46 protein-coding genes and 1 pseudogene (1 of these 47 running past the window's edge) are annotated in these 53,855 nt (G+C 72.8%); 32 read left to right on the top strand and 15 right to left on the bottom strand.

The features are described 5' to 3' along the window. Nucleotides 1-767, top strand: a pseudogene (locus ACYVAQ_RS17105) (hypothetical protein); the annotation flags it as partial. Continuing rightward, nucleotides 764-952, top strand: a complete 189-nt coding sequence (locus tag ACYVAQ_RS17100) for a hypothetical protein (protein WP_460791621.1) — start codon at nucleotides 764-766, stop codon at nucleotides 950-952. The pseudogene ACYVAQ_RS17105 and the gene ACYVAQ_RS17100, both read left to right, overlap by 4 nt. Here the strand turns inward: ACYVAQ_RS17100 and ACYVAQ_RS17095 are convergent, their stop codons facing one another. Then, nucleotides 953-4,450, bottom strand: a complete 3,498-nt coding sequence (locus tag ACYVAQ_RS17095; RefSeq protein WP_460791620.1) for an indolepyruvate ferredoxin oxidoreductase family protein — start codon at nucleotides 4,448-4,450, stop codon at nucleotides 953-955. A 132-nt stretch (nucleotides 4,451-4,582) separates the two neighbouring features. On the opposite strand from ACYVAQ_RS17095, the gene ACYVAQ_RS17090 reads away from it, so the two are divergent. The 3 genes from ACYVAQ_RS17090 to acpS all read left to right on the top strand — a co-directional run bounded on the left by ACYVAQ_RS17090 (nucleotide 4,583) and on the right by acpS (nucleotide 14,363). Then, a complete protein-coding gene (locus ACYVAQ_RS17090) occupies nucleotides 4,583-5,029 on the top strand; it encodes an Lrp/AsnC family transcriptional regulator (RefSeq protein WP_460791619.1) in 447 nt (148 codons plus the stop codon). Nucleotides 5,030-5,124: 95 nt separating this feature from the next. Further along, nucleotides 5,125-13,962, top strand: a complete 8,838-nt coding sequence (locus tag ACYVAQ_RS17085; protein ID WP_460791617.1) for a fatty acid synthase subunit beta domain-containing protein — start codon at nucleotides 5,125-5,127, stop codon at nucleotides 13,960-13,962. Next, nucleotides 13,959-14,363: a holo-ACP synthase AcpS gene (gene acpS / locus ACYVAQ_RS17080; RefSeq protein ID WP_460791616.1), complete on the top strand. Its 405-nt coding sequence runs from the start codon at nucleotides 13,959-13,961 to the stop codon at nucleotides 14,361-14,363. The genes ACYVAQ_RS17085 and acpS overlap by 4 nt, the downstream gene beginning before the upstream one ends. Before the next feature lie 4 nt (nucleotides 14,364-14,367). On the opposite strand, the gene ACYVAQ_RS17075 is transcribed toward acpS, so the two are convergent. Both ACYVAQ_RS17075 and ACYVAQ_RS17070 read right to left on the bottom strand, forming a co-directional pair. Beyond that, the gene (locus tag ACYVAQ_RS17075) at nucleotides 14,368-14,985 is read right to left on the bottom strand and encodes a TetR/AcrR family transcriptional regulator (protein ID WP_460791615.1); all 618 of its coding nucleotides are present in this window, start codon (nucleotides 14,983-14,985) and stop codon (nucleotides 14,368-14,370) included. 63 nt (nucleotides 14,986-15,048) lie between these two features. Further along, complete coding sequence (locus ACYVAQ_RS17070) at nucleotides 15,049-15,495, bottom strand: hypothetical protein (RefSeq protein WP_460791614.1); 447 nt, start codon at nucleotides 15,493-15,495, stop codon at nucleotides 15,049-15,051. A gap of 96 nt (nucleotides 15,496-15,591) precedes the next feature. Between ACYVAQ_RS17070 and ACYVAQ_RS17065 the strand changes: the two genes are divergently transcribed. Continuing rightward, nucleotides 15,592-17,040 (top strand): AlkA N-terminal domain-containing protein, encoded by a 1,449-nt coding sequence (locus ACYVAQ_RS17065; RefSeq protein WP_460791613.1) that lies wholly within the window; start codon nucleotides 15,592-15,594, stop codon nucleotides 17,038-17,040. A 1-nt stretch (nucleotide 17,041) separates the two neighbouring features. Continuing rightward, nucleotides 17,042-17,524, top strand: coding sequence for a methylated-DNA--[protein]-cysteine S-methyltransferase (locus tag ACYVAQ_RS17060; protein WP_460791612.1), 483 nt, complete (start codon nucleotides 17,042-17,044; stop codon nucleotides 17,522-17,524). Nucleotides 17,525-17,805: 281 nt separating this feature from the next. On the opposite strand, the gene ACYVAQ_RS17055 is transcribed toward ACYVAQ_RS17060, so the two are convergent. Further along, complete coding sequence (locus ACYVAQ_RS17055; protein ID WP_460791611.1) at nucleotides 17,806-18,528, bottom strand: IclR family transcriptional regulator; 723 nt, start codon at nucleotides 18,526-18,528, stop codon at nucleotides 17,806-17,808. 92 nt (nucleotides 18,529-18,620) lie between these two features. Here ACYVAQ_RS17055 and leuC point away from each other — a divergent pair, with 92 nt between their 5' ends. Together leuC and leuD are read left to right on the top strand one after the other, a co-directional pair. Next, complete coding sequence (gene leuC, locus ACYVAQ_RS17050; protein WP_460791610.1) at nucleotides 18,621-20,033, top strand: 3-isopropylmalate dehydratase large subunit; 1,413 nt, start codon at nucleotides 18,621-18,623, stop codon at nucleotides 20,031-20,033. Nucleotides 20,034-20,035: 2 nt separating this feature from the next. After that, nucleotides 20,036-20,629, top strand: a complete 594-nt coding sequence (gene leuD / locus ACYVAQ_RS17045) for a 3-isopropylmalate dehydratase small subunit (RefSeq protein ID WP_460791609.1) — start codon at nucleotides 20,036-20,038, stop codon at nucleotides 20,627-20,629. 14 nt (nucleotides 20,630-20,643) lie between these two features. Here leuD and ACYVAQ_RS17040 read toward each other — a convergent pair whose 3' ends face one another. Further along, complete coding sequence (locus tag ACYVAQ_RS17040; protein ID WP_460791608.1) at nucleotides 20,644-20,832, bottom strand: hypothetical protein; 189 nt, start codon at nucleotides 20,830-20,832, stop codon at nucleotides 20,644-20,646. 92 nt (nucleotides 20,833-20,924) lie between these two features. Between ACYVAQ_RS17040 and ACYVAQ_RS17035 the strand changes: the two genes are divergently transcribed. Next, nucleotides 20,925-21,584 carry an HU family DNA-binding protein gene (locus ACYVAQ_RS17035; protein WP_460791607.1) on the top strand — a complete coding sequence of 220 codons (660 nt, stop codon included), beginning with the start codon at nucleotides 20,925-20,927 and terminating at the stop codon, nucleotides 21,582-21,584. A 52-nt stretch (nucleotides 21,585-21,636) separates the two neighbouring features. Here the strand turns inward: ACYVAQ_RS17035 and cofC are convergent, their stop codons facing one another. Continuing rightward, complete coding sequence (gene cofC, locus ACYVAQ_RS17030; protein ID WP_460791606.1) at nucleotides 21,637-22,260, bottom strand: 2-phospho-L-lactate guanylyltransferase; 624 nt, start codon at nucleotides 22,258-22,260, stop codon at nucleotides 21,637-21,639. Nucleotides 22,261-22,318: 58 nt separating this feature from the next. Between cofC and ACYVAQ_RS17025 the strand changes: the two genes are divergently transcribed. Next, entirely contained in the window at nucleotides 22,319-23,062 is a 744-nt protein-coding gene (locus tag ACYVAQ_RS17025; protein ID WP_460791605.1) for a lysophospholipid acyltransferase family protein, read from the top strand. Further along, entirely contained in the window at nucleotides 23,059-24,063 is a 1,005-nt protein-coding gene (locus ACYVAQ_RS17020; RefSeq protein ID WP_460791604.1) for an NAD(P)H-dependent glycerol-3-phosphate dehydrogenase, read from the top strand. Before ACYVAQ_RS17025 ends, ACYVAQ_RS17020 begins: the two co-directional genes overlap by 4 nt. Here ACYVAQ_RS17020 and ACYVAQ_RS17015 read toward each other — a convergent pair. After that, on the bottom strand, nucleotides 24,060-25,121 hold the full coding sequence (locus ACYVAQ_RS17015; RefSeq protein WP_460791603.1) for a trans-sulfuration enzyme family protein: 1,062 nt from the start codon (nucleotides 25,119-25,121) through the stop codon (nucleotides 24,060-24,062). The genes ACYVAQ_RS17020 and ACYVAQ_RS17015 overlap by 4 nt on opposite strands. Before the next feature lie 24 nt (nucleotides 25,122-25,145). Between ACYVAQ_RS17015 and ACYVAQ_RS17010 the strand changes: the two genes are divergently transcribed. Then, nucleotides 25,146-26,201 carry a D-alanine--D-alanine ligase family protein gene (locus ACYVAQ_RS17010; protein WP_460791601.1) on the top strand — a complete coding sequence of 352 codons (1,056 nt, stop codon included), beginning with the start codon at nucleotides 25,146-25,148 and terminating at the stop codon, nucleotides 26,199-26,201. A gap of 13 nt (nucleotides 26,202-26,214) precedes the next feature. On the opposite strand, the gene ACYVAQ_RS17005 is transcribed toward ACYVAQ_RS17010, so the two are convergent. After that, nucleotides 26,215-27,141, bottom strand: coding sequence for a LysR family transcriptional regulator (locus ACYVAQ_RS17005; RefSeq protein WP_460791600.1), 927 nt, complete (start codon nucleotides 27,139-27,141; stop codon nucleotides 26,215-26,217). A gap of 77 nt (nucleotides 27,142-27,218) precedes the next feature. Between ACYVAQ_RS17005 and ACYVAQ_RS17000 the strand changes: the two genes are divergently transcribed. Further along, nucleotides 27,219-28,157 carry a DMT family transporter gene (locus tag ACYVAQ_RS17000; protein WP_460791598.1) on the top strand — a complete coding sequence of 313 codons (939 nt, stop codon included), beginning with the start codon at nucleotides 27,219-27,221 and terminating at the stop codon, nucleotides 28,155-28,157. On the opposite strand, the gene ACYVAQ_RS16995 is transcribed toward ACYVAQ_RS17000, so the two are convergent. Both ACYVAQ_RS16995 and ACYVAQ_RS16990 read right to left on the bottom strand, forming a co-directional pair. Beyond that, the gene (locus ACYVAQ_RS16995) at nucleotides 28,070-28,543 is read right to left on the bottom strand and encodes a DUF3515 family protein (RefSeq protein ID WP_460791597.1); all 474 of its coding nucleotides are present in this window, start codon (nucleotides 28,541-28,543) and stop codon (nucleotides 28,070-28,072) included. The genes ACYVAQ_RS17000 and ACYVAQ_RS16995 overlap by 88 nt on opposite strands. A 2-nt stretch (nucleotides 28,544-28,545) precedes the next feature. Further along, nucleotides 28,546-28,782: an Lrp/AsnC family transcriptional regulator gene (locus ACYVAQ_RS16990; RefSeq protein ID WP_460791596.1), complete on the bottom strand. Its 237-nt coding sequence runs from the start codon at nucleotides 28,780-28,782 to the stop codon at nucleotides 28,546-28,548. A 105-nt stretch (nucleotides 28,783-28,887) separates the two neighbouring features. On the opposite strand from ACYVAQ_RS16990, the gene ACYVAQ_RS16985 reads away from it, so the two are divergent. After that, nucleotides 28,888-29,856 carry a thiamine-phosphate kinase gene (locus ACYVAQ_RS16985; RefSeq protein ID WP_460791595.1) on the top strand — a complete coding sequence of 323 codons (969 nt, stop codon included), beginning with the start codon at nucleotides 28,888-28,890 and terminating at the stop codon, nucleotides 29,854-29,856. Between the two features lie 196 nt (nucleotides 29,857-30,052). Here ACYVAQ_RS16985 and rpmB read toward each other — a convergent pair whose 3' ends face one another. Then, nucleotides 30,053-30,238: a 50S ribosomal protein L28 gene (rpmB, locus tag ACYVAQ_RS16980; RefSeq protein ID WP_460791594.1), complete on the bottom strand. Its 186-nt coding sequence runs from the start codon at nucleotides 30,236-30,238 to the stop codon at nucleotides 30,053-30,055. Nucleotides 30,239-30,400: 162 nt separating this feature from the next. On the opposite strand from rpmB, the gene ACYVAQ_RS16975 reads away from it, so the two are divergent. From ACYVAQ_RS16975 to ACYVAQ_RS16930, 10 genes are all read left to right on the top strand, one after another. Next, nucleotides 30,401-32,068: a DAK2 domain-containing protein gene (locus ACYVAQ_RS16975; protein ID WP_460791593.1), complete on the top strand. Its 1,668-nt coding sequence runs from the start codon at nucleotides 30,401-30,403 to the stop codon at nucleotides 32,066-32,068. Between the two features lie 7 nt (nucleotides 32,069-32,075). Continuing rightward, entirely contained in the window at nucleotides 32,076-34,313 is a 2,238-nt protein-coding gene (locus ACYVAQ_RS16970; RefSeq protein WP_460791592.1) for an ATP-dependent DNA helicase RecG, read from the top strand. After that, entirely contained in the window at nucleotides 34,313-34,897 is a 585-nt protein-coding gene (gene rsmD, locus ACYVAQ_RS16965; protein ID WP_460791591.1) for a 16S rRNA (guanine(966)-N(2))-methyltransferase RsmD, read from the top strand. The genes ACYVAQ_RS16970 and rsmD overlap by 1 nt, the downstream gene beginning before the upstream one ends. A 4-nt stretch (nucleotides 34,898-34,901) precedes the next feature. Then, a complete protein-coding gene (gene coaD / locus ACYVAQ_RS16960; RefSeq protein ID WP_460791590.1) occupies nucleotides 34,902-35,375 on the top strand; it encodes a pantetheine-phosphate adenylyltransferase in 474 nt (157 codons plus the stop codon). Between the two features lie 64 nt (nucleotides 35,376-35,439). Further along, nucleotides 35,440-36,594, top strand: a complete 1,155-nt coding sequence (locus ACYVAQ_RS16955) for a hypothetical protein (RefSeq protein ID WP_460791589.1) — start codon at nucleotides 35,440-35,442, stop codon at nucleotides 36,592-36,594. A gap of 95 nt (nucleotides 36,595-36,689) precedes the next feature. Beyond that, entirely contained in the window at nucleotides 36,690-37,241 is a 552-nt protein-coding gene (locus tag ACYVAQ_RS16950; protein ID WP_460791588.1) for a YceD family protein, read from the top strand. Between the two features lie 25 nt (nucleotides 37,242-37,266). Beyond that, the gene (gene rpmF, locus ACYVAQ_RS16945) at nucleotides 37,267-37,452 is read left to right on the top strand and encodes a 50S ribosomal protein L32 (RefSeq protein WP_460791587.1); all 186 of its coding nucleotides are present in this window, start codon (nucleotides 37,267-37,269) and stop codon (nucleotides 37,450-37,452) included. Between the two features lie 7 nt (nucleotides 37,453-37,459). Next, entirely contained in the window at nucleotides 37,460-38,173 is a 714-nt protein-coding gene (rnc, locus tag ACYVAQ_RS16940; protein WP_460791586.1) for a ribonuclease III, read from the top strand. Beyond that, complete coding sequence (mutM, locus tag ACYVAQ_RS16935) at nucleotides 38,166-39,020, top strand: bifunctional DNA-formamidopyrimidine glycosylase/DNA-(apurinic or apyrimidinic site) lyase (RefSeq protein WP_460791585.1); 855 nt, start codon at nucleotides 38,166-38,168, stop codon at nucleotides 39,018-39,020. Before rnc ends, mutM begins: the two co-directional genes overlap by 8 nt. Nucleotides 39,021-39,105: 85 nt before the next feature. After that, the gene (locus ACYVAQ_RS16930) at nucleotides 39,106-39,306 is read left to right on the top strand and encodes a hypothetical protein (protein ID WP_460791584.1); all 201 of its coding nucleotides are present in this window, start codon (nucleotides 39,106-39,108) and stop codon (nucleotides 39,304-39,306) included. A 178-nt stretch (nucleotides 39,307-39,484) separates the two neighbouring features. Here the strand turns inward: ACYVAQ_RS16930 and ACYVAQ_RS16925 are convergent, their stop codons facing one another. Then, nucleotides 39,485-40,921, bottom strand: a complete 1,437-nt coding sequence (locus ACYVAQ_RS16925; protein ID WP_460791583.1) for an MFS transporter — start codon at nucleotides 40,919-40,921, stop codon at nucleotides 39,485-39,487. A gap of 89 nt (nucleotides 40,922-41,010) precedes the next feature. Between ACYVAQ_RS16925 and ACYVAQ_RS16920 the strand changes: the two genes are divergently transcribed. Further along, nucleotides 41,011-41,751 (top strand): TetR/AcrR family transcriptional regulator, encoded by a 741-nt coding sequence (locus ACYVAQ_RS16920; RefSeq protein ID WP_460791582.1) that lies wholly within the window; start codon nucleotides 41,011-41,013, stop codon nucleotides 41,749-41,751. On the opposite strand, the gene ACYVAQ_RS16915 is transcribed toward ACYVAQ_RS16920, so the two are convergent. Both ACYVAQ_RS16915 and ACYVAQ_RS16910 read right to left on the bottom strand, forming a co-directional pair. Next, nucleotides 41,741-42,493: a glycosyltransferase family A protein gene (locus ACYVAQ_RS16915; RefSeq protein WP_460791581.1), complete on the bottom strand. Its 753-nt coding sequence runs from the start codon at nucleotides 42,491-42,493 to the stop codon at nucleotides 41,741-41,743. The genes ACYVAQ_RS16920 and ACYVAQ_RS16915 overlap by 11 nt on opposite strands. Continuing rightward, nucleotides 42,490-43,743 carry a hypothetical protein gene (locus tag ACYVAQ_RS16910; protein ID WP_460791580.1) on the bottom strand — a complete coding sequence of 418 codons (1,254 nt, stop codon included), beginning with the start codon at nucleotides 43,741-43,743 and terminating at the stop codon, nucleotides 42,490-42,492. The genes ACYVAQ_RS16915 and ACYVAQ_RS16910 overlap by 4 nt, the downstream gene beginning before the upstream one ends. A gap of 142 nt (nucleotides 43,744-43,885) precedes the next feature. Here ACYVAQ_RS16910 and smc point away from each other — a divergent pair, with 142 nt between their 5' ends. From smc to ACYVAQ_RS16895, 3 genes are read left to right on the top strand one after another with little or no spacing between them, the layout of a single operon-like run. Then, nucleotides 43,886-47,437, top strand: a complete 3,552-nt coding sequence (gene smc / locus ACYVAQ_RS16905; protein ID WP_460791579.1) for a chromosome segregation protein SMC — start codon at nucleotides 43,886-43,888, stop codon at nucleotides 47,435-47,437. Continuing rightward, nucleotides 47,434-49,533 (top strand): acyltransferase family protein, encoded by a 2,100-nt coding sequence (locus tag ACYVAQ_RS16900; RefSeq protein WP_460791578.1) that lies wholly within the window; start codon nucleotides 47,434-47,436, stop codon nucleotides 49,531-49,533. The genes smc and ACYVAQ_RS16900 overlap by 4 nt, the downstream gene beginning before the upstream one ends. After that, nucleotides 49,523-49,975 (top strand): acyl-CoA thioesterase, encoded by a 453-nt coding sequence (locus tag ACYVAQ_RS16895; RefSeq protein ID WP_460791577.1) that lies wholly within the window; start codon nucleotides 49,523-49,525, stop codon nucleotides 49,973-49,975. Before ACYVAQ_RS16900 ends, ACYVAQ_RS16895 begins: the two co-directional genes overlap by 11 nt. Here the strand turns inward: ACYVAQ_RS16895 and ACYVAQ_RS16890 are convergent. After that, nucleotides 49,947-50,960: a hypothetical protein gene (locus tag ACYVAQ_RS16890; RefSeq protein WP_460791576.1), complete on the bottom strand. Its 1,014-nt coding sequence runs from the start codon at nucleotides 50,958-50,960 to the stop codon at nucleotides 49,947-49,949. The genes ACYVAQ_RS16895 and ACYVAQ_RS16890 overlap by 29 nt on opposite strands. A 35-nt stretch (nucleotides 50,961-50,995) precedes the next feature. Between ACYVAQ_RS16890 and ACYVAQ_RS16885 the strand changes: the two genes are divergently transcribed. The 3 genes in view from ACYVAQ_RS16885 to ACYVAQ_RS16875 are tightly spaced (at most 36 nt apart) and all read left to right on the top strand, a layout consistent with a single transcriptional unit that may run on beyond the window. Beyond that, nucleotides 50,996-52,771, top strand: coding sequence for a glycosyltransferase family 4 protein (locus ACYVAQ_RS16885; protein WP_460791575.1), 1,776 nt, complete (start codon nucleotides 50,996-50,998; stop codon nucleotides 52,769-52,771). Continuing rightward, nucleotides 52,768-53,508, top strand: a complete 741-nt coding sequence (locus ACYVAQ_RS16880) for a glycosyltransferase family 2 protein (protein WP_460791574.1) — start codon at nucleotides 52,768-52,770, stop codon at nucleotides 53,506-53,508. The genes ACYVAQ_RS16885 and ACYVAQ_RS16880 overlap by 4 nt, the downstream gene beginning before the upstream one ends. A gap of 36 nt (nucleotides 53,509-53,544) precedes the next feature. Continuing rightward, nucleotides 53,545-53,855, top strand: the beginning of a protein-coding gene (locus tag ACYVAQ_RS16875) for a TylF/MycF/NovP-related O-methyltransferase (protein ID WP_460791573.1). Its footprint extends 640 nt past the window's final position; the window shows 311 of its 951 coding nt (coding positions 1-311); it begins with the start codon at nucleotides 53,545-53,547; its stop codon lies off the right edge, out of view.

Here is a 53,855-nt window from a genome sequence, read left to right as displayed (position 1 = left end):
CTGCGGAGGGTGCGGCGCTGGTCGACACCGCGGTCGCTGCCGCGTGGCAGCTCCCGGCCGGGAAGCTCTTGCAGGTCGCCGAGGCCAAGACCATCGAAGCCGACCTCGACGCCCACCGCGCCCGGATCGCCGCCGACGAGCAGCGTGTCGGGGTGTGGCGCTCCAAGCCCCGCACCGGCGACCGCCTCGGCGGCGAAGCAGGCGCCTGCGAACCCGCCACCGGCAGGCTCGCCGCCCAGCTCCCGATCGCGGACCTGGTGGAGATCGACGCCTTCATCGACGACCTCGCCGACCAGCTCGCCGCCCACCAGCCGGCCGGTGACGACCAGCCCACCCGCGACCAGCTCCGTGCCCAAGCCCTCGCCCTCATGGCCGACCCGGCCGCCGTCCTCCGCCTGCTCGGCGGACCCGACGCCCCCGCCGTCCCGGAGAAGCCGCGGCGCGAGGCAGTCCTGTACTTCCACGTCACCGCAGCGACGCTCGCCGACGCGGGCGTCGCCCGGTGCGAGGACCTCGGCCCGCTGCTCCTGCAGCAGGTCACCGACCTCCTCGGCCACCGCAACGTGAAGCTGCAGCCCGTGCTGGACCTCAACGCGATCCAGACGAGCCACGCCTACGAACACCCCACCCGGATGCGAGCAAGGGGCGTGCTGCGGACCGGTGGCGACGCGTTCCCCCACTCGGCGTCATCGAGCAGGAAGCTGGATCACGACCACGTCGTACCGTTCGACCCTCTCGGCCCGCCCGGACAGACCACGCCCCGTTGACCCGACTCCACCACCGGATCAAGACACATGACCCCGGCTGGCAGGTCGAGCAGATCGGGCTCGGCGCCTACCGCTGGACCACACCCCACGGACTCTGCCGCGTGGTCACGCCCAGAGGGACCCGGGAGGTCGAACCCATCACAGCTGACGACGGCCGGATCATCGGCGAGCTCTACTGGAAGTGATCAGGCCTGCACGAGGACCGGCGGCTCCACACCGAGGTCGGTGAGCGCGGCGACGTACCGCTCGACGTTGGCGAGCTTGACGCCCTCGTAGCCACGGACCATGTCGGGCAGCTCTGCGATCGCGACCGCTCGGTCGAGGTCCTCGGCGTCGAGGTTGCGCGCCAGGTCGAGGACCAGGTTCCGGTAGTGGTCGCGCAGCGCGCGCTCGACGCGGCGCAGGTGCGCCCGGCCGAACGGGTCGGCGGCGGTGCCGCGCAGCCGCTTCATCCGGGCCAGGGCGCGCAGGGTGCCGTGCGAGCGGGGGCCGAACGCGATCTTCTTCCTGCGGCCCATCGCGCGCAGCACCGGCGGGTGCAGCTGGAAGGACATCGTCGCGCCGGGGAAGGCGCCACCGGTCTCGGCGAGGAAGGCCGGGTCGGTGAGGAGCCGGGCCACCTCGTACTCGTCCTTGTACGCCGTCAGCTTGAACAGGTTGCGAGCGACGGCCTCGCTCAGCCGGTTGTCGGTGGACACCGCCGCCTCGGCCGCGGCGACCTGCGTGACGACCGCGACGTAGGCGTCCGCGAGCTTCTCGTCCTGGTAGTCGACCAGGTCGGCGGCGCGCAGCTCGACCAGGCGCCGGACCTCGCCGGACAGTCCGGACGCTGCGACCGATGCCGGCACCTGCCGCTCCCGGGGAGCGACGACCTTCTGGTTGGCCGCCCGGAACGCCGCCGGGTCGGCGACGGCCACGCGGCCCCAGCGGAACGCGGCCACGTTCGCGGCGACCGCGGTGCCGTTGATGTCGATGGCCTCCTCGATCGCGGCGGCGGGCAGACGCAGCGCGCCGGTCTGGTACGCCGCCCCCACGAGCAGGAAGTTCGCCGCGACCGTGTTGCCGAAGATCCGGTCGGCGGCCTCGAGCGCGTCGAAGTCGAACAGCTCCAGGCTGGCCGTCCGGACCCGCGACAGCAGGTCGGCCTCGTCAGGGTGCTGAACGCTGGGGTCCTGCACCATCGCGCCGGTGGCGGTGCGGCTGGTCGAGACGACCGTGCGGGTCTTGGCCGCGTCGCCGTACACCAGGTTGCGGTCCTCGGCGAGCGTCAGCAGGTCGAAGCCGAGGAAGCAGTCCGCCGAGCCGGGCGTGAGCCGGTTCGCCGGCTCCAGCTCCGCGGCGGCGAACCGCAGGTGGCCCACCACCGGGCCGGCCTTCTGGCTCAAGCCGGTCTGGTCGAGCGACTCCACGGCGTACCCGGCGCGCAGGGCGGCGGTCGCCAGGACCTGGTTGACGGTCACGATGCCGGTGCCGCCGATGCCGACCATGAAGACGTTCTGCGTCGTGTCGACGCGGTCCTCGGCTGAGGTCGGCGCGACCGTGGGCGGGGCCGGGTAGCCCTTCTTCGCCGGCTTGGTGGCGGTACGCCGCTTGCGGGGCGCCGTCTCGACGGTGACGAAGGACGGGCAGTCGCCGTCCAGGCAGCTGTAGTCGGTGTTGCAGGAGGTCTGCTCGATGCGGGTCTTGCGGCCGTACTCGGTCTCGACCGGCTGGACCGAGAGGCAATTGCTCTTCGCGCCGCAGTCACCGCAGCCCTCGCAGACGGCCTCGTTGATGACCACCCGCTTCGTGCGCGCCGGCAGACCGCCGCGCTTGCGCTGGCGCCGGGCGTCGGCGGCGCAGTGCTGGTCGTAGATCAGCACGGTCACGCCGGGGGTGTCGCGCAGGAGCCGCTGCGCCTCGTCGAGCCGGTCGCGGTCCCAGAGCAGGGTGCCGGGCGCGAGGTCGCGACGGCGGTGCCGCTTCGGCTCGTCGGCGCAGACGATGATCTTCGCGACGCCCTCGGTGTGCAGCTTGTGCGTCAGCTGCGGCACGCTCAACGCGCCCTCGGCGTCCTGGGCGCCGGTCATCGCGACGACGTCGTTGTAGAGCACCTTGTAGGTGATGTTGACGCCGGCGGCGATGCACGCCTGGACCGCGAGCTGGCCGGAGTGGAAGTAGGTGCCGTCGCCGACGTTCTGGAAGACGTGCTTGGCGTCGGTGAACCACGCCTGGCCGATCCACTGCGCGCCCTCGCCACCCATCTGGGTCACGCCGGTCACCGCGCTCTCCGGGCGGTCCGAGATGGTCACCATCGCGTGGCAGCCGATGCCGCCGCCGCCGAGCGAGCCCTCGGGCAGCACCGTCGAGCGGTTGTGCGGGCACCCGCTGCAGAAGTACGCCGACCGGCTGGCCGACAGCAGCGGCAGGACGGTCCGCGGCCGCGGCGGGGGAGTCACGGTGAGCCACCCGGAGAGCGCGTGCCGCAGCGGCGCCAGCAGCCGGCCGGCGGTGAGCTCGCCGTCGGCGGGGATCAGCCGCTGGCCGTTCGCGTCGAGCTTGCCGAGCACGCGCGGCGCTCCCGCGGTGCCGTAGAGCACGTCGCGGATCTGCATCTCCATGAAGGAGGTCTTGTCCTCGACGACCACGATCTCCTCGAGGCCCTCGGCGAAGCGGCGGATCGCGGCCGGCTCGACCGGGCTCATCATGCCCATCCGGAGCACCCGGATACCGGCCTCCTCCAGCGCCGACTCGGTGACGCCGAGGTCGGTGAGCGCCTGACGCAGCGAGTCGTAGCAGCTGCCCGAGGCGACCAGGCCGAGCCGCGCGCCGGCCGGGTCGACGTCGGTGACGTTGAGGCCGTTGCGGGCGGCGTAGTCGTGCACGAGCGCCGTGCGCGGGCCGACCAGCTCGGCCTCGGCGCCCACGATCATCGCGGGGCGCAGCACGATCGGGCTCTGCGTGTAGGCGTAGGGGTGGCCGTTCCACTCGATGTCCGGCTGCACCGGGGTGACGCCGATGTCGGCGCTGTCGACCACCCACGCGCCGTCCGCGACGTCGGCGACGATCTTGAGCGCGACCACGCACCCCGACGCGCGCGACATCTCGATGGCGTGCAGGCCGAGCGTGACGATCTCGGTCGCGTTGCGCGGGAACAGCACGGGGATGCCCAGGGCGGCCAGCGACCGCTCGCTGACGGCCGGGACGGTCGAGGACTTCGACGCGGGGTCGTCGCCCACGAGCAGAACCGCGCCGCCGCGGCGGTTGACGCCGTACATGTTGGCGTGGCGGAGCGCGTCGGTCGCCCGGTCGACGCCGGGTCCCTTGCCGTACCAGAACCCCGTGACCCCGTCGTACCGCTGCGTCTCGGTGGGGAGCTCGACCTGGCTGCCCCACACGGCGGTCGCGGCGAGCTCCTCGTTGAGGCCGGGCACGAAGCGGATGTCGTTCTCGTCGAGGACGTCCTTCATGTCGGCGAGCATCCGGTCCAGGCCACCCAGCGGGCTGCCCTGGTAGCCCGACACGAAGGACGCGGTGTGGAGGCCGCGGCGACGGTCCAGCGCGCGGTGCTCGACGAGGAGTCGGGCGATCGCCTGGACGCCGGTCAGCAGCACCGGGGGAGCGGCGACCCGGAACCGGTCGGCGAGGTCGTACGGCGCGGCAGGGACGGCCGGCTCGGAGGCGCGGTTCAGCAGCTCGGTCACGCGCACGAGCATGCTCCTCGGGTGGGCCGGGTCACAACGGTCGTCGTCGGCTTTGGCGACGATCCGCAACCCGTACGACGTCGCACGCCTGCAACGCGCAACAGAAAGTGCTCGCGAGTTAGCATTCGTTGCGTGACCGAGCCTGCCGTCCTCGACGCCACCGACCGCGCGATCCTCGACCTGCTGCGCGAGAACGCGCGCCGCCCGTTGCGCGACATCGCGCAGGCCGTCGGGCTGACGGTCGCGCCGGTGCAGCGCCGGATCGCGCGGCTGGAGAAGCTGGGCGTCATCGAGCGCTACACGATCCAGGTCAACCACGGTCGGATCACCGGCGGCATCGAGGCGATCACCGAGCTGCAGTTCGCCGACGACCTCGACCTGGCGCAGATCCGCGAGCACGTCTCCGGCATCCCCGAGGTCGAGGAGGTGCTCACCCTCGCCGGCGATCCCGACGCGCTCCTCCGCATCCGCGTCGACGGTGTCGAGGACCTGCGCCGCGTCGTCGGGCAGCTGCGCGCGGGGCCGCAGATCTCCAGCACCAAGACCCTCGTCGTGCTGGAGCAGTGGACCCGTCTGTGACCTGGCGGAAGCGAAATGCAACAGGCATGTAAAAACATGAGAAACTCCTCACGAAAGATTTGAGGATTGCCTCATGTTCTGCTCTCATGGTGCACGTGACCAGTGACGCCATCGACGCCAGCGCCCACCCCGCCCTCAACGACCACGCCGCCGAGAACGGCGCGGCCGATGCCGCTGCCGGTGGACGGCCCAAGCGCCTGCTGGACCGCCTCGCCGCCGGGACCCCGTACGCCGTGGGTTTCGGTGGCCAGGGTGCTGACTGGCTGGTCACCCTCGCGGATCTGGTCCGCACCCACGCGCTCGACCTGAACGCGCTGGTCGTCGCGAGCGACGCGCTGCTCGCGCCGGTCCTGGAGGAGATGGGCCCGACCGCGCAGTCGTTCACGCCGCTGCGCTGGGTCGACGCGCACCTGGCTGCGTCCTCCGCGTCGGTCGACGTCGACGACGAGGACGCCACCGGCACCTCCGCGCCTGCGATCCCGGACGCCGCGGCTCGGTTGCAGCCGGCGTACGCGCTCCCGGGCGTGCTCCTCACCCAGGCCGCCGCCCTGCGCGCGGTACGCCGCCTCGGACTCGACCCGCGCGGTGCGGTTGCTGCGATCGGTCACTCGCAGGGCCTGCTCGGCGTCGAGATCGTCGAGGGCGCAGAGCCCGCCGAGGTCCTGGCGCTCGCCCGCCTGCTCGGCGCCGCCTCCCAGCGGGTCGCGCCCGGCGCCGACCTGGCGGGGGAGACCATGCTCCACGTCGCCCTGCCGCAGGCCGAGGTCGCCGAGGTCATCGCGACCCTCCCCGCGTCCAGCCGCCTGGTCGCGAACGTCCGCAACGGTCGTACCAGCACGGTCGTCTCCGGCACGAAGCGCGGTCTCGCCCGGCTGCAGGAGGCCCTTCCCGACGGCGTCGTCGCGGAGCCGATCAGCGCCGGCGCGGCGTTCCACCACCCCGAGATGGAAGCCGCCGTCACGCTCGTCCGCGACTGGGCCGGCAAGGCCGGTCTCGACGTCGAGCGCGCCGAGCGCCTCGCGCGCACGATCCTCGTCGAGCCGCTCGACTGGCCGGCCGAGGTCACCCGCGTCGCGAACGCCGGTGCCCGGTGGCTCATCGACCTGGGTCCCAGCGACCTGATCTCCGGCTTCACCCACGAGCTCGCGGCGGCGTACGGCATCGGGATGCTGGCGCCCGCCACGCCCAAGGGCCTGCGCGAGCTGACCGTCGTCGGCGCCGCGCCGCAGCCGCCGCGCGGCTGGGCGCGCTTCGCCCCCGCCGTCGTCCGTACGCCGGACGGCCGGGTCCACGCCGAGACCGCCTTCACCCGCCTCACCGGCCGCTCGCCGATCCTCCTCGCGGGCATGACCCCGACGACCGTCGACCCGGCGATCGTCGCCGCCGCCGCGAACGGCGGACACTGGGCCGAGCTCGCGGGTGGCGGCCAGGTCACTGAGCCGGTGTTCAACGAGAACGTCGCGCGCCTGGGCGAGCTCCTCGACGAGGGCCGCACCGCCGCGTTCAACTCGCTGTACCTCGACCCCTACCTGTGGCGCCTCCAGGTCGCCTCGCAGCGGCTCGTCCCCAAGGCCCGCGCGGCCGGTGCGGCGTTCGACGCGCTCATCGTGACCGCGGGCGTCCCCGAGCTCGACGAGGCCGCCGCGCTGGTGGAGGAGCTGCGCGAGGGCGGCATCGAGTACGTCGTCTTCAAGCCCGGCACCGTCGCCCAGATCAAGTCGGTCCTCAAGATCGCCGACGCGGTCGCACCGACCGCCGTCATCGTCCAGATCGAAGGCGGCAAGGCGGGTGGCCACCACTCGTGGGAGGACCTCGACGACCTGCTGCTCGCGACGTACGCCGACCTGCGCCGCCGCGACAACGTCGTGGTCTGCGTCGGCGGTGGCATCGGCACGCCCGAGGCCGCTGCGACGTACATCAGCGGAGCCTGGAGCGAGCAGTACGGCGAGCCGCGGATGCCGCTGGACGGAATCCTCGTCGGCACCGCCGCCATGGCCACCCTCGAGGCGACCACCTCCCCGCAGGTCAAGCAGCTGCTCGTCGACACCCCCGGCACCGACCAGTGGGTCAAGGCCGGCGAGGTCAGCGGCGGGGTCACCTCCGGCCGCAGCCAGCTCGGCGCCGACATCCACGAGATCGACAACGCGGCCGCCCGCTGCGGTCGCCTGCTCGACGAGGTCGCCGGTGACGCCGAGGCCGTGGCCGAGCGTCGCGACGAGATCGAGGCCGCGCTCGCGCTGACCGCGAAGCCGTACTTCGGCGACGTCACCTCCATGACCTACGCCCAGTGGCTGCAGCGCTTCCTCGAACTCGGCGGCACCCCGGAGTGGCTCGACGTCACCATCCGCGACCGCTTCCACGAGCTGCTCCAGCGCGCCGAGGCCCGCCTCGCCGAGGCCGACCACGGCGACATCCCGACCCTGTTCGCGTCGCCGGAGGACGTCGAGGACGGCGCCGCCGCCCTCGAGGTGCTGCTCGGCGCCTACCCGGCCGCCGCCGAGGTGCTGCTGCACCCGGCCGACCTGCCGTTCTTCCTCGACGTGTGCGCGCGCCCGGGCAAGCCGGTGCCGTTCGTGCCCGTGCTCGACGGCGACGTACGTCGCTGGTACCGCTCCGACTCGCTGTGGCAGGCCCACGACGCCCGCTACCCGGCCGACGCCGTCGCGGTCATCCCCGGCCCGGTCGCCGTCGCCGGCATCACCCGCGCCGACGAGCCCGTCGCGGAGCTGCTCGACCGGTTCGAGGCCGCTGTCGTCGACGCGGTCGACGAGGCCGTCGTCGACGTCCCGGGACGTCGCCGGCTCGAGGGCGCGACCGGCCTGCTCGGCGTGCTTCTCGCCGCGCCGGACGCCGTCTGGGCCGGCCGCACCGTCGTCAACCCGCTGCGTCGCATCGGCTCCTGGACCGTCTCGGCCGACCGCGCCGACAACCTCGAGACCGGCGCCGCCCTCGTGATCGAGGGTGACCACGGCGTGCTGACCGTCCCGTTGGAGAGGGGCGAGCTGCGGCTGCGGCTGCTCGCCGGCGACGCCGCCACCGGCGCGGCGATCATCGTGGACGAGCCCGCCGAGGCCATGCGTGCCCTGCTCGCTCTGGCCGCGGGCGGCACCACCGAGCTCACCGATGCGCTGGTCAACGCCCACGCCGCGGTCACCGCGGTCGGCGGCACCCGCGTCGACGCCGTCCCGGACGTCCTCGTGGGCCTCGCCTGGCCGACCGTCTTCGCCACCCTGTCGGCGCGCGCCGACGTGGCGGAGGGCTTCCTGGACCTGGTCCACCTCGACCACTCCTTCACCGGCGAGGTCCCGGCCGCGCCGGTCGCTCCCGCGATCAGCGCCGAGCTCGTCGACGTCACCGACACCGAGGTCGGCCGCGTGGCCACCGTCGAGGTCGCGATCGGCGACGCCCGGCTCACCGAGCGCTTCGCGATCCGTGGTCGTACGACGAAGACGCCGCTCACCGACCCCGCCGTGGCCGGTGGCGCGACCGACGTCGCCCAGACCACCCGCCGCACCCGCGGCCGCGTCACCGTCACCGCGCCCACCGACCTGAACGCCTTCGCGCAGGTCACCGGCGACCACAACCCGATCCACACCAGCACCGCCGTCGCACGGCTCGCCGGCCTCGGCGGCCCGATCGTCCACGGCATGTGGCTCTCCGCCACCGCGCAGCGGGCGCTCGTCGAGACCCTCGGCCGCCCGCTGTCCGGCTGGACCGCCCGCTTCCTCGCGCCGGTCCGCCCGGGCGCGCAGGTCGACCTGGTCCTGACCCGCGTCGGGTTCGCGCAGGGCGAGGAGATCGTCGAGGTCCAGGCCTCGGTGCTGGACGACGAGGGGTCCACCCTCGTCATGAGCGCCACCGCCCGCGTGGCCGCGCCGCGCACGGCGTACGTCTTCCCCGGCCAGGGCATCCAGAAGCAGGGCATGGGCATGGAGGGCTACGCCCGCTCCGCGGCCGCCAAGGCGATCTGGGACCGCGCCGACAAGCACACCCGCGAGGTCCTCGGCTTCTCGGTGCTCCGGGTCGTCAAGGACAACCCGACCGAGCTGCTCGTCGACGGCACCTGGCACCGGCACCCCGACGGCGTGCTCTTCCTGACCCAGTTCACCCAGGTCGCGATGGCGGTCCTCGGCTCGGCGCAGATGGCCGAGATGATCGAGGCCGGCGTGGCGATCGACGACGCGATCATCGCGGGCCACTCCGTCGGCGAGTACAACGCCCTCGCCGCGGTCTCCGGCGTCCTCGAGCTCGAGGCGGTCGTCGAGATCGTGTTCCGTCGCGGCTCGGTCATGCACACCCTGGTGCCGCGCGACGAGCAGGGCCGCAGCAACTACCGGCTCGCCGCGATCCGCCCCGCCCAGTGCGGCATCGCCGACGACGAGGTCGCCGGGTTCATCGACGGCATCGCCGAGGAGTCGGGCGAGTTCCTGCAGATCGCGAACCTGAACCTGCGCGGCTCGCAGTACGCCATCGCCGGCACGGTCGCCGGCATGAAGGCGCTCGAGGCCGAGATCGAGAAGCGCCGCGCCGCGTTCGGCGGCAAGGCCGCGTTCGTCCTGGTGCCCGGCATCGACGTGCCGTTCCACTCGCGCGTCCTCGCCGACGGCGTCGCCGACTTCCGGCAGAAGCTGGACGACCTGCTCCCGGCGACGATCGACCCGGCCCTGCTGGTCGGCCGCTACGTCCCGAACCTGGTCGCCCGCCCGTTCGCCCTGGACCGCGCCTTCCTGGAGTCGATCGTCGAGGTCGCCCCGGCCGACGCGATCTCCGCGGCGCTCGCGGACTTCGACGCGTGGCAGGGCCGCGACGGCGAGCTGTGTCGGCTGCTGCTGGTCGAGCTGCTCGCCTGGCAGTTCGCCAGCCCGGTCCGCTGGATCGAGACCCAGGACCTGTTCTTCGCCGACCCCGCGGACGGCGGCATGGGCGTCGAGCGGCTGGTCGAGGTCGGTGTGGGCTCCGCGCCGACCCTGGCCAACATCGCCGCGCAGACGCTGAAGCTGCCCGCGGTACGTCGTACCCTCGCCGGCCCGGTCGAGGTCCTCAACCTCGAGCGCGACGCCAACGTGGTCTTCGGTCGCGACGAGGACGAGGTCGTCGTCGAGGACGAGCCGGCCGCCGAGGCACCCGCCGCTGCCGCCGCCCCGGCCGCTGCGGCCCCGGTCACTCCGGTCGCGAAGGCCGCCCCCGGTGCCGCCGTACCTGACGACATCGCCTTCACCGCCGCCGACGCGACCACGCTGCTGCTGGCCTGGTGGACCAAGACCCACCCGGCCGACCTGGCCCCGACCGACAGCATCGAGTCGCTCACCGACGGTGCGTCCTCGCGCCGCAACCAGCTGCTCATGGACCTCGGCGCCGAGCTCGGTCTCGGCGCGATCGACGGTGCCGCCGAGGCCCCGATCGCCCAGCTGACCGGTCAGGTGCAGGGTCTCGCCCGCAGCTACAAGCCGTTCGGCCCGGTCCTGACCACGGCCATCGGTGACCACCTGAAGAAGGTGCTCGGCCCGGTGGGTGCCCGCCAGTCGACGGTGACCGACCGCGTCACGCAGACCTGGCAGCTCGGCTCCGGCTGGGGCACCCACGTCCTCGCCGAGCTCGCGCTCAGCACCCGCGAGTCCGCGATCAGCGACCTCGACAGCTCGGTCGACGCGGCCGTCCAGGCCGTCGCCGCCCGGCGCGGTGTCGCCGTCGCCATCCCGAGCGCCGGTGGCGAGGGTGGCGGCACGATCGACGCCGCCGCGGCCGCCGAGCTGACCGGTGGCATCACCGACGCGCTCGTGGCCTCCGCCCGCACCATCCTCGACCGGCTCGGCTCGGCCCCCGCGGTCGCCGCCGCGGCCGGTGCCGACGAGGAGGCGCGCGCCGTCGTCGCCCGTGTCGAGGCCGAGCTCGGCTCGGACTGGATGCGGCTCACGCAGCCCGCGTTCGACGAGCGTCGCGCGGTCCTGTTCGACGACCGCTGGGCCAGCGCCCGCACCGACGTCGTCCGTGCCGCCCTCGGCGTGGACGTGAAGACTGACCTCACCGGCGCAGGAGAGGCCGTCGCCCAGATGGCGAGCTGGCACGGCCTCACCTCCCTCGCCGAGCAGGCCCTGAACACTGCACCCGGCACCTGGGCCGGTGAGGTCGCAGTCGTCACCGGAGCAGGCCCGGACTCGATCGCGGAGGCGATCGTGGCCGAGCTGCTCGCCGGTGGCGCGACCGTCGTCGCCACCACGTCGAGCACCTCGCCGGCACGCATCCAGCGGTTCCGCGAGCTCTACGCCCGCACCGCCCGGGTCGGTGCGACGCTGTGGGTGGTCCCGGCCAACCTGGCGTCGTACGCCGACGTGGACGCGCTCGTCGACTGGGTCCGCAACGAGCAGGTCAAGCGGGTCGGCCCGAAGACCGAGGTCCTCAAGCCGGCGCTGCACCCGACGCTGCTGTTCCCGTTCGCCGCGGGCCCGGCCGCCGGTGACCTCTCCGAGGCCGGCGCGGCCACCGAGGCCCAGGCCCGGATCCTGCTGTGGTCGGTCGAGCGCCTGATCGGCGCCAAGTGGGGCGACCAGCGGCTGCACGTGGTGCTGCCGGGCTCCCCGAACCGCGGCATGTTCGGCGGTGACGGTGCGTACGGCGAGACCAAGGCCGCCCTCGACGCGATCGTCGCCAAGTGGTCGGCCGAGCGCGGCTGGCCCGAGCGCGTGACGCTGGCCCACGCCGTCATCGGCTGGGTTGCCGGCACCGGCCTGATGGGCGGCAACGACCCGATGGTCGACGCCGCGCGCGCCGCTGGCGTCAAGGTCTGGACGCCCGAGGAGATGGCGCAGGCGCTGCTCGCGCTGTGCACCAGCGAGGCGCGCGAGCAGGCCGCGCAGCAGCCGCTGCAGGCCGACTTCGCCGAGGGCCTTGCCGACGTACGCATGCGGGACCTGGCGGAGGCCGCCCAGGCCGCGCACGAGGCCCGTGAGAAGGAGGCCGAGGAGGAGATCGCGACGATCGCCGCGCTCCCGGCCTCCCCGGCGCAGGTCGTCGACCCCGCCCCGATCGAGGTCGCGGCCCCGGCTCTCGCGCCCGAGGACATGGTCGTCATCGTGGGCGCCGCCGAGCTCGGCCCGTGGGGCTCCTCGCGGACCCGCTACGAGGCCGAGGTGGGCGAGCTGTCCGCCGCCGGCGTCCTCGAGCTCGCGTGGGCCACCGGCCTGGTCCGCTGGGACGACAAGGCCCGCGCCTGGCACGACGTGGCCAGCGACGAGCCCGTGCCCGAGGCGGAGCTCTTCGAGCGCTACCACGACGAGGTCGTGGCCCGCTGCGGCATCCGTGAGTACGCCGACGACGGCCGCCTCGAGGACGGCAGCGCGCCGCTGCTGGTCGGTGTCTTCCTCGAGCAGGACCTGACGTTCTCGGTCGACACCGAGGCGGAGGCTCTCGCCCTGCAGGCCAGCCACCCCGAGCAGACCCGCATCGAGAAGACCGACGAGGGCTGGACCGTCACCCGCCTGGCCGGCACCCAGATCCGCGTCCCGCGGCGCCTGGAGCTGACCCGGACCGTCGGCGGCCAGGTCCCGACCGGCTTCGACCCGGTCGCGTGGGGCATCCCCAAGGAGATGGTCGACTCGGTCGACCGGCTCGCGATCTGGAACCTCGTCTGCACCATCGACGCGTTCCTCGCGAGCGGGTTCACCCCGGCCGAGCTGCTGCGTTGGATCCACCCGGCACGCGTCGCCAACACCCAGGGCACGGGCATGGGCGGCATGACCTCCATGCAGTCGCTCTACCTGGACACCCTGCTGGGTGAGCCGGTCGCCAACGACCTGCTCCAGGAGGCGCTGCCGAACGTCGTGGCCGCCCACGTCATGCAGTCCTACGTCGGTGGCTACGGCGCGATGATCCACCCGGTCGCGGCCTGCGCCACGACCGCGGTCTCCATCGAGGAGGGCGCCGACAAGATCCGCCTGGGCAAGGCCGACTTCGTCGTCGCCGGTGGCTACGACGACCTCAGCAACGAGGGCATCATCGGCTTCGGCGCGATGTCGGCCACCGCCGAGACCGAGGCCATGCGTGCCCAGGGCATCGCGGACAACCGCCTGAGCCGGGCCAACGACCGCCGTCGTGGCGGGTTCGTCGAGGGCCAGGGCGGTGGCACGATCCTGCTCGCGAGCGGTGAGGTCGCGGCCCGGATGGGTCTTCCCGTCCTCGGTGTGGTCGCGTACGCCGCGTCGTACGCCGACGGCATCCACTCCTCGATCCCGGCTCCGGGCATCGGGGCGCTGGCCGCCGGTGTCGGTCGCGAGCGCTCGCCGCTGGCGAAGGCGCTCAAGGCGCACGGTCTGACCGCCGACGACGTCGCGGTGGTGTCCAAGCACGACACCTCGACGGCCGCCAACGACCCGAACGAGTCGGACCTGCACGAGCGGCTCGCCGCGGCGATCGGCCGCAGCGCGGGCAACCCGCTGCACGTCATCTCGCAGAAGACGCTCACGGGGCACGCCAAGGGCGGTGCGGCCGCCTTCCAGGTCATCGGCCTGTGCCAGACCCTGCAGGCCGGCGTCATCCCGCCGAACCGCAGCCTGGACTGCGTCGACCCGGTGCTCGAGCAGCACCCGCACCTGGTCTGGCACCGCGAGGCGATCGAAACCGGCCCGCTCAAGGCCGGTCTGGTCACCAGCCTCGGCTTCGGCCACGTGGCGGGCATCCTCGCGATCGCCCACCCGGAGGTGTTCATCGCCTCGCTGCCGGCCGAGGAGCAGGAGGCCTACCGGGCCGCCGCCCGCGCCCGCCGCGTCGCCGGTGCCGTGCGGGTCGCCCGGACGATGCTCGGCGAGCCCGGCTTCGTCCGCCGTCCCGACCGTCGCCTCGGCGAGGCCGTCGACGGCCGGGAGCCGAAGGAGCTCGAGGCCTCGGTGCTGCTCGACGACACCGCGCGCCTCGCGGCCGACGGGGTCTACGAGTGGTGAGTGGCCTCGGCGTCGACCTGGTGCACGTGCCGGGTTTCGCCGCCCAGCTCGCCCAGCCCGGCTCGCGCTTCCCCTCGGTGTTCACCGTGGGGGAGCGGGCCGAGGCCGTACGCCGGATGCTCGACGGCGACCGCCTGGCGGCGTACTGGGCGGCCCGGTGGGGCGCCCGTGAGGCACTCGTGAAGGCGTGGTCCTCGGTCCTGTTCGGGCAGGCGCCGCCGGCCGGCGACGACGTGCTCGGGCAGATCGAGGTCGCGACCGACGCCTGGGGCCGGCCGCGGCTGGTGCTGCACGGCGAGGTGGCGGACGCGCTCGCGGCGTACGACCACCAGGTGTCGCTCAGCCACGACGGGGACCACGCGATCGCGGTGGTGGTGCTCGAGGAGCGCCGTACTTCTTAGCTTCCTAGTCCCCGGCCTCGGCCGCGAGCAGGTAGCTGGTCAGCAGCCGCTTCAGCTCGATGATCGCCTCGGCGTGCTCCTGCCCGTCGCGCACCGAGAAGTTGAACATCGAGTACGCGACGTGGACGAGCACCTCGGCCGAGATGCGGCGCCGCTCGCGCGGGACGCCCGGCGTGAGCGGCGCGAGCACGCGCGCGACCTCGGCGGCCAGCTCGCGCTCGGTCACCGCGGCCGTGGCGCGGGTCGCGGGCGTGGACTGGACGGCGTGCCAGACGGCGCGGCGGGACGGGTCCTTGCGCCACAGCTCGGCGACGTGGTCGATCAGCCGGTCGACGAGCACCAGCCAGTCCAGGGTCGGCAGCTGCTCGGCCAGCGCGCGCAGCTCGTCCTGGACGGCCACCGCGTCGACGCGGTCGAGCTCGCAGACGATGACGTACTTGTTGGCGAAGAACTGGTAGAGCGTGCCGATCGGCACGCCGGCCCGCTGGGCCACCTCCTCGCACGTGAACGACTCGAACCCGACGTCCATCAGGACGTCGCGGCTGGCCTGCAGCAGCTGGTCGAACTTGAGCCTGCTGCGCTCCTGGGCCGGCCGCTTGCGGGGCTCGAGCAGTTCGGTCACGCCCCGAACTCTACGAAAACACGGGGGTTCTTGGGCGGAACCCGCCAGGACGGCCAGCCTGCCTCAGGCCTTCTTCGGCCGCGGGGCCGCCTTGCGAGCCGGTCGGCGCGGCGGCGTCGGCTCGGTGCCCATGAACTGGAAGAGCGGCGCGGTCACGGTCTCGAGGGCGGCGACGACCTCGGCCTGACGATCGGCGAGGCCGGCGACGATGTCCGCCAGGTGTGCCTGAGCCTCCGCGAGCGAGGCGACCGTGTCGGCGAGCTCGCGCTGCCGGACCACGAAGTCCTGCAGCGGCTGTGCGGTCGTGCCCGCCAGCCCCGTGAAGGCCGTCGCCAGGCCAGCCACCGTGCCGGCGAGGTCGGCGACCTGACCGGACAGCTGGCTCGCGAGCTCGTCGGGTCGCGTGACACCCACCATCGCTGCGGAGGCCGCGAGACGCATGGTGTCGGTGGCGAGCTTCGTCGCAGCGGTGCTGGCCGCGATCATGAGCTCGATCGGATTCTCTGCCATGGCGTAAACAGTCCCAGATCGCCGGCGTTTTGACAGCAAAGCCGCCGTGTCCGTTTCCCGCCAGAAGCTGTCGGTGACGGGGTGCAGGATGGAGGCATGACAACGCTTCTGGATCTCGACGACGCGCGCTACACGGCGCTGCAGTCGCGCGATCGGCGGTACGACGGGGTCTTCTACGTGGCCGTCCGGACGACCGGCATCTACTGCCGGCCGTCCTGCCCGGCCCGCACCCCGGCCCGCGCGAACGTCACCTTCCACCGCACCGCCGCGTCCGCCCAGCTCGCCGGCTACCGCGCGTGCAAGCGCTGCCTGCCGGACGCGACCCCCGGCAGCCCCGAGTGGGACGTCGCTGCCGACGTCGCCGGACGCACGATGCGGCTCATCCTCGACGGCGTCGTCGACCGGGAGGGCGTGCCGGGCCTGGCCCGCCGCGTCGGCTACGCGCCCCGCCACCTCAACCGCCTCGTCTCCGCGGAGCTCGGCGCGGGCCCGCTCGCACTCGCTCGTGCGCAGCGTGCGCAGACCGCACGGATCCTCATCGAGACCACGTCGCTGCCGTTCGCCGACGTCGCGTTCGCGGCCGGCTTCAGCAGCGTCCGGCAGTTCAACGACACCGTCCGCGAGGTGTACGCCGCCACCCCGACCGAGCTGCGCGGCCGTCGCGGGGGAGCGACCGCCAACGCGATCGAGCTGCGGCTCGCGGTGCGGGCGCCGTTCGCGGGCGGTGCGCTGCTCGACTTCCTCGCTCTGCGCGCGGTGCCGGGGATCGAGGTGGCCGAGGGATCGACGTACGCACGGACGCTGGACCTGCCGCACGGGCCGGGCACGGTCCGCCTCGAGCTGTCCGACACGACCGGCGGCGGGATGGCGTTCGTGCCGGCACGCTTCGTCCTCACCGACCTGCGTGACCTGTCGGCCGCGATCGCGCGCACCCGCCGGCTGCTCGACGCCGACGCCGACCCGGTGGCGGTCGACGCCCACCTGTCCACGGACCCCGCCCTGCGCGGCCTCGTCCGCCGTCGGCCCGGGCTGCGCGTCCCCGGCCACGTCGACGGTGCCGAGCTCGCGACGCGGGCCGTCCTGGGTCAGCAGGTGAGCGTCGCCGGTGCCCGAACCCTCGCAGCCCGTCTCGTCGCCGCCCACGGTCGCGAGATCACCACCGACATCCCCGGTCTCACGCACCTGTTCCCGACCGCCGACGCGCTGGCCGCGCTCGACCCCGAGACGATCGCGATGCCGCGCGCACGCGGGCGAGCGCTCGTGGGGCTGGCCGACGCGCTCGCGTCGGGCGCGCTCGTGCTCGAGCCGGGGCCGGCCCGTTCCGACGTACGACGCGACCTGCTGGCCCTGCCCGGCATCGGGCCGTGGACGGCCGACTACATCGCCCTGCGCGCGCTCGGCGATCCCGACGTCTTCCTGCCGACCGACCTGGGTGTCCGCCACGGGCTCGCCGCGTTGGGGCCGGCGGATCCCGAGCGCTGGGCGCCGTGGCGCTCCTACGCGCTGCTGCACCTGTGGACCAACGACTCGAAGAAGGAGAGCTGACATGTGGACCGTCGTCGATTCACCGATCGGACCGCTGCGGATCGTCGAGCAGAACGGCGCGATCACCGCGATCGAGTTCAGCCCGTTCCGCGACCAGGACGGCCGCCCGCGCGGCGCGCAGGCCGACGACCACCCGGTCCTGCGGGCCGCCGTCGACCAGCTCGCCGAGTACTTCGCCGGTGAGCGCACCGACTTCGACCTCCCGCTCGCGCCCGTCGGCAGCGCCTGGCAGCGCAGCGTGTGGGAGCAGCTGCTGAAGATCGGCTACGGCGAGACGGCGTCGTACGGCGAGATCGCCGCCCGGCTGGGCAAGACGAACGCCGCCTCCCGCGCCGTCGGCACCGCCAACGGCTCCAACCCGATCCCCATCGTCATCCCGTGCCACCGGGTGATCGGCGCCGACGGCACCCTCACCGGCTACGCGGGCGGGATCGAGCGCAAGCAGCTGCTCCTCGACCTGGAGCGCACCGACCAGCTCTTCTGACATTTGGCGCGAGCACGTCGCCGCTGTCGACGCCTTGCTCGGCTTGCGTCCTTCGGCTCCTCCGGTCGCTCGTTCCTCGCTCCCTACGTCGCCTCATGCCGCGCACCTCGCAACCGGCGCCGGCGGCGCCGCGCTGCCGCGCGCGCAGTCGAGTTGCGTACTTCCCGCCTTCTCCTGGCGGCAAGACGCTCGTGGGGAGCGCGATCACGCCGAGAACCGGGTTTGCTGACATCTCGCCGGTGACAAACCCGCGTCTCGCCGGTGACAAACCCTGGTTTCGGCTACTCCGCCGCGGCGCGGCGCAGCGACTCCGAGAGCCGCTCCGCGGCCGCCAGCACCGCAGGCGCGTGCATCCGGCCCGGCTGGCGGGAGAGCCGCTCCAGAGGGCCCGACACCGACACCGCGGCGATGACCTTGCCGCCGGGGGAGCGGATCGGGGCGGAGACCGAGGCCACGCCCTGCTCCCGCTCGCCGACCGACTGCGCCCAGCCACGACGGCGGATCGCGGAGAGCTCGGCCGCGGAGAACGCGGCGTTCTGCAGGCCGCGGTGGATGCGCTCGGGGTCGTCCCACGCGAGCAGCACCTGCGCGGCGGAGCCCGCGCGCATGGTGAGCTGCGAGCCGACCGGGATCGTGTCGCGCAGGCCGGAGGGGCGCTCTGCGGCCGCGACGCAGACGCGCGCGTCGCCCTGCCGCCGCCACAGCTGTGCGGACTCGCCGGTGATGTCGCGCAACCGCGCGAGCACCGGGCCGGCGGTGGCCAGCAGCCGGTCCTCGCCGGCGGCGGCGGACAGCTCGGCGAGACGCGGGCCCAGCACGAACCGGCCCTGCATGTCGCGCGCCACGAGGCGGTGGTGCTCGAGCGCCACCGCCAGGCGGTGCGCGGTCGGCCGTGCCAGACCCGTGCCGGCCACCAGGCCCGCCAGGGTCGCGGGGCCCGACTCCAGTGCGGTGAGCACCAGGGCCGCCTTGTCGAGTACGCCGACGCCGCTCGAGTTGTCCATATGGCAATACTGCCGTCTCAGAAGTTGGGATGCAAGGTCTAGGCTCTGATCAGTGCCCAGACCGGGCGCTGAGAGCGATTCAGGAGGGTGTCATGGGTAGGACCCTGGCGGAGAAGGTGTGGGACGAGCACGTCGTCCGATCGGTCGACGGAGAGCCGGACCTGCTCTACATCGACCTTCACCTCATCCACGAGGTGACCAGCCCGCAGGCGTTCGACGGCCTGCGTCTCGCCGGTCGCAAGGTACGTCGGCCCGACCTGACCCTGGCCACCGAGGACCACAACGTCCCCACGCTGGACTGGGACAAGCCGATCGCCGACCCGGTGAGCAAGACCCAGGTCGACACGCTGCGCAAGAACGCCGAGGAGTTCGGCGTACGGCTGCACCCGCTCGGCGACGTCGAGCAGGGCATCGTGCACGTCGTCGGCCCGCAGCTGGGCCTGACCCAGCCCGGCATGACGATCGTCTGCGGTGACTCGCACACCAGCACCCACGGTGCCTTCGGTGCGATCGCGTTCGGCATCGGCACCAGCGAGGTCGAGCACGTGCTCGCCACGCAGACCCTGCCGCAGGCCAAGCCGAAGACGATGGCGGTCACGGTCAACGGCGCGTTGCCCGAGGGTGTCACCGCGAAGGACCTGATCCTCTACCTGATCGCGCAGACCGGCACCGGCGGCGGCCAGGGCTACATCGTCGAGTACCGCGGCGAGGCTATCGAGAAGCTCTCGATGGAGGGCCGGATGACCGTCTGCAACATGTCGATCGAGTGGGGCGCGAAGGCCGGCATGATCGCGCCCGACCAGACCACCTTCGACTACATCGAGGGCAAGCCCGAGGCGCCGAAGGGCGCCGAGTGGGACGCCGCCGTCGCGCACTGGAAGACGCTGACGACCGACGCCGACGCGACCTTCGACAAGGAGATCGTGATCGACGCGTCCGACGTGACGCCGTTCGTCACCTGGGGCACCAACCCGGGCCAAGGCGTGCCGCTGGGCGCCAACGTCCCGAGCCCCGACGACTTCGCGGACCCGTCCGACAAGCTCGCCACGGAGAAGGCCCTGGAGTACATGGGGCTGACCGCGGGCCAGCCGATGCGCGAGGTCAAGGTCGACACGGTCTTCGTCGGCTCCTGCACCAACGGCCGGATCGAGGACCTCCGCCTGGCGGCGGAGATCATCAAGGGCCACAAGGTCGCCGAGGGCACCCGGCTGCTCGTCGTGCCCGGCTCGGTGCGCGTGCGCAACCAGGCGATCGAGGAGGGCCTCGACAAGGTCTTCATCGAGGCCGGTGCGGAGTGGCGCGGCGCGGGCTGTTCCATGTGCCTGGGCATGAACCCCGACACCCTCGCTCCGCAGGAGCGCAGCGCCAGCACGTCCAACCGCAACTTCGAGGGCCGGCAGGGCAAGGGTGGCCGCACCCACCTGGTGTCCGTGCCCGTCGCTGCCGCGACCGCCGTCCGCGGCACCCTGTCCTCGCCCGCCGACCTGCAGACCGTGGAGGCCTGATCATGGAGAAGTTCACGAGCCACACCGGCACGGCCCTGCCGCTGCGTCGCAGCAACGTCGACACCGACCAGATCATCCCGGCGGTCTACCTCAAGCGCGTGACGCGCACCGGCTTCGAGGACGGACTGTTCGCCGCCTGGCGCAACGACCCGGAGTTCGTGGCGAACAAGCCGGAGTACCAGGGCGTCAGCATCCTCGTGGCCGGCCCCGACTTCGGCACCGGCTCGTCGCGCGAGCACGCGGTCTGGGCGCTGATGGACTACGGCTTCAAGGTCGTGCTGTCGAGCCGCTTCGCCGACATCTTCCGTGGCAACTCCGGCAAGGCCGGGCTGCTGTCGGTGCCCGTCGACCAGGACGTCATCGAGAAGCTGTGGGAGCTCATCGAGGCCGACCCCACCACGCAGGTCACCGTCGACCTCGAGGCGCGCACCGTCACCGCCGGTGACCTCACCGCGGAGTTCCAGATCGACGACTACACGCGCTACCGGCTGCTCAACGGGCTCGACGACATCGGCATCACCCTCGGCAACGAGGCCGACATCGCGGCGTACGAGCAGAACCGGCCGAGCTGGAAGCCCGTCACCCAGCACGCCTGAGCGTCGGGCAACACTCAGAAGTCCCATTCCACCGGGGGTTTCGGCATCGCCGAGACCCCCGATGGCATTTCCGTACGACGCTGCGCGGCCGAATCGGATTCGCCCCGCACGGTGCGTGCATCGCCTGAGAAGCGGCCGAGAAGCGCCGAAATCCGTGAAAAAACCGGGGATTTCCCCGGCGTGGTGATTGTGACCACGGTCATCTGTGCCTAGCGTCAGCCGCAAGGACGTCGGGCGTGGGCCCGTCGCAACGACCAGGAACGGCGACCCCGTCGTTCTGGCGGAAGGACAAGCAGTGAACAAGTCTCAGTTGATCGACGCGCTCGCCGAGCGCTTCGACGGCAACCGTAAGGCCGCAGCGAACGCTCTCGACGCCGTGCTCGACACGATCACGCGTCAGGTCGCGAAGGGCGAGAAGGTCGCGATCACCGGCTTCGGCTCCTTCGAGAAGCTCGTGCGCAACCCGCGCCTGGTCCGCAACCCGCAGACCGGTGAGCAGATCAAGACCAAGAAGAAGGCCGTCCCGAAGTTCACCGCCGGTGCGGACCTCAAGAACGTCATCTCGGGCGCCAAGAAGCTCCCGCCGCTGCCGAAGCCGGCCAAGAAGGCCGCCGCTGCTGCGAAGAAGACGGTCGCCGCCGCCCCGGCCAAGACCGCCGCCCCGGCCAAGAAGGCCGCATCCACCGCCGCGAAGAAGGCCGCCCCCGCCAAGAAGGCGGCGACCACGGTTGCCAAGAAGGCGGCAGCCCCGGCGAAGAAGGCCGCTCCGGCCAAGAAGGCCCCGGCTGCGAAGAAGGCCGCTCCCGCGAAGAAGGCCCCGGCTGCGAAGAAGGCCGCTCCGGCCAAGAAGGCCCCGGCTGCGAAGAAGGCCGCTCCGGCCAAGAAGGCCCCGGCCGCCAAGAAGGCTCCGGCCAAGAAGGCTCCCGCGAAGAAGGCTCCGGCCAAGAAGGCCTGACCGCTCCTCCACACCTTCACGACGACGGGCCGCCCCTGGGGCGGCCCGTCCGTCATCTCGGGACCGACTCCAGCAGCGCCGACGTGACCGGCCCCAGGCCCAGGACCCGCGCCGCAGCGAGGCTCTCGGCATCGTCGACATCGCGACGCAGCCCGGCCAACCCACCGTCGATCGGTACGCCGCCGGCATCCCGGTGCGCCGCCGCCGACCCGACGCCGAAGCGCGGATCGAACTCGTCGTACGCCGCCGTGTAGAGGGTCGTCCCCGTCCCCTCCGCATCGCTGCAGTACGCCGGCCCGCGCCCCACCGCTGCGAGCGCGGCGTCGAGCAGGGCCGGCGTCAGTGCGGGCAGATCGGCGAGCAGGGCGACCGGTCGCAGCGACGGCCACGAGCGACGAGCGAGCCCAGAACCCGCGCGCAGCGCGGCATTCAGCCCACCGCCGGGGTCGGTGCAGAGCTCCACGCCCAGCGCGCGCACCTCCTCGCCGAAGGCGGTGTCGTCGGTGATCACCAGCACTCGTGCGACCGCGGACGCGTCGCGGGCCGCGCAGATCGTGTCGATCGCGATCGCCCGCGCCAGCGCGGCCCGGTCGGCGACGCCGTCCAGACGCGACTTCCCGATCGCGGGCGGCTTCACCGGGACGAGTGCCACGAACCCGCCATCGCCGAAGGACATGACGACATCGTCCCAGGCACGCACCGGACGCGGGCCGCGGGACCGGTAGCCTGCACCCGTGACGGTGCGCAGGATGCAGGAGAAGCGCGGCTGGGTCTTCTGGCTGGCGTGCTTCATCGTCAAGCCGTTCATGTGGGCGACGACCAAGCGCACCTGGCTCAACCCGGAGCGGATCCCGGAGTCGGGCGGGTTCGTCATCGCGATGAACCACCTCTCCCACATCGACCCGGTGACGGCCGCTCTGATCGTCTACGACTACGGGCGCCTGCCGCGCTACCTCGCGAAGGCGGGGCTCTGGGACAACAAGTGGCTGCGGCTCATCCTCGACGGCGCGGAGCAGATCCCGGTCGAGCGGGAGTCCGGTGGGTCGCAGGCGTTCACGGCCGCCGTGCAAGCGGTGCGGGACGGCAAGGCGATCGTGGTCTACCCCGAGGCGACGATCACCCGTGACCCCGACCTGTGGCCGATGAAGGGCAAGTCCGGCGCGGCGCGCATCGCGCTGGAGACGGGGTGTCCGGTGATCCCGGTCGGTCAGTGGGGCGCGCAGGACCTGCTGGCGCCGTACACGACCAGGCCGCACCTGATGCCGCCGCGCAAGCGGCTGGTGCAGAGCATCGGCGAGCCCGTGGACCTCAGCGACCTGGCCGTGAAGGAGCAGGCGCCCGAGGTGGTCGCGGAGGCGACCGAGCGGATCATGGCCGCCATCACGGCCGAGCTCGAACAGATCCGCGGCGAGAAGGCGCCGGCCCACCGCTGGGACATGGCCGTCGACGGCGACCGCTTCAAGAAGGCCGACCGGTGAGCGGCAAGGTCGCCGTCCTCGGTGCTGGCTCGTGGGGCACCGCCTTCTCCATCGTCCTCGCCGACGCCGGCAACGACGTCACCATCTGGGCCCGTCGTGACGAGGTCGCGGCCGACATCAACGAGCGCCACGAGAACGTCGAGTACCTCTCGGGCATCGAGCTCCCGCGGACGATCACCTCGACGAGCGACCCCGAGCAGGCGCTCGCCGGAGCCGACGTGGTCGTGCTCGCCGTCCCCTCCCAGTCGCTGCGCGACAACCTCCCCGCCTTCATGCCGTACGTCGCCGACGACGCCGTCTTCGTCTCGCTCATGAAGGGCGTCGAGCTCGGCACCCAGCGCCGGATGTCCGAGGTCGTGGCCGAGGTCGCGGACGTGCCGAGCAACCGGATCGCCGTCGTCAGCGGGCCGAACCTGGCCCGCGAGATCGCCCGCCGCGAGCCCGCCGCCTCGGTGATCGCGTGCACCGACGAAGAGGTCGCCACGATGCTGCAGAACCGGTGCCACGCGCCGGCGTTCCGGCCCTACACCAGCGTCGACGTGCTCGGCTGCGAGCTCGGCGGCGCCTACAAGAACGTCGTGGCGCTCTGCGTCGGGATGGCCGTCGGCATGGGCTTCGGCGACAACACCACGGCCTCGCTGATCACCCGCGGCCTCGCCGAGACCGCGCGTCTCGCCATGAGCCTGGGTGCCAACCCGCTCACCCTGATGGGCCTCGCCGGCCTCGGCGACCTGGTCGCCACCTGCTCCTCGCCGCTGTCCCGCAACCGCACCTTCGGCGAGAAGATGGGCCAGGGCATGAGCGTCGAGGACATCTACGCCTCGACCCGCCAGGTCGCCGAGGGCGCGAAGTCGTGCTCCTCCATCCGCGCCCTCGCCGAGAAGACCGGCGTCGACACCCCGATCGCGAGTGCGGTCGACGAGGTGGTCGGCGGTCGGATGACGACCTCCCAGCTGATGGAGGCCTTCATCAACCGCGACACCAAGCCCGAGCTGCGTTAGGACACGGCCCGGTCCAGCGCCTGGCGCAGGTCCTCCCAGAGGTCCTCGACGTCCTCGATGCCGACCGACATCCGGACCAGGCCCTCGGGGATGGTCGCCGACTCCGACTTCCACCGCCGCCGACGCTCGAACGTCGACTCCACGCCGCCGAGCGAGGTCGCGTGGACCCACAGCGAGGTCGCCCGTACGACGAAGTCCGCCGCGTCCGGCGACGCCAGGACCGGCGCCACGATCGCCCCGAAGCCCGGGTAGCGCACCTCGTCGACCGCCGGGTGGTCGGCCAGCCGCCGCGCGAGCTCGACGGCGTTGGCCTCGGCCCGGTCCAGCCGCACGTGCAGCGTCCGCAGGCCGCGCAGCGCCAGCCAGGTCTCGAACGGGCCCGGGGTGGCACCGGTCAGGTCGCGCCGGGCCTTGACGGCGGCGTACGTCTCGTCGTCCCTGATCGTCAGCGTGCCGAGGTTCACGTCGCTGTGGCCTGCGATGTACTTCGTGGCCGAGTGCAGCACGATGTCCGCCCCGAGCTCGAGCGGCCTCTGCCGCAGGGGAGTGGCGAAGGTGTTGTCGACGACGACGAGGATGCCGAGCTCGTGCGCCGCGGCCGAGAGCTCCGCGATGTCGGCGACCTCCAGGGCGGGGTTGGTCGGCGACTCGATCCACAGGATCGCGACGTCCTCGTCCTCCTTGAGCGTGGCGATCACCGCGTCGGTGTCGGCGATGTCGACCAGGTGGGTCTTCAGCCGACCCCGCGACTCGGCGTCGGCCAGCGCCACCAGGCAGCCCTGGTAGGCGTGGCGGGGCGCGACGACGCTGGAGCCCGCACCGACCAGGTCGATGAGCATCGACGCGGCCGCCATGCCGGACGAGAACGCCAGGGTCCGCCCGCCCTCGAGCGCGCCGAGCGCCTCCTCGAAGGCCGTCCAGGTCGGGTTGCCGTAGCGGCCGTACTCCAGGTCACCCGTCGCGACGTACGTCGACGCCATCGTGATCGGCGGGTTCAGCGGGGCGTCGGGGACGTGTGCGGGTCGGCCGGCGGTGACTGCCACGGTGCTGGGATGCATGCGACCAACGGTAGGGTCAGGCCAATGAGCCAGCGCATCCGCGTCGCCCTCGTCTTCGGCGGCCGCTCCACCGAGCACGCCATCTCCTGCGTCACCGCCGGCAGCGTGCTCAAGGCCGTCGACCGCGAGAAGTACGACGTCATCCCCGTCGGCATCACCGCCGAGGGCCGCTGGGTGCTCGAGGCCGACGAGCCGGACCGCTTCGGCTTCGGCGCCGACGGCTCGCTGCCCTCGGTCGACGGCAGCCGCGAGGAGATCCCGCGCGACCTGTCCGGCTTCGACGTGGTCTTCCCGCTGCTGCACGGCCCGTGGGGCGAGGACGGCACCATCCAGGGCCTGCTCGAGATGAGCGACGTGCGGTACGTCGGTTCCGGCGTGCTCGCCTCCGCGCTGTGCATGGACAAGGCGTTCATGAAGATCGTGCTCGAGGACGCCGGGCTGCCGGTGATGCCCGGTGCGGTCGTGACCGCACGTGACTGGGACGCCGACGAGGTCGCCGCCACCGAGCGGATCGCCGCACTGGGCTTCCCGCTGTTCGTGAAGCCGGCGCGCGGCGGCTCCAGCATCGGCATCGCCAAGGCCAAGGACGTCGGCGAGCTCGGCACGGCCATCAAGGCCGCGCTCGTCCACGACCCGAAGGTGCTCGTCGAGGTGTCGGCGGAGGGCGCGCGCGAGGTCGAGTGCGGCGTGCTCGGCTCCCTCGATGGCGGCGTCGACAGCACGCTGCCCGCCGAGATCCGGATCAGCAGCGAGCACGAGTTCTACGACTTCGAGGCCAAGTACAACGCCGAGGAGCACACCGAGCTCGACGTACCCGCCCAGCTGCCGGACGTCACCATCGAGCAGATCCGGGAGATGTCGACCCGCGCGTTCCGCGCGATGGGCTGCGAGGGCCTGGCCCGCGTGGACTTCTTCCACCTGCCCGACGGCTCGCTCGTCATCAACGAGCTGAACACGATGCCCGGGTTCACGCCGCTGTCGATGTTCCCGATGATGTGGGCCCACAGCGGCCTCTCGTACGCCGACCTGGTGGACCGCCTGATCCAGCTGGCCCTGCAGCGCGACACCGGCCTGCGCTGAGGCGTCGTACCGGTCAGCGCGCAGCGCTGTCGCGGGCGGCCGCGACCCGCAGCGCCTCGGCGACCGCATCGACCGTCGGCGGCGAGCTGCGCCGGGTGAGCAGGTAGACCTCGCGCCCGATGCCGCCCCCGCGCAGGTCGCGCAGGTCGCGCACCACGACGCCGGGCGCCTCGTGCGCGTGGACCAGGTCGGGCAGCAGCGTGGCTGAGCCGGTCGTGCGGGCGAGCTCGAGCAGGATCAGGAAGTCGTCGGACGTGGCGCGCAGGTCGGGCTCGAAGCCGCCGAGCTGGCGGCAGGCGCGCAGGGTCATCCGGTGGTGGCCGGTGCCGGGCTGGCAGGCCGCCCAGGGCAGGTCGGCCAACGCGCGCAGGGACACGGGCCGGCCCGAGGCCGCCGCGGGGTGGTCAGCGGGCAGCACGAGCCGGATCTGCTCGTGCAGCAGCGTCATCCGGCGCAGGTCCTCGTGGACCGGACGCGGCTGGTCCTCGTACTCGTCACCCACGACGACGTCGAGGTGCTGCAGCCGCAGCGCGGGCACGGACTGCTCCACCTCGGCCTCGGTGACCTCGACCCGGATGTCGGGGTGGCTGTCGGCGAGGGCCTGGATGGCCGGCGCGACGACCCGGATCATGGCCGACTGGAAGGCGGCGATCCGCACGGTGCCCGCGAGGCGCCCGGCCACCACGGCCGCGACCTCCGCCTCCGCGGCCTCGACGGCCGACAGCAGGTCGTCGGCGCGCGCCGCGAGCAGCAGCGCGGGCGGGGTGAGCCGGACGTTGCGGCCCACCCGCTCCAGCAGCGGGGCGCCGACCTCACGCTCCAGCACGGTCAGCTGCTGCGACACGGCGCTGGGGGAGTAGCCGAGCGCGGCGGCGGTCGCGTGGATCGTGCCGCGCAGGTGCACCTCGCGCAGCAGGCGGAGGCGGTGCAGGTCCAGCATCTGTTCAGAATAGCTGAACAACAGACCGGCATATTTCGCGATGGACCTGAACAGTTGGCGTGGCCGACCATGGAGCTGTGGGACCGACGTACTGCCTCTCCTCCGCCTTCGCCTTCGGCCTGATGGCGATCTTCGCCAAGCTCTCGTACGCCGATGGCGCGACCGTGGGGAGCCTGCTGGTCGTCCGCTTCGGGCTCGCGGCCCTCGTGCTCGTCGCCGTCGCGCTGGCGACCGGCACGCTGCGACGCCTCGGCCGTCGTACGGTCGCCATCGGGCTCGCGATGGGCGCGGTCGGGTACGCCGCCCAGGCCGGCCTCTACCTCGCCGCCGTCTCCCGCGTGCCCGCCTCCCAGGTCGCCCTGGCGTACTCGGTGTATCCGGTGCTGGTGATGCTGGCGGCCCTGTTCATCGGCCGGGAGCGCGCCTCGCGCCGTCGCCTCGCCGCCCTCGTCACGGCGTCGGCGGGCATCGCGCTCGTCCTGGGCGGCGCCGCGGCGGGTGCCTTCGACCCGATCGGTGCCGGGCTGGCGCTCGGCGCGGCCGGCGTCTACACCTGCTACATCCTCATCGGCGACCGGGTCGTGGGCGGTGCTCCGCCGCTGCCGCTCACCGCGATGGTGTGCACCGGCGCCTTCCTGACCTGGACGCTCGTCGGCGTGCTGCGGGGCGACCTGGCGCTCGGCCGGGTCGGCGTCCAGGGGTGGGGCGGCCTGACGGCCCTCGCGCTCGTCAGCACGGTCGCCGCCATCCTGCTGTTCTTCGCCGGTCTCACCCGGGTGGGCCCGACCGTGGCGTCGCTGCTGTCGATCGTCGAGCCGGTCGTGACCGTCGTGGCCGCCGCGGTCGTGTTCGGCGAGCAGCTCACCACCGCCCAGGTCCTCGGCGGCGCGCTCGTCCTCGCCGCGGTGGTGCTGGTGCAGTGGCAGGGTCAGACGCAGCCGGTCGTCTTGCGGAAGCTGCGCTTCACCGCGCCCGCCAGCTCCGACATCACCGCCGCGACGGCGGCCGGGCGGTAGCGGGCCGGCACGTCGACCTCCACGCGCGGCTCGTAGCCCGCGGCCGTGACGGTCGCGTCGAGCGACTGGTCGTCGTACTGCGCGGACGGGAGGTACCAGCCCACGCCGTTCGCCACCTGGCACTCGGCGCCGATCCCGAACCCCTCGGGCACGCCGACACCGCACGACACCACGATCGCCGGGTCACCGTACGACGCCTGCGGGCCGTCGCTCGCCCGCGAGGCGAGCGGCTGGTCGGCGAGCCGCTGGGGGAGCGCCGCCATGAAGGCCGCGCACGCGGTGGCATCGGCACCGGTCGGGTGCGGCACCGCGGCCGGCGAGGGCCCGCAGCCGGCCAGGGCCGGCGCGAGCAGGAGCGCGCCCGCCGCGATGAGCGAGCGGCGCAAGATCAGATGTGGACGACCGGGCAGGTGAGGGTCCGGGTGATGCCGTCGAGGGTCTGCACCTTCGAGACCACCAGGGCACCCAGCTCGTCGACCGTGCGCGCCTCGGCGCGGACGATCACGTCGTACGGTCCGGTGACGTCCTCGGCGAGCGTGACGCCGTTGATCTGGCCGACGGCCTTCGCGACCTCGGCCGCCTTGCCGACGTCGGTCTGGATGAGGATGTAGGCCTGCACCACCATGGGAGCGCTCCTGACTGCGTCGGTATCCGGACCTCAGCAAACTACTCCGCTACGGGACGTTTGGGCCAAATCCGGGTCCGCGGTTCGATCTGGTGGGATGGCCCCATGGCTTCTCCTGCAGCGACCCTGGCGGACCTCGGTGAGTTCGGTCTGATCGACCAGGTGGCGGCGATCGTCGCGGCGACAGCGCCGGGGGAGGACGTGGTGGTCGGCCCCGGGGACGACGCCGCCCTGCTCCGGGTCCGCAAGGGCCACGTCGTGGTGTCGACGGACCTGCTCGTCGAGGGTCGTCACTTCCGCCGCGACTGGGCGGAGGCGACCGACGTCGGTCACCGCGCGGCCGCGCAGAACCTGGCCGACATCGCCGCGATGGGCGGTCGCCCGCAGTGGCTGACGATCGGCCTCGCGGCGCCGGCCGACCTGCCGGCGAGCTGGGCGCTCGACTTCGTCCGCGGGTTCGCCGAGGAGGCCGCGTCGGTGGGTGCGGGTGTCGTCGGCGGCGACGTCACGTCGGCCGACAGGATCACCATCGCCGTGACCGTCATCGGCGAGTGCTCGGTGGCGCCGGTGCTGCGCGGCGGCGCACGGGAGGGCGACGTCGTGGCGCTCGCAGGACGCCAGGGCTGGGCCGCCGGCGGCCTCGCGGTGCTGGGCCGGGGCTTCCGCTCGCCACGGGTCCTCGTGGAGGCCTACCGGCGCCCGGAGCCGCCGTACGCCGAGGGCCCGGTCGCCGCCGCGGCCGGCGCGACCTCGATGATCGACATCTCCGACGGGCTGCTGGCCGACGCGGCCCACGTCGCCCGGGCCTCCGGGGTGTCGATCGACATCCGCACGGGCGCCTTCGAGATCCCCGAGCCGCTCGTCGCCGTCGGGCAGGCCATCGGCGCCGACCCGATCACCTACATCCTCGGCGGCGGCGAGGACCACGCGCTGCTCGCCACCTTCCCCGACGCCGGCGCGGTGCCGGCCGGGTGGACCGTCATCGGCTCGGTGGGGCCGCCGGCCGCCGACGGGCCCGCGGTCACGGTCGACGGGGCGGCGTACGACGGGCCGACGGGGTGGGTCCACTTCTGAGGCGCCCTGGCGTGCTGTAACACGCTGCTCGACGCTGTAGTACGACGAGATCTCGTCGTACTACAGCGCAGCTCGGTGCACCTAGGCCGCGCAACAACGTGTTACAGCGCGAGCGTGCGCAGTGGTGCCGCTACCCGGCCAAAATGACCGAGGCCGCCACCCACGCGGGGTGACGGCCTCAGCAGGAAGCAGGAGGTCAGCGGCTGACCTTGCCGGCCTTCAGGCAGCCGGTGCAGACGTTCAGGCGCTTCGGGGTGCCGTTGACGACGGCGCGCACGCGCTGGATGTTCGGGTCGAAGCGGCGCTTGGTGATCTTGCGCGACCACGGCCGGTTGTTGCCGAAGGACGGCTTCTTGTCGCAGATGTCGCACACGGCGGCCACGGGGACTCCTAGGAGAAAGCTGGATGATCAAGTCGTCGCGTCCGACGAGTCGGCCCACGGGTGGGCAGCAGCACTCTCGGACAACCGGAAGAGCGTAGCCGAGGAGACGCCGCCCGAGGAAATCGCGGGGCACTGTCGGTACCGCCACTAGGGTTACCGACGATGGACGAGCAGGCGACGGCACCGACGAGTGGTGGCATCGAGACCGAGACGGTGCTGCGCTTCGTCGACATCGCGACCGACGCCCTGGCCGCGGCCCGCGAGGAGATCGACCAGCTCAACGTCTACCCGGTGCCGGACGGCGACACCGGCACGAACATGTACCTCACCATCAGCTCCGGCCGCGACGCCGTCCGCGAGGCGACGGGCGGCAGCAGGGCGGAGACCCTCGCCGCGCTCGCCCGTGGCACGCTGCTGGGCGCCCGCGGCAACTCGGGCGTGATCCTGAGCGAGATGATCGGTGCGCTGGTACGCCGGATCGCGGCGACCACCCCCGACGAGCGGTACGCCGCCGTGATGGCCGACGCCCTGAGCCGGGCCGTGACCGCGAGCTATGCCGCCGTCGGCGAGCCCGTCGAGGGCACCATGCTCACCGTCCTGCGGGCCGCCGCGGAGGCGGCCGAGCTCGAGGCGAAGGACCCCACCCGGCGTACCCGCGACGTGTTCACCGCCGCGGCCGCCGCCGCGCGCGAGGCGCTCGGTCACACGACCGAGCAGCTCGAGGCGCTCGCCCGTGCGGGCGTGATCGACGCGGGCGGCCGGGGGATCTGCGTGATCCTCGACGCGGCCGAGACCGCCATCACCGGCAGGCGCCCGATCGCGATCACGAAGCCGCTCGCCCGCAAGACCGCTGCGGCACCCACCCCCGCGCACCCGGCGCCGATCACCGGCGACCTCAGCGCCGACGGTCCGTCGTACGAGGTGATGTTCCTGCTCGACGCCCCCGACGACGTCGCCCCGGACCTGCGCACCACCCTGCGCCGGATCGGCGACTCGGTCGTGGTCGTCGGCGGCGACAGCCTGTGGAACGTCCACGTCCACACCGACGACGTCGGTGCCGCCATCGAGGCCGGGCTCGGCGTCGGCCGGCCGCACCGGATCCGGGTGACCCACTTCGCCGACCAGATCAGCGCCCAGCAGCCCGAGCCCACGCGGCAGACCGGCCGCTCCGTGGTCGCCGTGGCCGCCGGTGAGGGCTTGGCCGACCTGTTCGCCGAGGCCGGCGCGGTCGTCGTCAAGGGCGGTCCCGAGCGCCGCCCCTCGACCGGCGAGCTGCTCGAGGCGATCCTGGCGTGTGGTGCGAGCGAGGTCATCGTGCTGCCCAACGACGAGAACACCATCCGTGCCGCGCAGGCGGCGGCGACCACCGCCGAGGCCGACCACCACGGCATCCGGGTGGCGGTCATCCCGACGCACGCACAGGTGCAGGGGCTCGCCGCGGTCGCGGTCCACGAGCCGAGCCGCGGCTTCGACCAGGACGTCACCGAGATGACCGCGACCGCGCGCCACGTCCGCCACGGCGCGGTCACCGTCGCGGCCCGGCAGGCCTTCACCTCCGCCGGCCCGTGCGAGGTCGGCGACATCCTCGGCGTGGTCGCCGGCGACTTCGCCGTCGTCGGTCAGGACCTGCGCTCGGTGGCCGAGGAGGTCCTCGGCCGGCTGATGGCCGCCGGTGGCGAGCTGGTGACGATCGTCAGCGGCTCCGACCCCGCCGACCCCGCGCTCGCCGAGGCGCTCGCCAGCTGGGCCGAGGAGCACCACCCCGGCATCGATGCCGTCGTCTACGCGGGAGGCCAGGAGCGCTACCCGCTCCTGCTGTCCGTCGAATGAGCCTCGGATGATCGACCTCGACTCCTCCCTCACCGCGGTCCTCGGCGCGACCACGCCGGCCAAGCGCGCCAGGATCGAGAAGGGTCTCGGCCTGCGCACCGTGGGCGACCTGCTCCGGCACTTCCCGCGGCGCTACCTGGAGACCGGCTCGCTCACCAAGATCGAGGACCTCCAGGTCGGCCAGATGCTCTGCGTGGTCGGCGAGATCGACCGGTGCGAGATCAAGACCTACACCGACCGGCGCACCGGCCGCCCGGCGTACCGCGTCGAGGCGATCCTGCGCACCGACGGCCCGCGCCTGAAGATGACCTTCTTCGCCAAGAACAAGGGCACCGCGGGCTGGCACTCGCGGCGGGTCGCCGAGGGCAACCGCGGCGTCTTCCTCGGCAAGGCCGAGCAGTTCCGCGACCAGTGGCAGCTGACCAACCCGCAGATGACGATCTTCGGCCTCGCCGACTCCGAGGAGCCCGACGGCGAGACCTTCCAGCCCGACGAGATCGGCCCGCTGTTCCCGATCTACCCGCTCACCAAGGGCGTCGAGACCTGGGACCTCGCCCGCGCCGTGCGCTTCGCGCTCACCGTCGTCGACGAGATCCCCGAGGTGCTGCCCGAGCAGATCCGCGAGGCGTACGACGTCCTGCCGATCCACGACGCCTACCGGTGGGTCCACATGCCCGAGGAGCGCCCGCAGATCGGGCGGGCCCACCACCGGTTCCGGTTCGAGGAGGCGCTGGTCACGCAGGTGCTGCTCGGCCGCCGGCGCCGGGCGCTGCGGGCCCTGGGCGCGACCCCGCGGACCGGTGGCGACGGCCTGCTCGCGGCCTTCGACAAGACCCTCCCGTTCACGCTGACCGAGGGCCAGCGCGAGGTGGGGGAGCAGGTCGAGCGCGACCTGGCCCAGCCGCACCCGATGAACCGCCTGCTGCAGGGTGAGGTCGGCTCCGGCAAGACGCTCGTGGCCCTCCGCGCGATGCTCCGGGTCGTCGACTCCGGCGGCCAGGCCGCCCTGCTGGCGCCCACCGAGGTGCTCGCCCAGCAGCACCACCGCTCGATCGTGGCCATGCTCGGCGAGCTCGCCGAGGGCGGCACCCTGCTCGGGTCCGGCGTCGGCACCCAGGTCGAGCTGCTCACCGGCTCGATGACCAAGTCCCAGCGCACACCGGTCCTCTCCCGGATCGTGAGCGGCGACGCGGGCATCGTCATCGGCACGCACGCCCTGCTCACCGACCAGGTGATGTTCCACGACCTCGGCCTGGTCGTGGTCGACGAGCAGCACCGCTTCGGCGTGGAGCAGCGCGCGGCGCTGACCGAGAAGGCCGAGAACCCGCCGCACGTGCTGGTGATGACGGCGACGCCGATCCCGCGGACGGTCGCCATGACCGTGTTCGGCGACCTCGAGGTCTCGACCCTCCGCGAGCTGCCGGCCGGCCGCGCGCCGATCCAGTCCACCGTCGTACCCCTCGCGGACCAGCCGGCCTGGCTCGACCGGGTCTGGGCACGGATCCGCGAGGAGGTCGAGAAGGGGCACCAGGTCTACGTCGTGTGCCCGCGCATCTCCGCCGAGCAGGCCGACGAGGGCTGGGTCGACGAGGTCCAGTACGACGAGGACGGCAACGAGATCCCGCGGCCGGCCCAGCCCGCGACCGTCGAGGACCTCTTCCCGCGGCTGCAGGAGGGCCCGCTGGCCGGGTTGCGGCTCGCCAAGCTGCATGGCCGGATGCCGACCGACGAGAAGGACGCCACCATGCGGGCCTTCGCCGCCGGCGAGGTCGACGTGCTCATCTCCACGACCGTCATCGAGGTCGGCGTCGACGTCGCCAACGCGACCACGATGGTGATCCTCGACGCCGACCGGTTCGGCGTCTCCCAGCTGCACCAGCTGCGCGGCCGCGTCGGTCGTGGCGGGCTCCCCGGGCTCTGCCTCCTGGTCACCCAGTCGGAGGCACTGAGTGACGCGCGCGGCCGGCTCGACGCGGTCGCCTCCACGACGGACGGCTTCTTCCTGAGCCGGGTCGACCTGGAGATGCGTCGTGAGGGAGACGTGCTCGGCGCCTCCCAGTCCGGCCGGCGCTCGAGCCTGGAGAACCTCCGCGTCCTCCGCGACGAGGACACCATCGTCGCGGCCCGCAGGGCAGCCGAGTCCCTGCTCGACACCGACCCGGACCTCGCCGGCGCGCCGCTCCTCGCCGAGCGGGTCGACGAGCTCGAGCGCTCCCAGCAGGCCGACTTCGTGGACAAGAGCTGATGACCCGGATCATCGGAGGATCCGCGGGCGGGCGCCGGATCGAGACCCCCAAGGGCGATGCCACGCGGCCCACCAGCGACCGGGTGCGCGAGGCGCTGTTCTCGACCTTGGAGGCCTGGTTCGAGGGCAGCCTCAGCCGCATCACCGTCCTCGACCTGTACGCCGGATCGGGCGCGATCGGGCTCGAGGCGGCGTCCCGGGGCGCGTCCCGCGTGGTCGCCGTGGAGTCCGACCGAGCCACCGCCCAGCTCGTCCAGCGCAACGCCCGCTCGCTCGGCACGACCGGCGCCGCGGTGGAGGTGGCCAACCAGCCGGTCGCCCGATTCCTGGCCCAGCCCGCCCGGGTGACGGCCGACCTCGTGTTCCTCGACCCGCCGTACCCCCTGACCGAGGACGACCTGGCGATCGACCTGCGGCTGCTCGTCGAGCACGGCTGGCTCGCCGAGGACGCCCTCGTCGTGGTCGAGCGGTCCCGGCGCAGCCCCGAGCCCACCTGGCCCACCGGCCTGCAAGCTCTCAGCGGCAAGCGCGGCATGAAGAAGTACGGCGAGACGAACCTCTGGTTCGCCGCACCACTAGCCTGATCCCATGACGCGCGCGGTGTGCCCCGGCTCCTTCGACCCGGTCACCAACGGCCACGTCGACATCTTCCGCAGGGCCTCGGGCCTCTTCGACGAGCTGATCGTCGCGACGGGCACGAACATCTCCAAGAGCAGGATGTTCGACCCCGAGGAGCGGATGGAGATGCTGCGCGAGGCCTGCGCGGACCTCCCGAACGTCTCCGTCATGGGCTTCACGGGCCTGATCGTGGACTTCTGCCGCGAGGTGGGGGCCCAGGCCATCGTCAAGGGCCTGCGGGGCGGCAACGACTACGAGTACGAGCTGCCCATGGCGCAGATGAACTCCCACCTCACCGGTGTGGAGACGGTCTTCGTGCCGACCACGGCGAGCCTCGGGTACGTCTCCTCGAGCCTGGTCAAGGAGGTCGCCTCGCTCGGCGGCGACGTCTCGGGTCTGGTGCCGGATGCGGTCCTCGCCCGCCTCACGAAGCGTCTCGGCTGACCCTGCAACCGATCGGCGCCGGCGCGCATCGCACGGGGTGAGCCACCACCCCGAGGAGATCGCCATGAGGTTCCGCCGCCCGTCCATCGCCGTCACCGCCCTCCTCGGCGCCGCGCTCGCGGCCGTGCCGTTCGTCCACCCCGGTGGTGCTGCACCGGTCGCCGAGGCCGCCCAGGTCGTTCCCGCCGCCCCGAGCGGCTTCCTCGCCGTCGTCTCCACCCTCACGCCGGCGAGCGACGGCAGCGGCTACCTCCAAGGCCTGCAGCGCCTCGTCGTCGTGCACCCTGATGGCAGCCAGACGGTCGTGCGCACGGCGCACCCCGACCCGCACACCGGCGACGGCGCCCTGCAGCTGCTCGACCAGTCCGGCGACGGCCGCGTGGCCCTGGTCCAGGAGTTCGGCGGCGCGCGTACCCGCCTCTCCACCGTCGACACGGCCACCGGCCGCACGACCCACCGCCTGCCCGCCGTCAGCCGCCTGCTCGGGGCGCTGCTGGAGCCGGACGGCAGCGGCGTGCTCGAGATCCGGCAGTCCGCCGTCGGCTACCACGACCAGCTGGCCCGCACGAGCTGGGACGGCACCGTCACGGCCCGCACCTGGGTGCGTACGTCGGCCGTGTGGCTGTCCGCCGACGGCGACGTGCTGGTGCCGACGACGGGCAGCCGGCACGCTCTGCGGCTCTTCGACGGCCGCACCGGCGCGTTGGACCACGTGATCGCGACCGGCGGGCGGGACTGCCGCCCGGTCCGCTCCTACGACGCCACCTCCGTGCTGCTGGGGTGCACGACGGGCGAGGACTTCGCCGGCGGCACCCTCTTCCGCCTGGACCCGGCGGTCGGCACCCTGACCGCGGTCACGCGGCCGCACCCGGCCGACGACCGGTTCTACGGCGACATCGACGCCCGGGTCACGCCGCGCGGCACCTTCGTCCAGGAGGCCGGTCCGTGCGGCTGGTCCTGGTTCACCCGCCAGGCGGCCGAGGGCACGCTGCAGGTGAACCGGGTCCGCGGGGTCCGCGGCGAGGTCGACCTGGTCGGGACCCTCGGGTCGCGCCCGGTCGTCCTCGACACCGCCAGCTGCGACACCACCGACGTGCCGCGACAGGTGCTGGCGACGTACGACCCGCGCACCCACCGCCAGCACGTGCTGCGGTCCTGGAGCGCCGGCCACGAGGTCGGGCCCGTCGTACCCTTGGGGGAGCGGCGGGTCACCAGCTGATCCGATGCGGGCCGCCGGATCCCTGATTTGGCCGCCCGTCGGCGCCGCCACTAACATTGAGCCGATCTGCTGTGCCCGGACCTGGAAGTGAACCCTTGAACCCCCTGGACCCGAGAGCGCCGCTCGTGCTCGATACACGCGAGCTCGGACGCCGCCCGGGGTCACAGACCCAAGTGTCACGGACAGTGCCGGCTCCAGCTGATCTGGGCATCGAAGTCCTTGCTGTTCCCGAAGGCGCGCCGGTCGACCTCGACCTGCGTCTCGAGGCAGTCATGGAGGGCGTGCTCGTCACCGGTGAGGCTCAGGCCGACCTGGAGGGCGAGTGCGTGCGCTGCCTGGAGGGGATCCACGACGAGATCGCGGTGAGCTTCCAGGAGCTGTACGTCTACGACGACTCCCGTGACCACCTCCGCGGGGCCGACGAGGACGAGGATGTCCGGGTGCTCCAGGACGACCTGCTCGACCTGGAGCCCGTGCTGCGGGATGCGGTGGTGCTCGCACTGCCGTTCCAGCCGCTGTGCCAACCGGACTGTCCCGGGTTGTGCCCCGAGTGCGGGGTGCGCCTGGCCGATGACCCGGACCACGCACACGAGGCGGCGATCGACCCGCGGTGGTCGGCCCTCCAGGGCCTGACCGACCAGGACTGAAGACCAAGAACCAAGGGAGAAGACAGTGGCTGTTCCGAAGCGGAAGATGTCGCGCAGCAACACGCGGCACCGTCGCTCGGCGTGGAAGGCCGTTGCCCCCACGCTGGTGACCTGCGCGAACCCGGCCTGTGGCGCCAAGCACCTCCCGCACCGTGCCTGCGGCACCTGCGGTCAGTACGGCGCTCGCGCCGAGCGTCGTCAGGTTCTCTGACCCTCCCTTGCCGGGAAGCGGAATCTACGACGAGCTGCGTCGCGCGCTCGGGGATCCAGTCCTGGACCCCGAGCTGCTCGACCGCGCCCTGACGCACCGGTCCTACGCCTACGAGAACGGCGGGCTGCCGACCAACGAGCGGCTCGAGTTCCTCGGGGACTCGGTGCTGGGCGTCGTCGTGACCGAGACGCTCTACCGCACCCACCCCGACCTGCCCGAGGGCAGGCTGGCGAAGCTGCGGGCCGCGGTCGTCAACGCCCGCGCGCTCGCCGAGGTCGCGAAGCAGCTCGACCTCGGCCCCCACATCAAGCTCGGCCGCGGTGAGGAGACCACCGGCGGCCGGCAGAAGGCGTCGATCCTCTCCGACACCGTCGAGGCCGTGATCGGCGCCGTCCACCTCAGCGGTGGCATCGAGGTCTCCTCCGCGGTGGTCCACCGGCTGTTCGACCCGCTCATCGAGGCGGCGTCGCAGCTCGGCGCCGGCCTGGACTGGAAGACGTCCCTCCAGGAGCTCGCCGCCGAGCACGCCCTCGGCGTACCGGAGTACGTCATCGAGGACGACGGCCCCGACCACCTCAAGACCTTCACCGCGCAGGTGCGCGTCGCCGGCAAGCTCTACGGCAACGGCCACGGCCGGTCCAAGAAGGAGGCCGAGCAGGGCGCCGCGCAGACGGCGTACGGCGAGATCTCCGCCAGCTTCTCCTCCGACGGCATTGCCTGAGCTCCCCGAGGTCGAGGTCGTCCGGCGCGGCCTCGAGCGGCACGTCGTCGGCTCGACCATCGCGCACGTCGACGTGCTCCACGACCGACCCGTCCGCCGGCACGCCACCGGTGCCTCCGGGTTCGCCGCCGACCTGACCGGCCGCCGGGTCGAGGCCGCGCGCCGCCGGGGCAAGTACCTCTGGCTCCCGCTCGATGACGGCAACGCCATCCTGGCCCACCTCGGGATGAGCGGTCAGATGCTCGTCCAGCCCGCCGGAGTACCGGACGAGAGGCACCTGCGCGTCCGCTTCTCCTTGGACGCCGGGCCCCAGCTGCGGTTCGTCGACCAGCGCATGTTCGGCGGGCTCAGCGTCGCCGTCGGGGGAGCGGAGCTGCCCCACGAGATCGCGCACATCGCCCGCGACCCGCTCGACCCCGCGTTCGACGACGCCGCGTTCGTGGCGCGGCTGCGCCGGCGCACCTCCGGGGTGAAGCGGCTGCTGCTCGACCAGACGCTGGTCTCCGGCGTCGGCAACATCTACGCCGACGAGGCGCTGTGGCGGGCTCGGCTGCACGGGGAGCGCCCCGGCGATCGGCTCACCCGGGCCCAGGGGGCCGAGCTGCTCGGGCACGTCCGCGACGTGATGACCGAGGCGCTGGCGCAGGGCGGCACCTCCTTCGACGCCCTCTACGTCAACGTGAACGGGCAGTCCGGCTACTTCGAGCGCTCGCTCAACGCCTACGGCCGCGAGGACGAGCCCTGCCGTCGGTGCGGTACGCCGATGCGGCGGATCGCCTTCATGAACCGCTCCTCCTACTTCTGCCCGCGCTGCCAGCCCGCCCCGCGCCGCCCGCGCGTGGTGTGACGCATTTGACCCGGGCCTCGTGGAGTGGGACTCTGGTAGACGGTCCTGTCGGACCATCCCCCATCGCGAACCGGAAGGTCACTTCATGGCAAAGGCGCTGATCGGTCACCTGAACAGCGACCTCCGCGACCCGCGACTCGCGGTCGACAATGCTCGACTGCGCAACCGGGTTGCCGAGTTGGAGTCCCTCGTTCTCCGCCTCTCCGAGGAGAACGACCGCCTCATGGCCGCGCACGCGGCAGACATCCTCACCGCCGACCCGGCAGCGAGCATGCAATTGGCATAGGGCCGAGCGCGTCGCTGCTCGTGCTCCATCGCTGGGTTCACCCCGTCGCTGACGCTCCGGTGTGAACCCAGCCTCAGTCGCGCAGCGCCACGCTGCCGGCCATCGGCTGGCTTGAGATGACAACGACCGCGGGATCAGATCCCGCGGTCGTTTCGTCATGCCCGGATGAGGGCGGCGGTCAGTGTGCCGGCTCCCCCCGTGGCTTCATCGGCAGCAGGAACGCCGCGAGGAACGCCACGCCGTAGAGGGCGACGGTCACCCACAGCACCCGGCTGGTCGCGGTCTCCCAGCCGTGCTGCGGCAGCAGGTGGAAGAGCACCGTGCCGAGCACCGCCACGCCGAGCGCGCCGGCGAACTGCTGCACCGCGTTGAGCAGCCCCGAGCCCGACCCGACCTCGGTGTCGCCGAGGTCGGCGAGCACGATGTCGAACAACGGCGCGAAGATCAGGCCGCTCCCGAACCCGGCGACCAGGAACGGTCCGGTCAGGTGCCAGGCGCTGGCGCCGAAGCCCAGGCCGGGCACCAGGAGCGCGAACCAGATCATCGCGACGATGGTGATCGCCAGGCCGATGTGCAGCACGTGCCGGCCCAGCTTGGGGCCGAGCAGCGCACCGGAGAGCGCGGCCGCGAAGGACAGGCCGACGGCGTACGGCGTCTGCGCGATCGCGGCGTGCTGCGCCGAGTAGCCCAGGCCGTACTGAAGGAACAGGTTGCCCACCAGCCCGAAGCCGACCATCGACACGAAGAACGTGCCCAGGAAGACCAGGCCCGCGAGGTAGCCGCGGTGGCCGAAGAGGGACGGCTCGATGACCGGGTGGTCGGTGCGTCGCTCGCTCCACGCGAAGATCCCGAAGAGCACGATCGAGGCGACGATGACGCCGTACAGCCAGGTCGGCCAGCCCAGGTCGCGGCCCTGGACCAGGGCGTAGATCAGGCCGCCGCAGGCGACGGTGACGAGGAGCGAGCCGAGCGGGTCGAGCCGTGCGCCCTCCGTCCTCGGGACGTCGGGCAGGAACCGCCACGCGATGAACCCGCCGACCAGGCCGATGGGGACGTTGATCAGGAAGATCGCGCGCCAGCCGGTGCCGGCGATGTCGGCGTGGATGAGGAAGCCCGCCAGGATCGGTCCGAGCACCGCCGAGAGGCCCATGATCGGGCCGAACGGGATGAACGCCTTCTGCAGCTCGTCCTCGGGGAAGGACTGCTTCACCATGGCGAAGCCCTGCGGGATCATCGTGGCGCCGAACAGGCCCTGCAGCGCCCGGAACACGATGAGCGAGGTCGGGTCGGGGGCAAGACCGCACGCCAGCGACGACAGCGCGAAGCCGGTCATCCCGATGATGAACATGGGCCGGCGGCCGACGATGTCGCCGACCCGGGCCGAGGTGATCAGGCCGACAGCGAACGCCAGCGTGTACGCCGCCAGGATCCACTGCAGGGTGGTGTCCGAGCCGCCGATGTCCTTGCGGATGGAGGGGCCGGCGAGCTGGGCGATGGTGCCGTCGATCAGGTCCATGACGTCGGCGATGATCACCACCGCCATCACGAACCAGCGGTGGCGGTAGGCCGCCTCGGTGATGGTGGTGGTGCGGGGGAGGGCGTCAGCGGTACTCACGCGTCGGCTCCTTTCTGGAACAGTGTTCGTTTTGAACGAACACTGTTCTACTCACGAACGGCGTTCGTGTCAACTGGTAGGGTGGGGTCATGGCGGAACGGCAGTGGCGGGCAGGGCCCGTGAACATCCGGGTGACGACTCCTGAGCCGCCCAAGGAGCGGCTGAGCCGCGAGCGGATCGTCGACACCGCGCTCGCGCAGATGGCCGAGGACGGGTACGACGCGGTCTCGATGCGCTCGATCGCCCGGGCCCTCGGCACCGGCCCCGCCTCGATGTACGCGCACGTGGCGAACAAGGACGAGCTCGACCAGCTCGTGATCGACCGGATCGCCTCCTTGGTGCCGCTGCCGGAACCCGATCCCGAGCGGTGGCGCGAGCAGACCAAGCAGCTGCTGCGCGACACCCTGGCGGCGTACCGCGCCCACCCGGGGTCGGCCCGCGCGGCGCTGGCGGCGATCCCGACCGGTGAGGGTGGCCTGACGGTGGCCGAGGCGTCGATGGCGGTGCTGCTGGCCGGGGGTATCGGACCGCAGGCGGCGGCCTGGTTCTGCGACCTGAGCGCCCTCTACGTCAGCGGGATCGCGGCCGAGGAGAGCATCTGGGCGCAGCGCGCCCGGGTGGCCGCGGCGTCCGGTGTCGAGCTGGACGAGCACGCGGTCGTCGCCGAGGTCCAGCGCGTCTTCGCCGAGCTGCCGCCGGCACGGTTCCCCATGCTCTCGACGTACGCCGACGCGCTGACCAGCGGCACGGGCGACGAGCGCTTCGAGTTCGGCCTCGACGTCCTCATCGCGGGCCTCGAGGTGGTCTCCGAGCGGATGGCTAGGGGCTGACCCGACCGGACGGGAGGGCGCGCACCCGGTCGATGGCCATCTCGGGCAGGGAGCGGATCGTCGCGCGTCGCTGGTGACGCTGGGTGACCATGGAGCCGAGACGGCGCCGCTTGAAGATGATCGTGTCGCGCACGATCACGTGCCGGTAGCCGCGCGCCATCGTCTCGATCGAGAACTGCAGGTCCTCGAGCGCGAACCCGCCCGGGATGTCGCGGCTGGCGTACGGCACGTCCAGGTGCGCCTGGCGGGGCGAGACGCACAGCGCGTCGTAGTAGCCGCGCAGGTACAGGAAGTACGGCGTGAACAGCTTGGAGTCCTGCTCGAGGTTGCGGTTGACCGCGATGTTGCGGTCGAAGACGATCTCCAGCTCGGGGCTCGCGACCAGCCGCTCGCCGTCCTGAGCGCCGGCCTTCACGACCGCCAGCGCCTCGGCCAGCCAGTTCTCGCTGAACAGGTCGTCGGCGTCCAGGAACGCGACGAAGTCGCCCTCGGCCCGGGCGATCGCGGCGTTGCGGGCGCGCCCCTGGTCACCTACGTCGACGGTGAGCTTCTCCCATTCGGCGAACCGGGGCTGGCGGAAGTAGCGGTCGGCCCGCGGGGTGGCGCGGTCGAGGACGATGAGCAGCTGCACGGTGTGGCCGTGCCGGCGCGCCTCGGCGACGGCCAGCTCGGCGGACCGCATCGTGGGTCCGGCGACGAGGCTCTCCGCGTGCGCGGTGACGATCAGGGACAGGTCGGTCATCGGGCGCTCCCGGGGAGGATCCAGGCCAGCAGGTCCTCGGCGGAGAGGTCCTTCGGCGTCCGGATGGCCTCGGCGTCCTCGGGGCCGATCAGGTAGTGCGCGATCAGGTCGTCGCGCAGGCCCGGGGTGCCCGTCATCACGCCGGCGAGGTGGTCGAAGGCGGGGTAGAGCCAGCGCGCGCCCGCCCCGACGGACCAGCCCTCCGAGGTGTCGTCGGCGACGCCGAGGGAGAGGAACATCCGCTCCGACGCGGCGAGCGGGCGACCGTAGGGCTCCAGGCAGCGCAGCATCAGCTCGGAGTCGGCGCCGACGACCGCCTCGGCGCGCAGCGAGCGGAGCAGGCCGACGAACGCCTCCTCGGCCATCTTCGGCCCGACGTTGCGCAGGTGGTGGGCGAGGTCGACCTCGCGCACGCCCGCCGGGTGCAGCCCCTCCCGGGCGAGGCCGGAGCGGTCGGTGTAGAGCAGCAGCACCTGGTCGGGGTCGACGTACGGCGCCAGCGTGGTGGTGAGGTACGCCGCCCGCCGGGCCGCCGCGCCCTTCGCCCGCCCGACGACGAGCACCAGGCGCGCCGGGCGCAGTCCGGCATCGTCGTGCGCGGCGTGGATCGCGGCCGCGGCGCGGCCCACGTACTCGTTGCGGAACGGAATCTGGTGCACCCGGGTGGTCGCCGGCCAGACCTCGTCGATGAGTGGCTCGAGCTCGGCCGCCCGGGCCAGCATCGCGCCGAGCGTGCCGGTGCGCAGCCGCTCGGTCATGTCCTCGCGCAGCGTCGCGATCTCCTCGGCGACCTCCTGCGGGGTGAGGCCGAGCACGGGGGCGAGCGCCTCGATGCTGTCGGCCGGGTCGGCGATCTCGCCCGCCGCACGGCCCTCGCGCAGCCAGGCGACGTACGGCGACCTACCGCCGTCACGTCGCTCCGGGTGCCGCTCGAGGTAGTGCGCCATCGAGAACCCGGGCTCCGGCGCCGCCTTCGCGGACGCGCCAGCGGCCAGGAACGCGGCCACCGGGTCGCCGTACGTCTCGAGGTCGGGGAGGCCCGCCTGCAGGCCGTGGTGGTGCAGGTCCAGGTGCTCGCGCACGAGGCGGTGGTCGTCGTCGTCCTCCGTGGCGAGTGCCTCGGCGCGGGCGACCCAGGCGTCGACGTCCTCGCCGTACCGCGTGCCGCTCTCGAGGTCCTCCACGAGCTCCGGGACGGGCTCGCTCCTGCTGCCGCGGCGCAACCTGCGGCCCGCTGCCTCCCACACCATGATCCGAAGCGTAGTGACGTGTCGGAAGGGCCACGGACGGATCCCGGGTTAGGCTGAGTGCGCTGTCCTTCCCCCGCAGGGCCTTGAGTAGATTGACCGGCTCCGCGACGCGCGCTCGACCGTATGCCGAAGGGACCCAGCGTTGTACCTGAAGAGCCTCACCCTCAAGGGGTTCAAGTCCTTCGCGTCCGCGACGACCCTGCAGTTGGAGCCCGGTATCACGTGCATCGTGGGCCCGAACGGCTCGGGCAAGTCCAACGTCGTCGACGCGCTCGCCTGGGTGATGGGCGAGGCCAGCGCCAAGAGCCTGCGCGGCGGCAAGATGGACGACGTCATCTTCGCCGGCACGGCCGGGCGTCCGCCGCTGGGCCGCGCCGAGGTGCTGCTCACCATCGACAACTCCGACGGCGCGCTGCCGATCGAGTACGCCGAGGTGACGATCAGCCGGACGATGTTCCGCACCGGCGGCTCCGAGTACGCCATCAACGGCACCACCTGCCGGCTGCTGGACGTCCAGGAGCTGCTCAGCGACTCCGGCATCGGCCGCGAGATGCACGTGATCGTCGGCCAGGGCCAGCTCGACACCATCCTGCACGCCACCCCGGAGGACCGGCGCGGCTTCATCGAGGAGGCCGCGGGCGTCCTCAAGCACCGCAAGCGCAAGGAGAAGGCGCTGCGGAAGCTGGACTCCACCGAGGGGAACCTGCACCGGCTCAACGACCTGCTCAGCGAGATCCGGCGGCAGCTCAAGCCGCTCGGCCGGCAGGCGGAGGTCGCCCGGCGGGCGGCGACCGTGCAGGCCGACGTACGCGACGCGAAGGCGCGCCTGCTGGCCGACGACCTCGTCACCGCCCGTACGTCGCTGGCGCAGGAGCTCGCCGACGAGTCCGTGCTCACCCAGCGCCGCCAGGAGGTCGAGGCGGCCGTCGCCGCGGCCCGCGAGCAGGAGGCGAGGCTCGAGGAGGCGCTGCGCGAGGACCTGCCCGCCCTGGCCGCCGCGCAGGAGAACGTCGCCGCCCTCAACGCCCTGCGCGAACGGCTGCGCGGGACGCACAGCCTGGCCTCCGAGCGGGTCCGCAACGCGGCCGGGGTCACCGAGACCGAGGTCGAGTCCGGCCGCGACCCCGACGAGCTCGAGGCCGAGGCGACCCGGCTCGCCGAGCAGGAGGCCGAGATCACGGCGCTCGTCGCCGAGCACCAGACCGCCCTCGAGCAGGCCGTCGAGGCCCGCAAGGCCGCCGAGGTGGCCGCGGCCGAGGAGGAGCGGCGGGTCGCCGGTCTGCTCCGGGCCGCCGCCGACCGGCGCGAGGGTCTCGCCCGGCTGCACGGCCAGGTCGAGACACTCCGCTCGAAGGTCAGCTCCGCCGAGGACGAGCTCGGCCGGCTCGAGACCGCCCGCACCGACGCACTCGCGCGGGCCGAGCGGGCCCAGCGCGACTTCACCGCGCTCGAGACCAAGGTCGCCGGCCTCGACGCCGGCGAGGAGGGGCTCGACGCCGAGCACGAGGCCGCGGTCGCCGCGCTCGACGACCTGGACGACCGGCTCGCCAAGCTGCGCGAGGAGGCCCAGCAGGCTGACCGCGACAAGTCCGCCCTCGGCGCCCGCAAGGAGGCCCTCGAGCTGGGTCTCGCCCGCAAGGACGGCGCAGGCGCGCTGCTCGCCGCCAGCGACGAGGTGTCGGGGCTCCTCGGCTCGGTCGCGGCGCTGGTGACGGTGCGGTCCGGCTACGAGGCGGCCGTCGCGGCCGCCCTGGGTGCCGCTGCGGACGCCGTGGCCGTGGCGGACTCGTCCGCCGCCGTGGGCGCGCTGACCCACCTCAAGACCGACGACCTGGGCCGCGCGGGGCTGCTGCTCGGCGGGGGAGACGTGGACCGGTCGGACTGGCCGGCGCTCCCCGCCGGTGTCACGTACGCCGCCGACGTCATCGAGTGCCCCGCGACCGTGCGTGCCTCCCTGACCCGGCTGCTGCACAAGACCGCCGTCGTGGGCGACCTGTCCGAGGCACAGGCGCTCGTCGGCGACCTGCCCGACGTGGTCGCGGTGACGCGCGACGGCGACCTGCTCGGCGCCCACTTCGCGTCCGGTGGTTCCTCGGCCCAGCAGAGCCTGCTGGAGATCCAGGCGGCCGTCGACGAGGCCACCGAGGCCCTCGCCGAGGCCGTCGCCGCCTCCGAGCGGCTCGGCTTCGACCTGGCCCGCCTCGAGTCCGAGCGGGTCGAGGCGCAGCAGCGGGTCGACGTCGCGCTCGCCCGCCTGCACGAGTCCGACGCCACGCTCGCCGCCGTCGCCGAGGAGCTCGGCCAGCACGGCTCGCTCGCCCGATCCGCGCGGGCCGAGGCCGAGCGGCTGGCCGAGGCGATGAGCAAGGCCGAGACCAACCGCGAGCAGGCCCTGGTCGGGCTCGCCGAGCTCGAGCAGCGCCTCGCCACCGCCGAGGAGGGCGGCGAGGAGGAGCCCGACACCACCGAGCAGGAGCGGCTCGTCGAGGCGACCCGCGCCGCGCGCCAGACCGAGATGGAGTCGCGGCTCGCGCTGCGCACCTCCGAGGAGCGGGCCCGGGCGCTGCACGGCCGGGTGGACCAGATGCGACGTGCCGCCGCGGCCGAGCGGGAGGCCCGCGCCAAGGCGGCCGCCCGCCGCGAGCGGCTGCTCGCCGAGGGCCGCACCGGGTCGGCGGTCGCTTCAGCAGCGGCGTACGTCATCGAGCGGCTGGAGGTCTCCATCGGGCTCGCCGCCGCCGAGCGGCAGGCCGTCGAGGACGCCCGGCGCGAGCGCGAGCAGGCGCTGGTCACGGTCCGTGGGACGCTGCGCGACCTCGGCAAGGAGCTGGAGGAGCTGGTCAGCTCGGTGCACCGCGACGAGCTCGCGCGAGCCCAGCAGCGGATGCGGATCGAGCAGCTCGAGACCAAGGCGCTCGAGGAGCTCGGGCTGGAGGTCGACGGGCTGGTCGCGGAGTACGGGCCGGACCGACCGGTGCCGGTCCTCGCGCCCGACGCCGACCCCGAGGCGGATCCCGAGCTCGTGCCCTACGTCCGCGAGGAGCAGGCCAAGCGGCTCAAGAACGCCGAGAAGGCGCTCGCCATGCTGGGCCGGGTCAACCCGCTCGCGCTGGAGGAGTTCACGGCGATGGAGGAGCGCCACCAGTTCCTCTCCGAGCAGCTGGAGGACCTCCGCCAGACCCGCAAGGACCTCCTCGACATCGTCAAGGACGTCGACGTCAAGGTCGAGCAGGTCTTCACCGAGGCGTGGGAGGACGTGCGGGTCGCCTTCGACCACGTCTTCGCGCGGCTGTTCCCGGGCGGCGAGGGGCGACTGGTCCTCACCGACCCGAACGACATGCTCACCACCGGCATCGAGGTGGAGGCCCGTCCCGCCGGGAAGAAGGTCAAGCGACTCTCGCTGCTCTCCGGCGGCGAGCGCTCGCTGGTCGCAGTGGCGTTCCTGGTCTCGCTGTTCAAGGCCCGGCCCTCGCCGTTCTACATCCTCGACGAGGTCGAGGCGGCGTTGGACGACACGAACCTCGGGCGCCTGCTGGAGATCTACGAGGAGCTGCGGGCGCACTCGCAGCTGCTGGTGATCACCCACCAGAAGCGGACGATGGAGGTTGGTGACGCCCTCTACGGTGTCACCATGCGTGGCGACGGTGTGTCTGCGGTGATCAGCCAGCGGCTGCGCGACGACCAGAGCGCGTGACCGGCCTGGCAGAGCCGCCGGTCGCAGGGGAGCGTCGGGTCCCGCTGCGCGTCGAGGTGCAGGTGCTGCGCGCCGTCGCGGTGCTCGGCGTCGTGCTCAACCACCTGTGGCCCCGGATCTTCCACGGCGGCTACATCGGCGTCGACATCTTCTTCGTCATCTCCGGCTACCTGATCAGCGGCCAGCTTCTGCACGAGCTGCGCACCACGAAGCGGATCGGCATCCTGCGGTTCTGGGCACGGAGGGCGCGTCGGCTGCTCCCGGCCAGCATGCTCGTGCTCGTCGTCGCGACGATCGGCACGGTACTGCTGCTCCCCAAGCCGATGTGGGAGGAGGTGATGCGCCAGATCGTGTCGTCGGCGCTGTACTTCCAGAACTGGACGCTCGCCCACAACGCCACTGACTACTTCCGCTCGGCGCAGTCGCCGTCGCCGGTCACGCACTACTGGTCGCTGTCGCTGGAGGAGCAGTTCTACCTGGGCTGGCCGCTGCTGGCCTGGCTCGCCTACACCCTCTTCCGCGTCGTACGACGGCCGCGGGCCGGTGTCTTCCTGGCGTTCACGGCGGTCGCCGTGGCGTCGTACGTCGTGTCGATCCACCTCACCCGCACCGACCCGCACGCGGCGTACTTCGCCACCCAGACCCGGATCTGGGAGCTCGCGGTCGGCGGGGTGCTCGCGCACTTCCCGGTGCAACGCTGGCTGCGGCTGCCGGTCGCGGCGATCGGGTGGGTCGCCATCCTCGGCTCGATGTACTTCCTCACCGAGACCACGCCGATCCCCGGGGCGGTCGCGATCGTCCCGGTCCTCGGCACGGCGCTGGTGATCTGGTGCGGCGACGGCTTCCCGGGGCTCGTGCCGCGGTTCGTCCGGCTCGCCCGCGGGGTCAGCCTGCAGCTCGGCCGGATCTCCTACTCGCTCTACCTGTGGCACTGGCCCCTCATCGTGCTCGTGCCCTACGCCACCGGCCACCCGCTCACCGACTGGGAGAAGGGCGACGTGCTCCTGGCGTCGCTCGGCATCGCCTGGATCAGCACCGGCCTGGTGGAGGACCGGGTGCGCACCGCGTCGTGGTTGAACCGGGGCAGCCCGCTGCGGTCGCTCGCTCCCGGTGCCATCGCGATGGCCGGTGTCGTGGTGCTGGCGAGCTCGTTCACCCAGCAGGTGGACACCCAGGTGTCGCGCGCGACCGCGACCGTCAACGCCGCCGCCAGCTCGCCGGCGCCCTGCTTCGGCGCCCGCGCGATCGCCAACGGCTGCGCGAACCCGCACTACCTCAGGTACCGCGACTCGGCGCTGCTCACCAGCCAGAGCTACAGCGACCGGCTGCACGGCGGCTCGGAGTGCATGCAGGACCAGGACAAGGCGGGAGTGGTGAGCTGCAGCTTCGGTGTGCCGCCCGCGGCCGCCACCCATCGCATCGCTCTCGTCGGCGACTCGCACGCGCGGCACTGGGCGCCGGCCCTCGACCAGCTCGCGATCGAGCACAACTGGAACGTCGTGCTCATCAGCAAGGGCTCGTGCCCGCTGGACACCGCGCCCGTGACCACCACGCGCTACCCCGAGGACGCCGCGAGCTGCCACCAGTGGGTACGCGCGGTCATGGACCGGCTCGAGCACGACCGCTCGATCGACGTCGTCGTGACCTCGTCGAGCAGCCGGCGCTACCTGGTGCAGGGCGCGGCGCCCGGTCACAACCGGGCTCCGCTGAAGACCGGCTTCCGCTCCGCGTGGAGCCAGCTCGCCCGGACGGGCAAGGCGGTGGTCGTCATCGGCGACGTACCGGCGATGAACCAGGGTGACCTGCCCACCTGCGTCGCGAGGGCGAAGACCCGCACCGACCCGTGCTGGGTGGCGCGCGGCGCCGCGCTGACGCCGGACCCGATGCTGCAGGCCGCCGCCGAGTCGACGAGCAAGCGCGTGTTCTCGGTCAGCCTCAACCGGTTCTTCTGCGACAGGTCGCGCTGCCACAGCGTGATCGGTGGCGTCGTGGCGTGGGCCGACGAGAACCACATCATCGGCTACTTCGCCCGGACCCTGGCGCCGTACCTGGACCCCGCGATGCAGAGGGCTATCGTCTCGCTGCGTGAGCGATGAGCGCGTACGCCGGACCCGCGGCGACTACTCCGCCTGGCGGCAGGCGACGACGCGGTGGGCCGACGTCGACGTCTACGGGCACCTCAACAACGCCCGCTACTTCGAGCTGATCGACACCGCCGTCAACGCGCACCTGGCCGAGGCGTCGGGCGTCGACATCCGCACCCTTCCGCAGATCGGCGTCGTCGCGGAGGTCTCGTGCCGCTACTTCGCGGAGATGGGCTACCCGGCGCCGATCGACCTCGGGCTCGCGGTCGAGCGGATCGGCACGTCCTCGATCGTCTACCGGGTCGGGATGTTCCAGGGGGACGGCGACCTGGTGAGCGCCGAGGGCCGGTTCGTGCACGTGTACGTCGACAACACCGACCCCGCCCGCCCCTCGACGCCGATCCCGGACGTCATCCGGGACGCGGTCAGCCCGCTGCTCCGACCAGCTCCCTGAGCTCGGCGTACCGCTCGGGGCTGAGGCCCTGGTGGGTCGTGGTCGCCGACGTACGGCGCGACCCGGTGAACAGGGGAGCGCCGTCGAGGTAGCGGCGCTCGACCTCGGCGTTGCCCGCCGCCCACCGGGCCGCGAAGGCGTCGAGGACGTCGTCGGGCAGCGTGAGGACGGGGCCGCGCGGCAGCGTCGCGAGCCGGTCGACGACGGCCAGGTTGTCGATCGCGCCGGGCTTGGCGCCCTTCGCCACGGCGGCCACGTTGAGCAGCCGGAGCAGCTCGACCGCCTCCGCGTCGAGGCTCTCGTTGCGGCGTACGTCCTCGGTCTGCGGCACGGCGACCGGCAGGTCCACGGCCGCGACGAGGTCACCGATGAGCGTGCCGCCGGCGAACCGGTCGCGCTGAAACGGCCGGACGACGACGCGGGCCGGGGCCATGGCCTCCTCCCACATCGCCAGCCGCCGCGCGTAGTCGTAGAGGTCGCTGTGGTCGCGGGCCGCGAACTCGGCGAGCGTCGCGGTCTCGCCGACCTTCACCGACTGCTGGTAGCGGCTGACCAGGTGCTCGTCCTGGGGGCGCAGGTAGACCAGCACGGTGCGCTGGCGCGCCACCCGGTCCAGCTGCTCCCGGAGTCGCCGCAGCGCCACCGGACCGAGGGCGTAGAGCCCCTCGTCGGAGAAGAGCACGCGGTCGGGCCGGACCTCCCGGACCTCCTCGACGAGGGCCGTCTCGTGGTGCGCCCGGTACGCCGCCGGGTCGGTGTGCCCGCCACGCTGCCAGACCAGCGAGCCGACGAGGTGCTGGTCGAGCTTCGCAGAGTGGCCGAGGTGCGTGTGCCGCACCGGGCCCATCGCCCGCGGGTAGAGCACGCCGCCCGCCGCGAGCTCGCCGCGGTGGTCGGCGAGGAACCGCTGGATGGCGGAGGTCCCGGTCTTGCCGGTGCCGATGTGCAGCACCACCTCACGCGCCCGGGGACCCTTCCGCCACATGACCCCCATTGTGGTGGCCGTGCCAGAATGCGCGCGTGGCAGGCGCTCCGAAGTCCCTCACCGCCCGGATCCGCCGCCTCCGCAGGGGTACGCCGGTCGAGGCGGGCCCCGTCCGGCCCAGCACCATGGGCGAGGCGTTCGACGCCGCGGTGGCCCGCGCACGGGCCCAGCAGCTGCCGGCCGGCGTCGACCCCGACTACGACCTGGTCCGCGAGCACTTCGACGACGTCCACTACCTGCTCCAGATCCGCGAGCCCGGCAACCGGCCCGACGGCGACCTCATCGAGCACTTCCTGGAGGGCGGCGCCGACGCGCCGTACTCGCCGGAGCCAGGGTTCGGCATGCCGGTCTACCTCGCCCGCCACCCACGTCGGCGCGAGGGCCGCGAGAGCCCGTACGTCGGCTGGCTGCGCGAGGGCCGCGCCGCCGGTGAGATCGGCGACCCCACCGTCGGCCTGGCCCGGGTCGCGCCCGTCCTCGGCATGACGCCCCCCGAGCTGGCCGAGCGGCTCGGCGAGGTGCGCGACGACCTCACCGAGCGGCTGCGGTACGGCGTGCTCGGCGAGCAGCTCGCGAAGGCGGCCGCCATCGAGCCGCTGATCAGCTCCACCTGGGCGGCCACCACCCAGCCCCGCATCCAGCCGGTCAACGCGCCCGAGATCACCGACCAGGTCGTCGCGCTGCACGCCTGCCAGGAGCAGGCCGGCTACGCCCGCGCCCGGTTGGTCTTCGTCATCAACCGCCCACGCTGGGGCTCGGGCCGCCGGATCGAGGGCCACATCGCGCACGCGCTGCGGGACCGGGTCGCGCCCGAGGACGTCGTGGTCATCTACACCGACCAGGGCGGCAGCAGCCCGGAGGGCAGGTTCCCCGCCGGCGTACGGGAGATCGACTTCGCCGCCGCGGCGCGTGAGCTGACGCCGCCGCAGCGCGCGCGGGTGCTGGTCGAGCTGATCCGGTCGCTGCGCGCGGAGGCGGTCCTCAACATCAACTCCCGCGTCCTGTACGACGCCCTCGGCCCCTACGGCCGCGCGCTCGCGGCGTCGGAGCGGATCTTCCCGGTCATGTTCTGCAACGAGCAGCTCACCGAGACCGAGTGGGGCGGCTGGAGCCTCAAGCACTTCTACCGCGTGATCGACAACGTGCCGGCGGTGATCACCGACAGCCAGTTCCTCAAGGACGAGCTGACCGACCGCAACCTGCTCCCCGACGAGGTCCGCGACCGGATCCACGTGTTCCGGGCCCCGGTCGAGCCTGCGATCCCGCTCGCGCCGGTCCCCGAGGCCGTGCCGGGCCGGCGGCCGCAGGTCTACTGGTCGGGTCGGTGGGACCGGCAGAAGCGGGTCGACCTGGTGATGCGGATCGCGCGCCAGCTGCCGGACGTCGACTTCCACCTGTGGGGGGAGCGCGTGCTGCAGGGCGACCCGATCTCCGACGTCCCGGACAACGTGACGCTCGAGGGCCGCTACGCCAGCTTCGCCGACCTCGACCTCGGGCGCGCCGACGCCTGGCTCTACACCTCCGCCTGGGACGGCGTACCGCAGCTGCTGCTCGAGGTCGCGATGACCGGCATCCCGATCGTGGCCAGCGTCGTCGGCGGGGTCGGCGAGCTGCTGCCCGACGACGAGGCCTGGCCGATCCGCGAGGTCGACGACCCGGCGGCGTACGCCGGTGCGATCCGGGCGATCCTCGCCGACCCCGGTGACGCCCGCGCCCGTGCCCGCCGGCTGCGGGAGAGGCTCCTCGTCGAGCGCAGCGAGCAGGCGTACGCCGAGGCCGCCGCCGCCCTGCTGCTGGAGGACGCCCGATGACCGACCTGACCGTCGTCGTCACCGCGCACGACGAGACCACGGTCTGCGGGCCGACCATGCTCGCTGCCGACGACTCGATCGCCGAGGCCCGCGCGCGCGGGATCACGGTCCAGTCGGTCATCGCGCTCGACCGTCCCACCGACGCCACCGCGGCGTACTTCGCCCAGGACCGGTTCGCGCACTGGGAGCGGCGCACCTACGACCACGGCGACCTGGGCCGGGTCCGCAACGCGCTGCTGCCGGAGACCGACGGGCGCTTCATCGCGTTCCTCGACGCCGACGACCTGTTCAGCGAGAACTGGTTGGCCGAGAGCGTGGCCCGGCTGTTGCGGGCCGAGGAGGCGGGGGAGCGCGTCATCGCCCACCCCGAGCTCAACATCTTCTTCGACGGCATCACCTCGGTGCTGGTCAACCTCGACCAGACCTCGCCGCTGTTCACGCCGCAGTACTTCTACTTCCGCAACTACTACGACTCGCTCTGCCTGGCGCCGCGCGAGGCCCACCTCGAGCACGCCTACGTCTCGCGGGACATCCCCAACGGGTTGTCGTTCCAGGACTTCCAGTTCAGCATCGAGACGATGGGCGCCGGCTGGGAGCACGTCGTCGTGCGCGACACGATCATCTTCAAGCGTCGCCGCGACTTCTCGCTCGTCGTGGAGAGCAGCACCCGCCGGTCGATCGTGCGCGCGCTGCCCGAGATGGCCATCGACCGGGTGCGCGACCTGGGACGCCGCTGACCGGACCGCACCCCCGCGTGTGGTTGCATGACCCGCATGTCTCTTCCGGGCCGCATCAACGAGATCATGCACCGCACCACCGGGCTCCGCGTGACGCGGGAGGCGCCCGGCGAGCGTGAGAGCGCGCTGCGCGCGGCGCGCGAGGCTGGTGCCCAGCGGGCTCGGGAGCGCGCGGACCGCCGGGCCGCCGCGCAGGAGCAGAAGCGGGAGGAGCGCCGGCTCGCGCGCCTCGAGCAGAAGCGCCAGGCGGCCGAGCGGCGCCAGGCGGAGCGGGCCGAGGCCCAGCGGACCGGCGCGAACCTCCCTCCGCACTGGGACGACACCAAGCGCGCCATCGTCGCGCGGGT

Source organism: Nocardioides maradonensis (genome assembly GCF_054777115.1).
The sequence above is the reverse complement of the archived record's forward strand: the minus strand, read 5'-3'. Positions and strand labels throughout refer to the sequence as shown.

What these genes read in the sequence shown, in the direction of transcription:
- ACYVAQ_RS17060 (WP_460791612.1), top strand. Translation starts at nt 17,042, where the DNA reads ATGTGGACCGTCGTCGATTCACCGATCGGACCGCTGCGGATCGTCGAG.
- ACYVAQ_RS16910 (WP_460791580.1), bottom strand. Translation starts at nt 43,743, where the DNA reads ATGGTGTGGGAGGCAGCGGGCCGCAGGTTGCGCCGCGGCAGCAGGAGC.
- ACYVAQ_RS17015 (WP_460791603.1), bottom strand. Translation starts at nt 25,121, where the DNA reads ATGCATCCCAGCACCGTGGCAGTCACCGCCGGCCGACCCGCACACGTC.
- ACYVAQ_RS16915 (WP_460791581.1), bottom strand. Translation starts at nt 42,493, where the DNA reads ATGACCGACCTGTCCCTGATCGTCACCGCGCACGCGGAGAGCCTCGTC.
- ACYVAQ_RS16930 (WP_460791584.1), top strand. Translation starts at nt 39,106, where the DNA reads ATGGCAAAGGCGCTGATCGGTCACCTGAACAGCGACCTCCGCGACCCG.
- ACYVAQ_RS16890 (WP_460791576.1), bottom strand. Translation starts at nt 50,960, where the DNA reads ATGTGGCGGAAGGGTCCCCGGGCGCGTGAGGTGGTGCTGCACATCGGC.
- ACYVAQ_RS17010 (WP_460791601.1), top strand. Translation starts at nt 25,146, where the DNA reads ATGAGCCAGCGCATCCGCGTCGCCCTCGTCTTCGGCGGCCGCTCCACC.
- ACYVAQ_RS17040 (WP_460791608.1), bottom strand. Translation starts at nt 20,832, where the DNA reads ATGACCGTGGTCACAATCACCACGCCGGGGAAATCCCCGGTTTTTTCA.
- ACYVAQ_RS16975 (WP_460791593.1), top strand. Translation starts at nt 30,401, where the DNA reads ATGGACGAGCAGGCGACGGCACCGACGAGTGGTGGCATCGAGACCGAG.
- ACYVAQ_RS16990 (WP_460791596.1), bottom strand. Translation starts at nt 28,782, where the DNA reads ATGGTGGTGCAGGCCTACATCCTCATCCAGACCGACGTCGGCAAGGCG.
- cofC (WP_460791606.1), bottom strand. Translation starts at nt 22,260, where the DNA reads ATGTCCTTCGGCGATGGCGGGTTCGTGGCACTCGTCCCGGTGAAGCCG.
- coaD (WP_460791590.1), top strand. Translation starts at nt 34,902, where the DNA reads ATGACGCGCGCGGTGTGCCCCGGCTCCTTCGACCCGGTCACCAACGGC.
- leuC (WP_460791610.1), top strand. Translation starts at nt 18,621, where the DNA reads ATGGGTAGGACCCTGGCGGAGAAGGTGTGGGACGAGCACGTCGTCCGA.
- ACYVAQ_RS17065 (WP_460791613.1), top strand. Translation starts at nt 15,592, where the DNA reads ATGACAACGCTTCTGGATCTCGACGACGCGCGCTACACGGCGCTGCAG.
- ACYVAQ_RS16880 (WP_460791574.1), top strand. Translation starts at nt 52,768, where the DNA reads ATGACCGACCTGACCGTCGTCGTCACCGCGCACGACGAGACCACGGTC.
- ACYVAQ_RS16985 (WP_460791595.1), top strand. Translation starts at nt 28,888, where the DNA reads ATGGCTTCTCCTGCAGCGACCCTGGCGGACCTCGGTGAGTTCGGTCTG.
- ACYVAQ_RS17005 (WP_460791600.1), bottom strand. Translation starts at nt 27,141, where the DNA reads ATGCTGGACCTGCACCGCCTCCGCCTGCTGCGCGAGGTGCACCTGCGC.
- ACYVAQ_RS17055 (WP_460791611.1), bottom strand. Translation starts at nt 18,528, where the DNA reads ATGGACAACTCGAGCGGCGTCGGCGTACTCGACAAGGCGGCCCTGGTG.
- ACYVAQ_RS16955 (WP_460791589.1), top strand. Translation starts at nt 35,440, where the DNA reads ATGAGGTTCCGCCGCCCGTCCATCGCCGTCACCGCCCTCCTCGGCGCC.
- rsmD (WP_460791591.1), top strand. Translation starts at nt 34,313, where the DNA reads ATGACCCGGATCATCGGAGGATCCGCGGGCGGGCGCCGGATCGAGACC.
- ACYVAQ_RS16920 (WP_460791582.1), top strand. Translation starts at nt 41,011, where the DNA reads ATGGCGGAACGGCAGTGGCGGGCAGGGCCCGTGAACATCCGGGTGACG.
- ACYVAQ_RS16970 (WP_460791592.1), top strand. Translation starts at nt 32,076, where the DNA reads ATGATCGACCTCGACTCCTCCCTCACCGCGGTCCTCGGCGCGACCACG.
- leuD (WP_460791609.1), top strand. Translation starts at nt 20,036, where the DNA reads ATGGAGAAGTTCACGAGCCACACCGGCACGGCCCTGCCGCTGCGTCGC.
- ACYVAQ_RS17070 (WP_460791614.1), bottom strand. Translation starts at nt 15,495, where the DNA reads ATGGCAGAGAATCCGATCGAGCTCATGATCGCGGCCAGCACCGCTGCG.